Below are 57,222 nucleotides of genomic sequence, written 5' to 3' on the forward strand. Positions count from 1 at the left end.
ATTGACAAGGGGAGCGCGGCCGCTTCCCTTGTCCCGTTCACCGCATAAGAGGTCAATGAAACTCTCCAACGCATGGTGAACGGAACCCTTCCACCCATGCCATATGCCAGGCCCATTGCCGGATGGCGCGTTACACGCTTATCCGGCCTACGGGAGCGGAGCTCCCTTAACTCACCAATGCCTGCCCATCTTTGCGGCTCTCGGTGGCAGCAACATACTGCCCCTCCGGCATCCGGTAAATCACCTGCGCGCCGCCGAAGTTGTACCCCGCCTGCGGATCCTCAACGGTAATCTGGTGCCCGCGATCGCGCAGCGCAGCGATCACATTGTGCGAGAAGGTCGACTCAACAATCACCTCCCGCCCGCGCACCACGCGCCAGCGCGGAGCGTCAATCGCCGCCTGCGGGTTCTGCCCGTGCTGCATAATGCGCAGCGCCATCTGCATATGCCCCTGCGCCTGCATCGGCCCGCCCATCACGCCAAAAGACATCAGCGGCTTGCCGTCTGCCCCCATCGCAAAGCCGGGAATAATGGTGTGGAACGGGCGCTTACTGCCCGCCAGCGCATTCGGGTGTTTCGGATCGAGCACAAAGCCGCAGCCGCGGTTTTGCAGGCTAATTCCGGTCTCCGGCACCACCACGCCCGAGCCAAAGCCCATAAAGTTGGACTGAATAAACGACACCATCATGCCGCTGGCATCAGCGGTTGAGAGATAAACCGTGCCGCTTTGCGTCGGCGAACCGTAGACAAAATCGGAGGCTTTATCAGGGTCGATCAGCGCCGCGCGGGTTTTCAGGTAGCTGTCGCTGAGCAGCAGATCAGCGGCGAACTCAAGGTGATCTTCATCGGCGATATAGCGATCGAGATCCGCCAGCGCCAGCTTCATCGCCTCAATCGACAGATGCAGCGACTGCACCGAATCCGGATCGTAGCGGCCAATATCGCACTGTTCGAGAATGCCGAGGGCAATCAGCGTCGCAATCCCCTGGCCGTTCGGCGGCAGCTCCTGCACCGATCCACCGGCAAAGTCGCGCGACAGAAGCGAAACCCAGTTGGCTTCATGATTCGCCAGATCCGCTTCGCTCAGGTGCGCGCCGTGCTGCTTTGCAAAGGCGGCAATCTTCTGCGCCAGTTCGCCGCGATAGAAGGCTTCACCATTAGTCTCGGCAATCAGCTCCAGCGTGCGCGCCTGCGCCGGGTTACGGAAGATCTCGCCGATTTTCGGCGCCCGGCCTTCAGGGGCAAAGCACTCGCTAAAGCCCGGCTGATCTTTCAGCTTGTCATAGCCGCGCTGCCAGAGGTGACCAATCAGCGGCGAGACGGGAAAACCATTACGGGCATACTCAATTGCCGGTTGCGCGAGCGTGGTGAGCGGCAGCGTGCCGAAGCGCTCCGCCAGCGCCACCCAGCCGGAAACCGCGCCGGGCACCGTCACCGCATCCCAGCCAATCTCGGGTACCGCATCAAGCCCGGCAAAGAGATCCGCATGCCAGCTGGCGGGCGAGCGGCCAGAGGCGTTCAACCCGTGCAGCTCTTTGCCATCCCAGACGATGGCAAACGCATCGCTGCCGATGCCGCAGCCGGTCGGCTCGACCACCGTAAGCGCCATTGCCGCGGCAATCGCCGCATCCACCGCGTTACCGCCCTGCTGCAACATACGCATTCCGGCCTGTGCCGCCAGCGGCTGCGACGTTGCCACCGCGTTTTGCCCAATCATCGGCGCGCGGCGTGAGGCGTAACCGACGCTAAAATCAATCGCTTTAGTCATGCAAACTCCTTAGTCGTGGCGCGGATCGAGCGCGTCGCGCAGCCCGTCGCCGAGTAAATTGAATCCCTGCACGGTGAGGAAGATCACCACACCGGGAAAAATCGACATCCACGGCGCCTGCTCGAGGAACCCTTTTGCCGTGTTAAGCATGGCGCCCCAGGAGGGGTATGGCGGCTGCTGCCCGAGGCCGAGAAACGACAGGCTCGCTTCGGTAATGATCGCCGAGGCGATGGCAAGCGTGGCCTGCACCAGAATCGGCGACATCACGTTGGGCAGCACATAGCGCACGATGATCCAGCGGTCCGGCAGGCCGATGGCCCGCGCGCCGTCGATATACTCTTCATTACGAATGGCGATCACCTGGCCGCGCGTCAGACGGGCAAAGATCGGCATCGCTGAGAGGCCAATGGCGATCATCGCGTTGGTCAGGCTTGGGCCGAGAAACGCGCCGAGGGCAATCGCCATAATCAGAAACGGGCAGGCGAGCAGCGCTTCGATAAAGCGCGAAATCACCCCATCCCACATCCCCTGAAAATACCCGGCCAGCAGGCCGAGCGGCACGCCAATCACCACGGCGATCACCACCGAGACACAGCCCGCCAGCAGCGAGGTGCGCGCCCCCCACACCATGCGCGAGAGGATGTCGCGCCCCAGCTCATCGGTGCCGAACCAGTGGAGCACCGAGGGGGCTTTACGCACCGCCAGAAAATCGGCTTTGACCGGATCAAACGGTGCGATCCACGGTGCCAGCAGCGCGATAAGCACAAAGATGCCGACAATCACCGCGCCAAGCACCGCGCTTTTGTTGGCGAGAAATTTCTTAAGCACCCGGTTTTCATTGCGCGGCAGCGTAGCCGCCGCACCGACAGAGGTGAGTTCCGCCATTATTCGCTCCGCATTTTCGGGTTGATTAACACATACAGCACGTCGGCCAGCAGGTTGAGGGCGAGAAAACCGATCGCCACCACCAGCACCACGCCCTGCACCACCGCGTAGTCGCGGTTGAAGACGGAATCGACAATCATCTTGCCGAAGCCGGGAATGGTAAACACCTGCTCGGTAAGCACTGCGCCGCCGAGTAATTCGCCGAACAGCAGCGTTGTCAGGGTGATCACCGGCACCAGCGCGTTACGAAAAGCGTGCTTCATAATCACCGCTTTCGGTAACAGCCCTTTGGCGCGGGCGGTGCGGATGTAATCAGCTTTCAGCACCGCAATCATCGACGCGCGAGTGTGGCGCATCAGCGTCGCCGCAAGGCCAGTGCCGAGCACCAGCGACGGCAGCAGCAGCGTGCGCAGGTTTTGCAGCGGATCTTCCGCAAAGGGCACAAAGCCGGAAGCGGGCAGCCACTGCAAATTGACCGAGAAGATAAGGATTAACAAAATCCCCAGCCAGAAGTGCGGCACCGAGATCCCCGAGATGGCGACGAAGTTGGTGCCGTGATCGATCCAGCTGTTCTTATTCACCGCCGCAAGGATGCCCATGCTGATGCCGACCAGCAGCGCGATGATCATCGCCAGCAGCGACATCTCCAGCGTCACCGGCAGCTTGGCGGCAATCAGATGGGTCACCGGCTCCTGCGTACGTAAGGAGACGCCCAGATCCCCCTGCAACGCGCGGGTCAACCAGTGGAAATACTGCACCGGAATCGGCGCATCCAGGTTCAGCTCCGCGCGCAGATGAGCGATTACCGCCGGATCGCGCTCCTCGCCGAGCATGGCGGTGATCGGATCGCCGGGCAGCAGCTTCTGCAACCCGAACACCATCATGCTCACCAACAACAGGGTTGGCACCGCGAGCATCAGGCGTTTGCAAATCAGTTCCAGCATGGTCTCTCCTTACGGCTGACGGGTTATTTGGCGAAGCTCAGACCCGCCAGACGCACAATGCCGTCCGGGTAAGGGGTAAACCCCTGCACTTTTTTGTTCAGCCCGAACAGGCGCGGCTCAAAGTAGAGGTAGGCAATCGGCATATCCGTTTGCAGCTGTTTCACCACTTTTTCATACAGCGCCTGGCGGGTGGCGGGATCGTTCTGCGTCCGCGCCTCGGTCAGCCATGTATCGACCTGAGCATTGCTGTAGCGGCCATCGTTGAGTGCGCCTTTGCTGTGTACAAAGCCAAAGATGCTGCCATCAGGATCCGGGCGGCCGGACCAGCCGGAGAAGCTGAGCTGATAATCACCGCTCTGCTGTCTGTCGAGCAGGGTGGCAAATTCGGTCATTTGCAGGTTGATATTAAAGCCCGCTTCGGCGGTCATCGCTTGCAGCACCTGGCCCACCTGCTGCGAGGTCGGGTTATTCGGCACCAGCAGCGAGACGGTCAGCGGCGTTTTCACCCCGGCGGCCTGCAACAGCGCTTTTGCTTTCTCCACATCGCGCGGCGCAACCGGCAGCTTGACGTGATACGGGCTGACCGGCGAGAAGGCCTGGTTTGCCGGGGTATAAAGCCCCTCGAATACCACCTGGTTGAGCGCCTCGCGGTCGATAGCCAGCGAGAAGGCTTCGCGCACGCGCGCATCTTTAAACGGATCGTTGGCCGGCACTTTGCCGTTATTGATATTAAACGTGATGCCCTGATAACCGAGGCCGGTCACCTTTGCCAGTTGCAGCTTGCTGTCGCTCTGCACGGTTTTCACGTCGCTGGCGGCAACGCCTTCCGTCAGATCGAGATCGCCCGCACGCAGGTTTGCCAGCCGCACCGAGGCATCCGGGATTGGCAGATAGACCACTTTGTCGAAGTGGTACGCGCCTTTGTTCCAGTAGTTATCGAAGCGGGTCAGCACAATGCGATCCTGCGCGACACGGCTGTCGAATTTATAGGGGCCAGAGCAGACCGGGTGCGCGGCAAAATTGGCTTTCTTCGCCGCTTCCGGTGCCAGCATCGCGCCAGCGCGGTCGGTGAGCTGCATCAGCAGCGCCGAGTCCGGCGTTTTCAGGTGCAGGGCGATCTGCATCGGCCCGGTCACTTCAACAGACTCCACCGACGAGAGTTCGCTTTTGCGCAGCGAGCCTGGCAGCGTCAGAGCGCGGTCTAGGCTATATTTTGCCGCCGCGGCGTCAAACTTCTCGCCGTCGTGGAAGGTGACCCCTTCGCGCAGGGTCATGGTCAGGGTTTTGCCATCTTCGCTCCATGTCCACGCCGTGGCGAGGCCCGGCACCACCTTCAGGTTGGCGTCGACATCCACCAGCCGGTCGCAGAGCGAGGCAAAGACAAAGCGCCCGTAGTAGGTGCGCGCCAGATGCGGATCGAGCATATCGGGATCGGCGCCGAGGCCCACTTTCAGCACACTTTCAGCGTGGGTCGGCAGCGCCGCGCCCAGCAACATAACGCTTCCCAGAACGGTCAACAGAGAATTTCGCACAATCATTATTGTTTCCTTTAACGGGACGAGTGAGAGGCTGCCTGTTCAAACAGCGCGCGGCGGCGCAGGAAGGCGGCGGAAGGTGGAGCAATCTGGATAACGCTGCGATCGCGGTTAATCTCCTGCCAGCGATGGCAGGCCACCTGACGACCGCCGTCGAGCAGCTGGTTAATCGGCTCAAGCTGGCGGCACTCATCGCTGACATAGGGGCAGCGGGTGTGAAAACGGCAGCCCTGCGGCGGGTTGGCCGGGTTAGGCAGATCGCCCTGCAACAGCGGCGTTTGCCGCTCAAGACCCGGCTGCGTTTGCGGCGCGGAGGCGATCAGCGCCTGGGTGTAGGGGTGCAGCGGTGCATCGAAAATCTCTTCGACCGTTGCCATCTCAACAATCTGTCCGAGATACATCACCGCCACCCGGTCGCTCATATGGCGGATCACCGCCAGACCGTGGGCGACGATAATCATCGTCAGGCCAAACTGCTGCTTGAGGTTCTCCAGCAGATTGACCACCTGCGCCTGCACCGAGACATCGAGCGCCGACACCGGCTCATCGCCGAGCAGCAGTTTCGGCCCCGAAGCCAGCGCGCGGGCAATGCCGATACGCTGGCGCTGGCCGCCGGAAAACTCATGGGGGTAACGGCGCGCCCAGGCGGCGGGCAGCCCGACGGTGGAGAGCAGTTCCGCTACGCGCAGCTGGCGATCGCTTTTGCCCATCTTCTGGTGCAGCCACAGCGGCTCGCCGACGATCTGCTCGACGGTCATGCGTGGGTTGAGGGAGGCAAAGGGATCCTGAAAGATAATTTGCAGCTCGCGGCGCAGCTGGTTAACGCGCGCGCCGCTGGCATGGGTGATCGCCTCGCCCTGGTAATACACCTCGCCTTCGGAAGCGGCCAGCAGGCGCAGCAACAGGCGACCGAGGGTCGATTTGCCGGAGCCGGATTCGCCAACAATCGCCAGCGTTTCACCGGGGTAAACCGTCAGCGAGACGCGATCGACGGCGGTGACATACCGTTTTGGTGCAAAGAGGCGCGACGGCCCGGCAAAGCGTTTGCTGAGATCGTGGGCTTCAAGAATCGGTGTGCTCATGCGGTTTCTCCCAGCGCGATATGCTGTTCAAGGGGCGCGCGGAAACAGGCCACCAGGTGACCATGCCCCTGCGGCTGTAAGGTCGGTTTTTCCTGATGGCAGCGCGTCTGCGCAAAGGGACAACGGGTGGCGAAGCGGCACCCTTTCGGCATCGCTTCCGGCAGCGGCACCGCGCCTGGAATGGTGGAGAGCGGGCCTTTGCGTGCGCCGAGGGACGGAATCGACCCCATCAGGCCGATGGTGTAGGGGTGCTGCGGATCGGCAAAAATCGCCTCGACGCTCCCCTGCTCCACCACCTGACCGGCGTACATCACCGCCACCTGCTGCGCCACTTCTGCCACCACGCCGAGATCGTGGGTGATCATCAACACCGCCGTGCCGGTCTCGGCCTTCAGGGTGTTGAGCAGGGCGAGGATCTGCGCCTGGATGGTGACATCGAGCGCAGTGGTCGGTTCGTCGGCAATCAGCAGCCGGGGGTTATTAATCAGCGCCATGGCGATCATCACGCGCTGGCGCATACCGCCGGAGAGCTGGTGCGGATAGGCTTTAAGGCGCATCTCCGGGGCGGGAATCTGGACTTTTTCGAGTATTTGTAGCGCCGCCGCCATCGCCTCACTGCGCGAGACGTTCTGGTGGCGCATCACCGCTTCACTGAGCTGATCGCCTAACGTAAATGCCGGGTTAAGGGAGGTCATCGGCTCCTGAAAAATCATCGCCAGCGCGTTGCCGCGCAGGTCGGCATAGTCACGCGGGGCGAGCTGGCGCAGATCCTGGTCGCGAAAGTGCATCTCGCCGCTGACAATCTGCGCGCTGGTGGGCAGCAGCCCCATTAACGCCAGCGAAGTAATACTTTTCCCGCAGCCCGATTCGCCCACCAGCGCCAGCGTCTCACCGCGTTTTACGCTCAGAGAGATGCCATCTAATACGCTGACCGGCGATCCGGCAAACTGCACCTTCAGGTTGGTTATCCGCAGCACCGGCGCGGGATCGTGAAACGGGATCGTCGTCATGGCATATCGTCCTCAATGTGGATGGCCTGGATCAGGGCGTATTGCAGATCGAGCAGGTGCTCGCGCATCGCCATGGCGGCCGCGGCCGGCTTGCGATCGCGGATCGCCTGCATAATGCGGTGATGATGATCGTTATAGCGGTCGACCTTCGCCGGGGTACGCGCCAGCTCGCGCAGGTGGTGCCAGGCGGGTTCGCGGCGCACGGCGTCGAGGGTGTCGAACAGGCCAAGCAGCAGGCGGTTGCCCGCCGCTTCGGCAATCGCCCGGTGAAAGGCGCTGTCCCACAGTTCATTGAGATCCGGATCTTCGGCACTGACGTTATCGATACGCTCAAGCATGCGCTGCATCAGCGCCAGCTGCTCGGGGCTTGCCCGCAGTGCCGCCAGCCGCGCCAGGCCTGGCTCAATCTGTAAGCGCGACTCCATCACTTCCAGCATATTGGTCTGCTGAACCAGCCCCTGTAGCGCAACGGGCGAAGCAGGCGCGGTGGGGCCGGTAAAGGTCCCTTTACCCTGCTTGCGCCAGATGCGCCCCTCCTCCTCCAGCACGTCGAGGGCGCGGCGGATTTCGCGCCGCCCGACGCCAAACATTTCAGCCAGCTCGCGTTCTGTCGGCAGAGGAGTCCCTGGTGTTGACTCATACTGGTGGATAAGGCCACGAAGCTGTTCAAGCGCTGTGCTGGAGTTCGCCAGATAGCGTGAGGGTTTTTCCATATTGGTTCATCCGCGTTTTGCGTTATCTTTTTATTTCATAACAGCAAGTTATAGTTTTTATGCCTGCTGCCACTCAGGGTTTATTAAGCAATTTGCGAACCAATAGATCATTGGTTCAGTTATATTTTTGAAATATTTGTTAATACATTGATTTAAAGATGTTTATTTTTTGCCAGTAGTGGCGGGAAAAGCAGCGCTTCAGAGGATGTAAAACGGCAAATGCACAGTTTTTGTGCAACATGCGCACCAAAAAAGAGCAAAACGTTCACAAATGCACCGCCCGGTGGTGCGATGTCTGAAAGGGATGGGGGTTGTACTGCCCGATGGCGCTACGCTTATCGGGCCTACGGTTTCGATGCGTGGGTGAGCCGGGTGTTGTAGGCCTGATAAGGCGCAGCCGCCATCAGGCAATGGCTGACGGGCGAGCGATCAGCTGCCCGACCGCAAGGCTAAAGGCGCGCAGCGCCTGGGCGACATCCTCCTCTGTCACGCTCTCCGCCGGATGGTGGCTGATCCCGCCCGCACAGCGCACAAAGAGCATCGCTGACGGCCAGCGCTCGGCAATGGCAATCGCGTCGTGCCCGGCACCGCTCGGCAACAACATCGTGCGCCCCTGCACTTCCCGCACCGCGTCGGTTAACTGCGCGCGCAGAGCTTCATCGCAGGGCGTGGCGGCGATGGTATAAAAAATCTCATGGCTAAAACCCACGCCGCGCCGCGCCGCGATCACCTCCGCCTGTGCCAGCAGGCGTTGCAGCAGCGTGTCGCGCGCTTCATCCTGCGGGCTGCGAATATCGAGCGTCAGGCTTACCGCGCCAGGGATGACATTCACCGCGCCGGGCTCGCACTGCAAGGTACCAACGGTGGCAACGATATCCGGTGCGAAGGCCTGGGTGGTCTGCTCAATAAACAGCAGCCATTCGGCGGCGGCGGCCAGCGCATCGCGGCGATGGCGCATCGGCACCGTCCCGGCATGGCCCGCTTCGCCGGTAAAGCGGGCGTGCAGACGGTGCGCGCCGTTGATCGCGCTCACTACGCCGAGGGCGAGATCCTCCTGCTCCAGCACCGGCCCCTGCTCAATATGCAATTCGAGGTAGGCCGAGAAATCCGCCGCCGGGCGCTGGGCGGCAAAAATCGCATCGGCGCTCAGCCCGGCAAGGGCTAACGCCTGCGCCACGCTGACCCCCAGCGCATCTTCGCAGGCGAGCCACGAGGCGGGCCAGCTGCCGGTCAGGCCGCGGCTGCCGAGCAGGGCGATGTTAAAGCGCGTCCCCTCCTCATCAGCAAAACCGATAATCTCAATTGCCTGCGCCCCGCGCAGCCCGGCACGGTTCAGCGCATCCACCACTTCAATTGCTGCCAGCACGCCGAGCATGCCGTCGTAACGCCCGGCGTTGCGCACCGTGTCGAGATGCGAGCCGAGCAGCAGCGCCTGCGCGCCCGGCTGCGCCGCCTCATAGCGCCCGCAGATATTGCCGACCGCATCCTGCCAGGTGTTCATGCCCGCCTGCTGCATCCACTGCGCGACCAGCGCGTTGGCCTGCAAATGCTCCGACGAGAGATAAACGCGGGTCAGCCCCTCGCTGCTTTCGCTTAACTGCGCCAGCGCGTCGCAGCGCGCCATTACCCGAGCGGCGGCGCAGGCGGCCTCCTCCTGACTCATCATGCGCGCGCTCCTTCATACACATCCCAGGCTGCCTGCATCGCCGCGCCCTGCACGGTACGAAAACCGAGGCGGTTGAGCACCGCTTCCAGCGCGGTGAGGGTTTGCAGGACGCAATCTTTACGCGCGTTATAGCCCATGGTGCCAATGCGCCAGATCTTGCCCTGTAGCGGGCCGAAAGAGGTACCAATCTCAATATGGAAATCGTTCAGCAGGCGCTGGCGCACCTCTTCACCGTGCACCTCAGGCGGGATCACCACCCCGAGCACGTTATTCATCTTGTGGCGGATGTCGCCAAACACGCCAAGCCCCATTCCCTGGATACCGGCGAGCAGCGCGCGGCCGTGCAGTTCGTGGCGGGCAATCAGGTTATCCATCCCCTCCTCCAGCATAATGCGCGCGCATTCGCGGGCGGCGAAGAGCATGCTGGTGGCTTCGGTGTGGTGGTTCAGGCGCTCCGGCCCCCAGTAATCCATCACCATGCCGAGATCGAAATAGTTGGAGTAGATCATCTCCTCGCTGCCATCTGCGTGGGCCTCGGTGCGGATCCCCTGCTCAACGCAGCGGCGGGCGCGGATCGCCGCCTCCATGCGCGGGCTTAAAGTGATCGGTGCGCTGCCGGACGGCCCGCCAAGGCACTTCTGCAACCCGGCAGAGACCGCATCCAGCCCCCAGGCATCGCTCTCCAGCGCGTTGCCGCCGAGTGACGCCGTGGCATCGGTGTAGAACAGCACATCGTGGCGGCGGCAGATCTCGCCCAGTTGATCGAGGGGTTGCAGCATCGTTGTCGAGGTGTCGCCCTGCACCGTCAGCAGCAGGCGCGGCTTAACGCGCTTGATCGCCTCTTCAATCTGATCCGGGGTGAAAACTTCGCCCCACGGCACCTCGATGGTATGCACCTCGGCGCGGCAGCGGCGGGCGATTTCACAAAGCAGGTGACCGAAGCGGCCAAATACCGGCACCAGCACGCGGTCGCCGGGGCGAATGGCAGAGACGAGGATCGCCTCAATGCCGGCACGCGAGGTGCCATCCACCAGCATCGTCCAGCGGTTTTCAGTGCGAAAGACGCGGCGATAGAGCGCCATCACCTCATTCATGTAACCGGTCATTACCGGATCGTACTGGCCGATAAGCTGGCTCGCCATCGCACGCAGCACGCGCGGATCGGCATTGATCGGCCCCGGCCCCATCAGCAGGCGTTGAGGCGGGTTGATTTGTGAACTGTGGGAGAGATCAAACATTGGCACGTCCTTCATCCGGTCAATGAAACAAAAGGTTCTTATTTGCTATTTCTGCAACTAATGTGCCATAGACGGAGGGGACGGGACTGCAGGGTAAACCACAAAATCGGGGGCACAGCGTGCCCCGCGAGGTGTCATCAGCGTGGTGCGAAAGCACCAAAAAAGTGCATCAGCGCGGTTCGAGTTCGTCGAGATCCTGATAGAGCGCAGCGATAGTGTGAATGCGCTGGCGCCCTTCGCTAAGCGTGGTGTGCAGCAGCGCGTTAGCGAGCAGATTCACCAGGCTCATGGCGCTGCTGTAGCTGTCGAACGCCGAGACGCTCTCCAGCGGCAGGCCGATATGCCAGCGGCTAACGGCTTTCAGCCCGCTGGCCTGCGCTTCACTCAGCACCAGCACCGGCACGCCGCGGGCTTGCAGCGTCTCCAGCAGCGGACGCACGCCGCGCGGACGGCGGCGAAACGCCACCATCACCACCATATCCTCCCCGGTAAGATCGACAATCTCTTCTGCCAGCGTCTGCCCCGGCTGCGGCATTACCGCCACCTGCCCGCGGCTTTGCAATAACTGCTGGCGCAGATGCAGCGCCACCGGCGCGCTGTTGCGAAAGCCGATAATCACCACCCGCCGGGCAGCGCTCAGGGCAGCGATAATGGCGGCAAACTGCTCCGCATCAAGGCTGTTGATCCACTGGGTCAGGTTCGCCATCTCCTGCTTATAGTGCCGCGCCAGTAGCGTGTTGCCCTGCACCGCCTCGCGGCTTTCCGCCAGCGGCATCCCGCTCTGGCGCAGGGTGCGCAGCTCATCGCGCATCGCTTTGAAGTTGTCGTAACCAAGCCGGCGAAACAGGCGGCTGACGGTCGCTTTCGACACGCCGCTTAAGCGGGCAAGCTCCGCGCTGTTGTAGCTCACCAGGTCGTCGAAGTGATCGAGAATAAAGGCGGCCACCCGCTGCTCCTGCGGCGAGAGGTGGTCGTAACACGCGCGTAAGCGCATATCGAGATGCTGCATAACGCCTCCTGCAACTTTTGTTTCAGCTAAAGCTGACACAGTGAAACGTATCGCGTCAATCTGGAACAGCTCTTGCTTAGCACTCTGCTATACCCGCAAAAAAGGAAGCGTGACGATGCAGAGTAATATGGCCCCCTCCGGTATGGCGGTAACGCCCCACCACCTTGCCAGCGAGTCGGCGCTCTCGGTGCTGCGCCACGGCGGTGATGCGATTGAAGCGATGGTTGCGGCGGCGGCCACCATTGCGGTGGTCTACCCGCATATGAACGGCATTGGCGGCGACGGATTCTGGCTGATCGTGCCGCCGAACGGCGAACCGCTGGCGATCGATGCCAGCGGCGCGGCGGGCCAGCACGCGACCACCGCCTTTTATGAGGGGCACGCGCATATTCCCCATCGCGGCCCGCTGGCGGCGTTAACCGTGCCCGGCACATTGAGCGGCTGGGAGGAGGCGCTGGCGTTCTCCACCTCACTCGGCGGCGGGCAGCTTCCCCTTTCGCGCCTGCTGGCAGATGCCATTCGCTACGCCGCCGACGGCATTCCCGTCACCCAGTCGCAGGCCAGCGCCACCCAGGCGAAATACGCTGAACTGGTCGATGTCCCCGGTTTTGCCGACACCTTTTTACCTGATGGCAACGCGCCTTTGGCGGGGAGCCGCTTTTGCCAGCCGAAACTGGCGCGCACCTTAACCCGGCTTGCCACTGAAGGGCTGGGCAGTTTTTATCGCGGCCCGCTGGCAACGATTATCGCCGCTGAAATGGCGGCCTTAGGCCTGCCGGTAACGGCGCAGGATCTGGCTAACCATCGCGCCCAGCGCCGCGTGCCGCTGCGGCTCGCGCACAGCCAGGGCGAGGTGTTCAACATGACGCCGCCCACCCAGGGGCTGGTGTCGCTGGCGATCCTTGGCATTACCGACCACCTGGCGATGGAACAGGCCAGCGAAGTGCAGACCATCCACCGTATTGTCGAAGCGACCAAAAAAGCCTTTGGCCTGCGCGACCGCTATATCACCGATCCACGCCACGTCACGCTGCCGGTGCAGAGCCTGCTGGAGCAGGCACCGCTGGAACAGCTCGCCGCCAGCATCGATGAGCAGCGCGCCGCCCCCTGGGGCCCAGGCAAAGGGCCGGGGGATACGGTGTGGATGGGCGTGGTGGATAAAAACGGGCTGGCGGTGTCGTTTATCCAGAGTATCTATCACGAGTTTGGCAGCGGCGTGGTGCTGCCGGAGAGCGGCGTGCTGCTGCAAAACCGCGGCGCGGCCTTCAGCCTCGACCCGGAACATCTGCTGGCGCTGATGCCGGGTAAACAGCCGTTCCACACCTTAAACCCAGCGGCGGCGCGGCTTAATGATGGCCGCACCATGGTCTACGGTACGATGGGTGGTGACGGGCAGCCGCAGACTCAGGCGGCGATCTTTACCCGCCATGTGTTGCAGGGAATGGGATTGCAGGAGGCGGTCTGTGCCCCGCGCTGGCTGCTCGGGCGCACCTGGGGGCAGACCTCCGACAGCCTGAAGCTGGAGAGCCGCTTTAGCGAAGAGACGGCGCAGGCACTGCGCGCCATGGGGCATGAGGTGGAGTGGCTGCCCGGCTTAAGCGAGGCGACCGGCCATGCCGGTGCGATTGTGCGCCATGCCAACGGCATGCTGGAGGGGGCGTTTGATCCGCGCAGCAACGGCAGCGCGGCGGGTTTCTAAGGAGCGATGATGAATAACGACGTAACAGACTGGCCGGCGTGGATCCGGCTGATGGAGCAGATACTTGAGGTGCCGCTTGATGACGCGCGCCGCGCGGAGCTTGAGGTGCAGCTGGCGCGCATCGCGGCGATGGCGCAGACGTTAATGCAGTTTCCCCTGCCCCCTCGTCAGGAAGGCGCGGGAGAGTACCGCTTATGAATCTGTCGATTGAGGATATTCAGCGCGGGCTGCGCGAGAAGTGGTTCAGCGCGCACGAACTGGCGCAGCAGACGTTATCGCGCATCGACCAGCTTAACCCCGGCATTAATGCTTTTACTGAAGTCACCGCTCCGCGCCTGCTTGCGGAGGCGGCGCAGATTGACCGCCAGATCGCCGGGGGTGAAACGCTGCCGCCGCTGGCGGGCGTGCCGTTTGCGGTGAAAAACCTGTTTGATATTGCGGGCGTGACAACGCTGGCTGGTGCGGAGCTGTTCAGCAACGATCCGCCCGCCGCGCGGGATGCCTTCGCCCTGCGCCAGCTCCATCGCGCCGGAGCGCTGCTGGCCGGGGCGCTCAATATGGATGCCTATGCCTATGGTTTCACCACCGAGAACAGTCACTATGGCGCGACGCGCAACCCGCGCGATCGCACCCGCGTGGCGGGCGGCTCCTCTGGCGGCTCGGCGGCAGCGGTCGCGGCGGGGATGGTCAGTTTCGCTCTCGGCACCGACACCAACGGCTCGATCCGCGTGCCTGCTTCTCTCTGCGGTGTGAATGGCCTGAAACCAACCTTCGGGCGTTTGTCGCGCAGCGGCAGCCATCCCTTTGTGCCGAGCCTCGATCATATCGGCCCGCTGGCGCGCACCGTCGACGATCTGACGCGGGTTTATGACGCCATGCAGGGGCACGATCCGGACGATCGCGCCCAGGCGGATCGCCCGCTTGAGCGAGCGCTTACGCAGCTTACCCGTGACGATCCGCTGCGCTGCGCGGTGCTGGAGGGGTTCTTCACCACCTGGTGCGATAACGATGCCAGGGGCGCCTTAAGCCAGGTGGCGCAAGCACTGGCTGCGGATCGCGCGATAACGCTGCCGCAGGCGGAGCTGGCGCGCTCGGCGGCGTTTGTGCTGACCGCTGCCGAAGGGGGAAATGCGTACCTGCCAGCCCTGCGCACGGCGGCGGATAAGTTTGAGCCGAACTCGCGCGAGCGCCTGCTGGCGGGGGCGATGACGCCGTCGGCGTGGTATACGCAGGCGCAGCGCTTCCGGGCCTGGTTTCGTGATGAGACGCTGGCGCTGTTTAAGGATGTCGATCTGCTGCTGGCTCCCGCTACGCCGTGCAGTGCCACGCAGATCGGGGACGCGACAATGCGCATTAACGGCTGCGACCTGCCGGTGAAAGCGAGCATGGGGATGCTGACGCAGCCGATTTCGTTTCTCGGCCTGCCGGTGGTGACCGTGGCGCTGAAGAGCGAACGCGGGCTGCCGATTGGCGTACAGATTATTGGCGCGCCGTGGCAGGAAGCGCGCTGTTTACAGGCAGCATGGCGGCTGGAGCAGGTCGGGCTTCTTTATCCGCAGGAGGGGGCATGAATCGGGACAATATTGACCGCCCGCTGATCCTCAATGAGGTGACGGCGGCGTTTTATCGTTATGAGCAGGCGTTGATCAGTAATGATGTGGCGGTGCTGGATGAGCTGTTCTGGGATGACGGGCGCACGGTGCGCTACGGGGCGACGGAAAACCTTTACGGCATGGCGGCAATCCGCGATTTTCGCCAGGCGCGCCCATCGGCCGGATTAGAGCGGGTGTTACGTAATACCACCATCACCACCTTCGGCGATGAGATGGCGGTGGCGAGCACCGAGTTTACCCGCGAAAACAGCGAGCGCATCGGTCGCCAGATGCAGACGTGGGTGAAGTTCCCGTTCGGATGGCGGATTGTCGCCGCCCATGTGAGTGTGATGCAGTAAGTGGTGCGGTTTGATTGCCGGATGGCGGCTGCGCCTTATCCGGCCTACAACACCAGGATCTTCATCGCAGGCCGGATAAGCGTCAGCGCCATCCGGCAGTGTGATGCGGTGTGGCCCGAGTGTTACAAAACCACGGTCGTTATTCGTAGGCCGGATAAGCGACAGCGCCATCCGGCAGTGTGATGCGGTAAGTCAGTGCGGTCTGTTTGCCGGATGGCGGCTGCGCCTTATCCGGCCTACAACAGCTGCAAAATCGCGGTGGCTATCCGGCAACGGCTGAAGAGTTACCCTTCGTGCAGCCCGCATTCGCGTTTCAGGCCGAAGAAGCGCGTCTCCTCCTCTGCCATCCCCGGCTCCCATTTGCGGGTGGTATGGGTGTCGCCCACCGATAAATATCCCTGATCCCACAGCGGATGGTACTTAAGCCCCTGCTTTTGCAAATACTGGTACACCGTGCGGTTATCCCAGTCGATGATCGGCAGCACTTTGAACACGCCGCGCTGAATGCCCAGCACCGGCAGCGCCGCGCGGCTACCCGACTGCTCGCGGCGCAACCCGGCAAACCAGGTTTGTGCATTGAGATCAGCCAGCGCCCGGTTCATCGGCTCGACTTTGTTGATGTTGTTGTACTTCTCAATCCCTTCCACGCCCTGCTCCCACAGCTTGCCGTAGCGCGCTTCCTGCCAGGCCGGGCTCTGCTCGGCGCGATAGACCTTGAGGTTTAAGTTGAGCTTCTCCGTCAGCTCATCAATAAACTGGTAGGTCTCCGGGAAGAGATAGCCGGTGTCGGTCAGGATCACCGGGATATTCGGGCAGACCTGGTTGACCAGGTGCAGGCTGACCGCTGCCTGAATACCAAAGCTGGATGAGAGCACATACTCATCCGGCAGGTTCTCCAGCGCCCACGCCACGCGCGCTTCGGCGGTGAAGGTTTCAAGCTGGGCGTTGGTGTCGGCCAGTTGCTGGTCGCGTTCCTCTTTCGCCAGCGCGTTGAGCGCGTTCAGATCGAGTATGGACATAGGTTCCTCACAGTTTTATTGCCGGGTGGCGTGTTCAGTGCCGGATGGCGGCTTTGCCTTATCCGGCCTGCAACGCTTATTCCCAAAAATCGCGCGCCGGATCTAATACCGGACGGATAATGCCGCTGCGCACGGTGAAATCGCCGAAGCCTTCACCCGCTTCGCGCTCCTGCGCCCAGCGACCGACGAGGGTGTCGATCTCGCCTAAGATCTCCGGCTCGGTAATGTTTTCACGGTACATGCGCGGAATACGCGTGCCGCTGCGGTTGCCGCCCAGATGCAGGTTGTAGCGACCCGGCGCTTTACCTACCAGGCCAATCTCCGCCAGCATCGCGCGGCCACAGCCGTTCGGACAGCCGGTGACGCGCAGCACGATATGCTCATCGCCGACGCCATGTTTCACCATCAGCGCCTCCACTTTGTCGACGAAGGATGGCAGGAAACGCTCCGCTTCCGCCATCGCCAGCGGGCAGGTCGGGAAGGAGACGCAGGCCATCGAGTTTTCACGCTGCGGCGTTACCGCGTCCATCAGACCGTGGCTGCGGGCCAGCTGCTCGATCGCCGCTTTCTGGCTCTCCGGCACGCTGGCAATGATCAGATTCTGGTTGGCAGTGATGCGGAACTCGCCCTGGTGGATCTTCGCGATCTCCAGCAGGCCAGTTTTCAGCGGGCGTCCCGGATAATCCAGGATGCGGCCGTTTTCAATAAACAGCGTCAGGTGCCAGTTGTTGTCGATCCCTTTAACCCAGCCAATACGATCGCCGCGCCCGGTAAACTCATACGGGCGGATCGGCTCAAACGTGATCCCCGCGCGGCGTTCCACTTCCGCTTTAAAGGTCTCAACGCCGACGCGCTCAAGGGTGTATTTGGTTTTGGCGTTTTTACGATCGGTACGGTTACCCCAGTCGCGCTGGGTAGTGACCACCGCTTCCGCTACAGCCAGCGTATGCTCCAGCGGCAGATAACCAAACTCGCTCGCCGTACGGGCGTAGGTTTTCTTGTTACCGTGCTCAATAGAGAGCCCGCCACCGACCAGCAGGTTAAAGCCGACCAGCTTGCCATTCTCGGCAATCGCCACAAAGTTCATGTCGTTGGCGTGCAGATCGATATCGTTCTGCGGCGGGATCACCACCGTGGTTTTGAACTTACGCGGCAGATAGGTCTGGCCAAGGATCGGCTCTTCATCGGTGGTAGCGACCTTCTCCTGATCGAGCCAGATCTCCGCATAGGCGCGGGTGCGCGGCAGCAGATGCTCGGAGATCTTCTTCGCCCACTCGTACGCTTCGGCGTGCAGCTGCGATTCGAACGGGTTCGAGGTGCAGAGCACGTTACGGTTCATGTCGTTGGCGGTCGCCAGCGCATCAAGACCGACGGAGTGCAGCATCTGGTGCACCGGCTTCACGTTCTTCTTCAGAATGCCGTGAAACTGGAAGGTCTGGCGGTTAGTCAGACGGATGCTGCCATAAATGGTGTTGTCATGGGCGAACTTATCGATCGCCTGCCACTGTTTGGTGGTGATAACACCGCCCGGCAGGCGGCAGCGCAGCAGCATTGCGTGGCGCGGTTCGAGTTTTTGCTCGGCGCGCTCGGCACGAATGTCGCGATCATCCTGCTGGTACATGCCGTGAAAACGGATCAGCAGGAAGTTGTCGCCGGTAAAGCCACCGGTCAGACCGTTATTTAAATCTTCGGCGATGGTGCCGCGCAGATAGTTACTCTCAAGCTTCATGCGCTCGGCATCGGCCAGTTTGCCTTCGACCACCAGAGGGCCGGGATGTTTTTCGCTCATTAGTAGACATCTCGCTGATAACGGCGCTCAACGCGCAGCTCACTTAAAAATTCATCCGCCGCTTCGGTATCCATGCCACCGAATTCGGCAATCACGTCCAGTAAAGCCTGCTCAACGTCTTTCGCCATGCGATTGGCGTCGCCGCAGACATAAATGTGGGCGCCCTCATTGATCCAGCGCCACAGCTCTGCGCCCTGTTCGCGCAGTTTGTCTTGTACGTATATTTTCTCTTTTTGATCCCGCGACCAGGCGAGATCGATACGGCTCAGCACGCCCTCTTTCACATAGCGCTGCCACTCCACCTGGTAGAGGAAATCCTCGGTAAAGTGCGGGTTGCCAAAGAAGAGCCAGTTTTTGCCCGGTGCTTCATCGGCGGCGCGCTGCTGCATAAAGGCGCGGAACGGCGCGATGCCGGTGCCAGGACCAATCATAATGACCGGCGTTTCCGGGTTGGCCGGCAGGCGGAAGTGCTCGTTATGCTCGATAAAGACGCGCACTTCGCCCTCCTCTTCCACGCGATCGGCGAGGAAGCTCGACGCACCACCGGCACGCGGACGGCCTTCAATCTCGTAACGCACCACGCCGACGGTGACGTGCACTTCACTCTCCACTTCTGCCTGCGCAGAGGCGATGGAGTAGAGACGCGGCGTCAGCGGACGCAGCAGGCCAATCAGCGCATCAGCATCCAGCTGTGCCGGGGAGAAGCGCACCATATCAACAATAGGCGTGGTCGCGGCGTAGTGCTGCAACTTCGCCTTATCACCCACCAGCGGCAGCAGCGATTCGCTGCGCGTCAGGGTGGCGTAGTTCTCAACGATATTGGCGGTGTTAACGGTCAGCTCGAAATGCCACTGTAAAGCTTCAGCCAGCGGCAGGGTTTTACCGTCAACGGTGACCGGCTCGTCGCCCTTCAGCCACAGCAGCTCCACCAGCTCTTTCACCAGCGCCGGATCGTTCTGGTACCAGACACCGAGCGCGTCGCCAGGCTGGTAGCGCAGGCCAGAGTCGCCGAGATCGATTTCGATATGGCGGACATCTTTTTCCGAGTTACGGCCGGTGATTTTCTGATTAACGGAGAGCGTCGCAGCGAGCGGCGCTTCTTTAGTGTAGGGGCTGGAGGTGACTTCATTCACCGCGCCGCTGGTGCTGGCTGCGGTCTGCGCAGGCGTGGCAGCCGGGGCGCGGGCTTTCAGCACCTCGACCACGCGCGCGCGCCACTCGGCGGCGGCGGCCTGGTACTCAACATCGGCATCAACGCGATCGAGCAGACGCTCGGCGCCCAGCTCTGCCAGCTTGCTGTCGAAATCTTTCCCCGCCTGGCAGAAGAACTCATAGGAGCTGTCGCCGAGGCCAAACACCGCAAAGGCGGTGTCGGTAAATTTCGGCGCTTTTTTCGAAAAGAGGAATTTATGCAGTGCTACCGCTTCTTCCGGCGCATCCCCCTCGCCCTGCGTCGAGGCGACAATTACCAGCAGCTTCTCGTTGGCAATCTGTTTGAATTTATAGTCGCCCGCGTTGACCAGATTGACGCTCAGTTTCGCCGCCAGCAGATCGTCGCGCAGCGCTTCAGCGACGCGGCGCGCATTGCCGGTCTGCGAGGCGGAGATCAGGGTAATCGATGGGGTTTCGGCAACGGGTGCAGCGGTGGCAACGGCCGCCGCGCCGGGCTGCTGATTGAGCACGCCCCAGAAATAGCCGGAAACCCAGGCGAGCTGGGTGGGAGTCAAATCGGTGGTGGCCGCCTGGAGGCGCGCCAGTTGCTCCGGGTTTAACGGGAGCAACGCGGAAGATGGGGCCTGGGTTGTCATGCGTCGTTATGTTCCAGTAGCAAAGCTGTTTTTATGTTTTGAAAAACAGAAGAGAAAGTAAGGTTAACGGCGGGGATAATAACAATTAAAGAAAGGTTGGAAATAATAAATAACCAAAAGGACTAACCTGTTTTAGCTATCATCGTTAACAGTAAAACAGGTTGAATAAGTCACTGAATTTTATTGATAAATTGCGTACATGGTTAAGCGCGCGCGGCGGTAATCGTTTTTAGCGGTTTTAGTTAATGCTAAAAAAGGTCATTTCCGCTACCATTCGGCGGTTTTTGTAGCCTGAGAGTGCATTATGTCGACCACCTTGTTTAAAGATTTCACCTTCGAAGCCGCGCACCACCTGCCCCATGTTCCTGAGGGACATAAGTGCGGTCGCCTGCATGGTCACTCCTTTATGGTGCGCCTGGAGATCACCGGCGAGGTGGACCCTTATACCGGCTGGATTATGGATTTCGCCGAGCTGAAAGCGGCGTTTAAACCGCTCTACGACAGACTGGATCACTACTATCTGAATGAGATCCCGGGGCTGGAAAACCCGACCAGCGAAGTGCTGGCGAAATGGATTTGGGATCAGATGAAGCCGGTTGTGCCGCTGCTGAGTGCGGTGATGGTGAAAGAGACCTGCACCGCCGGATGCGTCTACCGCGGCTGATCCTCTGCGTAAAACAACAAACCCGCCGCTGGCGGGTTTTGTTTTTTCAGGCGATGTTGAGATATTTGTGCGTCTGCATCGACAGCCGCCAGTTGCGCGCAATGCAGGTTTCAATGCACAGACGCGTGGCGTCCTCTTTCTGGCTGATCGGCTGCAGGGCGATAACCCGCTGCTTCTGATCGTGCAGCTGCGCCAGCAGTTCATCCAGCGCTTCGATATCGCGCATGCGCCCGACCGGGTGCTTGATCTCATCGGCGCGCTCCAGCGCCTGCTGCAACACATCATACCCGCCGCGCATATTCACCTTCGGCGAAACCGTCACCCAGGTGGAGTGGGAAGTGCGCACTTCGTGGGTGCCGCTGGTTTCGATCTGGCAGCTAAAGCCATGCTTCTCAAGCAGCGCGGTGAGCGGAATAAGGTCGTGAATGCAGGGTTCGCCGCCGGTGATCACCACGTGGCGTGCCGTCCAGCCCTGGCGCTCAATAATCGCGAGCAGATCTTCGCTGCTGGCCGCGCCCCACTTGTCGCTCTCTTTGGTCTTGCCAAGAATGCTGTAGAGCGACACCTCCCGATCCGCGAGCTTATCCCAGGTGTGTTTGGTGTCGCACCAGGCGCAACCAACCGGGCATCCCTGTAAACGAACAAAAATGGCGGGAACGCCGGTGAAGTAACCCTCGCCTTGCAGGGTCTGGAACATCTCGTTAATCGGGTACTGCATGCTGGCTCTTTATCGAAGTTAAAAAAGGGATTATTGCAGATAACCCGCCGCCGATCATGTGCCATTTGCGCTTTGCCGCAACATCTCCGGCGGGTAGTACGCCATTTATGGCGAATTGTCAGCGGTGAAAGAGTGCCGCTATGATGTGGCGAATCTACCCCAGCCCTGCAAGGAAGTTGCTTTATGGCACGCGTAGTCACCTTATTGCTGCTGCTCGTGAGCCTGACGTTTCAGGCCCACGCGCTCCCGGTTCCGTCGATGCGCGGCTTCGTCAACGATCCGCACGCCCTGTTTGCGACCGAGGATAAGTTGTCGCTTATTAGCGAGGTCGCGGAGATTAACAGGCGAACCGGCGCGCAGGTCGCCGTGCTGGTGCTGCCCTCCCTTGAGGGAGAGAACCTCGAAACGTTTGCCACACAAACTTTTAATGAGTGGCGGCTGGGCAATGCGCAGCGCAATGACGGCGTGCTGATCCTTGTGGCGTGGCAGGATCGCCGGGTGCGCGTGGAGGTCGGGCGGGGTCTTGAAACCACCATCAGCGATGCGCTGGCAAGCCAGGTGATCAAAGAGCAGATGCTGCCCTACTTCAGGGAGGGGGATCTGCTCTCCGGCTTACAGCACGGGCTGAAAGGGATTGATGCGCTGCTGAGCGGGCAACCGCTGCCGTCGCCCGCCTCCGCCTCGTGGGCCTGGGTGCGCGGAAAGCTGGTTAACTTCTCTTACTGGCAAGGGTTGCCCTTTCTCGCCGTCGGCCTCTTTTTACTGATCCTCAAGCGCAAAAAGAGAACGGTGCGGGTTCTCTTTTTTGGCTCGTTGTTACTGACCCCGGCGCTCGCCATCACCTCGGAGTTTGTCTCCTGGGTAATGCCTTTTGTCTGGCTCAGCTTCTCCATCCCTTTTATCAGCATCTTTTCGGGATTGTTCTTCCTGTGGCTCTACCCGCAGCGCTTGCTGGCTGTCGGCGGCGGTACGATGCGCGATGACAGTGCAACCTGGACCTCGACCAGCACCAGCCACCTTCACCACCATTCGGGCGGCGATAGCGGTAGCCACAGCAGCAGCGACAGCTCAAGCTCCGGCGACGGCGGCTCCAGCGACGGCGGCGGCTCGTCAGATAGCTGGTGATCTTATTGCGTCGGTAAAACGGCGCGTGATCTGCTGCGGGCGGGTAATAGCGCCGCCCACTACCACCGCATGGGCCCCCAGCGCCAGACAGCGCGCCGCGCGCTCGGGGGTATCAACATTCCCTTCGGCAATCACCGGAATGGCAACGGCTGCGAGCACGGCTTTGAGCAGGGCAAAATCGCTCTCCGGCAGCGTATGACCTTTTGTCTGCGCCGTATAACCGTAGAGCGTGGTGCCGACGCAGTCGAAACCGAGCTGCTCTGCGATTAGTGCCTCTTCAACGCTTGCGATATCCGCCATTAATAACAGCGCGGGCCAGCGGGCGCGGATCCCGGCAACCAGTTGGGCGAGGGTTTCGCCACCAGTGCGCGGGCGCTGGGTGGCATCAAGCGCAATCATCTCTGGCGCGGCGGCCACTAACTCTTCCACTTCGCGCAACGTTGGAGTGATAAACACCTCGCTATCAGGGTAGTCGCGCTTGATAAGACCAATCACCGGCAGTGCGACCTGCTGTTTGATAGCCTCAATATCCGCCACGCTGTTAGCCCGAATTCCCGACGCACCACCCTCGGCGGCTGCCAGCGCCATCCTCGCCATAATAAACTGGCTATGCAGCGGCTCATTTTCCAGCGCCTGGCACGAAACGACCAGCCGGCCTTTTATTTGCTCTAACATCGTCGGCCTCCCTCTGACTGTTTAATGTTATCTCTATTATTGTCGTTAAAAGCGAAAGTGCCTGCCCGCGATGAGTGCATGCGAATCGTCTAATATGGTTTTAAAAAGGGGAAAAAGGATGTAAGAAGAGATTATTTATTTTACATATGGAAATAATTTACGCTTTTATTTCACATGCATGACAGATAATTAATAATAAATAAAATCATCAACATAGATAATTTATTTATCTTGCCTGGATTTTTTCCCCGGCTTCGCTGTCCTATAAAAATCCCCCGCGACACTTTCCTTAAATTAAGCTTAATTTTCGCCTTTTCACGCCGCGCGTTTATTTATCTGGCGTTTACTTTTCTGCTCCTACAATCCGCCCATTCAACAATAATGGGATAGCATGTATGACCACACTATTAATAACGGGCGCAACGGGTTTTCTGGGCGGAGCAGTATTAGAAAAAATCCTGCAGCGTAATGAAAAGGTCAATTTACTGTTGCTGGTGCGCGCTGCCGATCGCGAAAGCGGGCTGGCGCGCATTGTCACCAATATGCGCAAATTTAATCTCAGCGAGGCGCAGCTTGCCGCCCTCACCGCCAATGAGATCCTTTGCGGCGATTTGGGTGAGCCGGAGAGCTTTCTCGACGATCCGCGTCTTGAGCAGGTTACCCATGTGATCAACTGCGCGGCGGTGGCCTCATTTGGCAGCAATCCGCTGATCTGGAAAGTGAACGTCGAAGGTACGCTCGCCTTTGCGCGCCGGATGGCGCAGGTAACGGGCTTGCAGCGTTTCCTGCATGTCGGCACGGCGATGTCGTGTACTCCGGAGCCGGATTCGCTGGTGGCGGAAAATGCAGAGTTCCGTGAAAACGCGGAGCATCTTGTGGCATATACCCACTCCAAATCGACCATTGAACAGCTGATGCGCCAGCACTGCCCGCAGCTGCCGCTGGTTATCGCCCGTCCCTCTATTGTGGTTGGACATACGTGCCACGGCTGCCAGCCGTCGACCAGTATTTTCTGGGTCTTCAGTATGGGGCTGATGCTGCAAAAATTTATGTGCTCGCTGGAGGATCGCGTGGATGTGATCCCGGTCGATTACTGTGCTGATGCCCTGCTGATGCTGCTGGAAAAAGAGATGGCGCACGGGGAAGTGGTGCATATCTCTGCCGGGGAGGAGAACAGCGTGCGCTTTGCGGACATCGACAGCGCGATGGCGCAGGCGCTGGAGAAAGCCCCGATTGCCGATAACTACGCGCAGGTGAGCTATGAAACACTGGTGAAGATGCGCCGCGAGCTGAAAGATATCTTCGGGCCATGCAATGAGCGGCTGATGCTGAAAGCGATGCGGTTATATGGTGCCTTCGCCACGCTCAACGTGCGTTTCAGTAATGATAAGCTGCTGAGCCTCGGCATGCCGAAACCGCCGCGCTTTACCGACTATATCGCCCGCTGTGTGCAGACGACGCGCGGTTTGACCATTCCGCAGCAGATGGAAGTCGATTTTAAGTAAAAAAAATGCCAGTCATTCGACTGGCATTTCTCTAAGACAAACGCGCAGGGATTATGCCTGGCCTTTGATCTCTTTACGACCGTTGTACGGTGCTTTTTCGCCCAGCGCTTCTTCGATACGAATCAGCTGGTTGTATTTAGCAACGCGGTCAGAACGGCTCATGGAACCGGTTTTGATCTGGCCAGCCGCAGTACCTACCGCCAGGTCAGCGATGGTTGCGTCTTCAGTTTCGCCAGAGCGGTGAGAGATAACGGCAGTGTAGCCCGCATCTTTCGCCATCTTGATTGCAGCCAGAGTTTCGGTCAGGGAACCGATCTGGTTGAATTTGATCAGGATGGAGTTAGCGATACCTTTGTCGATACCTTCTTTCAGGATCTTGGTGTTGGTTACGAACAGGTCGTCGCCCACCAGCTGGATTTTGTCGCCCAGCACTTTGGTCTGGTATGCAAAGCCGTCCCAGTCAGATTCGTCCAGGCCATCTTCGATGGAGACGATCGGGTACTGTTTGGTCAGCTCTTCCAGGAAGTGAGTGAACTCTTCAGAAGAGAAGGCTTTGTTGCCTTCGCCAGCCAGCACATATTTGCCGTCTTTGTAGAATTCAGATGCTGCGCAGTCCATCGCCAGGGTGATGTCTTTGCCCAGTTCGTAGCCTGCTGCTTTTACCGCTTCAGCGATAACAGCCAGCGCTTCGGCGTTGGAACCCAGGTTCGGCGCGTAGCCACCTTCGTCACCTACAGCGGTGTTCATGCCTTTAGACTTCAGCACTTTCGCCAGGTGATGGAACACTTCAGAACCCATGCGGATCGCTTCTTTAACGCTGGAAGCGCCAACCGGCTGGATCATGAATTCCTGGATGTCGACGTTGTTGTCAGCGTGCTCGCCGCCGTTGATGATGTTCATCATCGGAACCGGCATGGAGTATTTGCCCGGGGTGCCGTTCAGTTCAGCGATGTGCTCGTACAGCGGCTGGCCTTTAGAGGCAGCAGCAGCTTTCGCAGCAGCCAGGGAGACCGCGAGGATGGCGTTGGCGCCGAAGTTAGATTTGTTCTCAGTACCGTCCAGATCGATCATGATCTTATCGATGCCAGCCTGGTCTTTGGCATCTTTGCCAAGCAGCGCCTGAGCAATCGGGCCGTTAACGGCGCCAACTGCTTTGGTTACGCCTTTACCCAGGAAACGGGATTTGTCGCCATCGCGCAGTTCCAGCGCTTCGCGGGAACCAGTGGAAGCACCTGACGGAGCGGCAGCCAGACCAACGAAACCACCTTCCAGGTGAACTTCTGCTTCAACAGTCGGGTTACCACGGGAGTCGATGATTTCACGACCGATGACTTTAACGATTTTGGACATTAGGTTTTCCTCAGTACAAGTTAAACTAAAACTCCAGACAACAATGCACCCGTCGGGTGCACTGTCTTTGTATATTTTACTTCGCCTGGCGCTTTTGATACTCGCTGGCGGCTTTCACAAAGCCGGCAAACAGCGGATGTCCGTCACGCGGCGTAGAAGTAAACTCCGGGTGGAACTGGCAAGCAACAAACCACGGATGGTTCGGCACTTCGATGATCTCGACCAACTGATCATCCCCGGAACGGCCCGCAACGCGCAGGCCCGCAGCTTCAATCTGTTTCAACAGCATATTGTTGACTTCGTAGCGATGGCGATGGCGCTCAACAATCGTTTCTGAGCCATATAGCTGGCGAACCAGGCTCTCATCGCTAAGCTGGCACTGCTGCGCGCCCAGGCGCATGGTACCGCCGAGATCGCTCTTCTCAGAACGCTGCTCAACGTTGCCCTCTTCGTCACGCCACTCGGTGATCAGCGCCACAACCGGGTACTTACAGTCTGGCACAAATTCCGTGGAGTTGGCGTTCTCCATCCCGACAACGTGGCGCGCATACTCAATCAACGCAACCTGCATACCCAGGCAGATGCCGAGGTAAGGAATATTGTTTTCACGCGCAAAACGCGCGGTGGCGATCTTGCCTTCTACGCCGCGGTAGCCGAAGCCGCCCGGGATCAGAATGGCATCGAGGCCTTTGAGGATCTCAACGCCGCGCGTCTCAACATCCTGCGAATCAATCAGCTTGATGTTGACGGTTACGCGGTTTTTCAGACCACCATGTTTCAGCGCTTCAATCACCGATTTATAGGCGTCCGGCAGCTCAATGTACTTGCCGACCATACCAATCGTGACTTCACCCGACGGATTCGCTTCCTGGTAGATCACCTGCTCCCATTCGGCGAGATTCGCTTCCGGGCAGTCTAAGCTGAATCGTTTACAAATATAATCGTCCAGCCCCTGAGATTTCAACAGGCCCGGGATTTTATAAATGGAATCGACATCTTTCAGAGAAATCACTGCTTTTTCTGGAACGTTACAGAACAAAGCAATTTTGGCTCTTTCGTTGGCCGGAACGGCGCGATCGGAGCGGCAAATCAGGATATCTGGCTGAATACCGATGGAGAGCAGCTCTTTCACGGAGTGCTGAGTCGGCTTGGTTTTCACTTCACCGGAAGCGGCCATGTATGGCACCAGCGTCAGATGCATGTAGAGGGTGCGCTCGCGGCCCACTTCTACCGCCATCTGGCGGATCGCTTCGAGGAATGGCAGGGATTCGATATCACCGACAGTACCGCCAATCTCAACCAGCGCAACGTCGTGGCCTTCGCCGCCGGCAATAATGCGCTCTTTGATGGCGTTGGTGATATGAGGGATAACCTGCACGGTCGCACCGAGATAGTCACCGCGGCGCTCTTTACGCAGCACCTCGGAGTAGATACGGCCGGTGGTGAAGTTGTTGCGACGGGTCATCTTGGTGCGGATGAAACGCTCGTAGTGACCCAAATCAAGATCGGTTTCTGCGCCATCTTCGGTAACGAACACTTCACCATGCTGGATAGGGCTCATTGTGCCCGGATCGACGTTAATGTACGGATCCAGTTTCATCATGGTGACCTTGAGGCCACGGGCTTCAAGAATAGCTGCCAGGGAGGCTGCGGCAATGCCTTTACCCAGAGAGGATACGACCCCGCCGGTCACAAAAATATAGTTCGTTGTCATGCTGAACCTGAGAAGTTAGGTTTAAAAGACGGTGGAATAACCAGGACGGGAAAGCAGTATACCGGATGATGAGTTGCGCCACAAACTTTCATTCCCCCTCCCCTTCTCTCTTCAGGCCGCATTAGCGTTAGCTCTCTTAGCTGACGCCGCTTGTACAACAATTCTGAACGTTTGCTGATTCGTGCTGTTGCCGCCCGGAAGCCCTAAGGATAAGCCGAAGCGGCGTTAGCGGAAACGTTTCAACAAACGTAATGAGTGTGAAAATAGCCCCTTTCCAGCAAATGTTTTTGACGCAAATCAAGCGCTTGCTATTTAAAAAATCACACAAATCGCGCTTGTTACCACAAATGCCTTAAAGATCATGTTCCTGGCGCTTTACCTGCTGCCAGATAGTTTCCATTGTTTCCAGATCTACGCCGGTCATTTCCAGGCCGCGCTCCTGAACCAGGCGTTCGACTTCGCGAAAGCGGCGCTCAAATTTGAGGTTCGCTTTTTGCAGCGCCACTTCCGCTTTAACGCCCAGGTGACGAGAGAGATTAACGGTGGCAAAGAGCAGATCGCCCGTCTCCTCTTCCACGCGCGCCTGATCGACAACCGCCTGTTTCGCTTCGTGCATCACTTCGTCGATCTCTTCATACACTTTGTCGAGCACCGGGCCGATGGTGGTCCAGTCAAAGCCCACGGTTGAGCAACGCTTCTGGATTTTGTGGGCACGCATCAGCGCCGGCAGGCTGTGGGGAATATCATCCAGCGCCGAGTGCTGCGCTTTCTCCGCCCGCTCGGCGGTTTTGATCTGCTCCCAGCGCTCAAGCACTTCCGCGCTGTTACCCGCCTGCGCGTCGCCAAAGATATGCGGATGGCGGCGCTCCAGCTTGTCGCTGATGGCAGCACAAATATCGTTGAAATCAAAACGCCCCTCTTCCTGCGCCATCTGCGCGTAGAAGACCACCTGGAAGAGCAGATCGCCCAGCTCGCCGCGCAGATCGTCGAAGTCTTCGCGCGAAATGGCGTCCAGCACTTCGTAAGTCTCTTCCAGCGTGTAGGGCGCGATGGTGGCGTAAGTCTGCTCTTTGTCCCACGGGCAGCCGGTTTGCGGGTCGCGCAGCCGTTGCATGATCCCGAGCAGACGTTCGATTTGAGTCATGAAAAATCCTTGCTAAAAAGCGATCCTCCCAGCACGTGAGAGGATCGGGTGAAGAGACGATCAGCCGCCGTGCAGGCGACGCGCGTCGATAACGTCAGGCACCTGATTCAGTTTGCTAAGCACGCGGCCCAGCACCTGCAGGTTGTAGATTTCGATATTCATATCGATAGTCGCCAGCTGCTCGCGGGTGTCGCTGCGGCTGGCAACGCCCAGCACGTTGACCTTTTCGTTGGCGAGAATGGTGGTGATATCACGCAGCAGCCCGCTGCGATCGTTCGCCGTGACGCGCACCACCAGCGAGTAGCCCGCCGAGTAGCTTTCGCCCCAGACGGCATCGACGATGCGCTCCGGCGCGACATTGCGCAGCTCTTCCAGCTGATCGCAGTCGGCGCGGTGAATCGAGATGCCGCGCCCCTGGGTGATAAAGCCGACGATTTCGTCGCCGGGGATCGGCTGGCAGCAGCGCGCAATGTGGTGCATCAGGTTGCCAACCCCTTCCACTACCACGCGCCCGTTGTCTTTGCTGCGGTTCTGCGGTGCGTAGGTCTTCTGCTGCAACTGCTTGAGCGCAGCGGCATCCTGCTCCTCGGCGCTCGGCTTGTTGAACTGCGCCTGCAGGAAGTTAACCATCTGGTTAAGGCGAATATCACCGCCGCCAATCGCCGCCAGCAGCTCATCCAGCTCGTTGAAGTTGTAGCGCGGCAGCAGGTGCTTCTCCGCCTCTTTCAGGCTGATACCGAGGTGCGCCAGCTCATCGTCGAGGATCTGGCGACCGGCAACAATGTTCTTGTCGCGATCCTGCTTGCGGAACCAGGCGTGGATCTTAGAGCGCCCGCGGCTGGTGGTGACATAGCCGAGGTTCGGGTTGAGCCAGTCGCGGCTCGGGTTCGGCTGCTTCTGGGTGATGATCTCAATCTGATCGCCCATCTGCAGCTGATAGGTAAAGGGCACGATGCGGCCGCTGATTTTCGCGCCGATGCAGCGGTGACCGACATCGCTGTGAATATGGTAAGCGAAGTCCAGCGGCGTGGAGCCAGCGGGCAGATCCACCACATCGCCTTTTGGCGTAAACACGTAGACCCGGTCGTCGAAGACCTGGCTGCGCACTTCGTCGAGCATCTCGCCGGAGTCCGCCATCTCTTCCTGCCAGGTAATCAGCTTACGCAGCCAGGCAATGCGATCTTCATGGGCGGAACGCGCGCCGGTCGCCGTCGCGGTGCCCTCTTTGTACTTCCAGTGCGCGGCGACGCCCAGCTCGGCATCTTCGTGCATCTGGCGGGTACGGATCTGGATCTCAACGGTTTTACCGCCCGGCCCGAGCACCACCGTATGGATAGACTGGTAGCCGTTCGGTTTCGGGTTGGCGACATAGTCGTCGAACTCATCCGGCAGGTGGCGATAGTGGGTATGCACAATCCCCAGCGCGGCGTAGCAGTCCTGCAACCGTTCAGCGACGATGCGCACGGCGCGGACATCAAACAGCTCGTCGAACGCGAGGTGCTTTTTCTGCATCTTGCGCCAGATGCTGTAGATATGTTTCGGGCGGCCATAGACTTCGGCTTTGACGCCTTCGGTCTTCATCTCGGCGCGCAGGTGACCAACAAACTCATCGATGTAGTGTTCGCGATCGATACGGCGCTCGTGCAGCAGCTTAGCGATGCGCTTGTACTCTTCCGGGTGCAGGTAGCGGAAGCAGTAATCCTCCAGCTCCCATTTCAGCTGGCCGATGCCTAAGCGGTTCGCCAGTGGCGCATAGATGTTGGTACACTCTTTCGCCGCCAGCACGCGCTCATCTTCCGGCGCATCTTTCACTTCGCGCAGATGGGCGATACGTTCAGCAAGCTTGATGACCACACAGCGGAAATCATCCACCATTGCCAGCAGCATGCGGCGGACGTTATCCACCTGTTCGGAGGAGACGGAATCGGTATGGGTCGCTTTTAACTGGCGGATGGCGGCCATGTCGCGCACGCCATGGATCAGCTCAACCACCGCCGCCCCGACGTTTTCGCGCAGCACCTCTTCGCTGACCACTTCCGCATCGGCGAGCGGGAAGAGCAGCGCGGCGCGCAGCGTGTCGGTGTCCATACTCAGCATCGAGAGGATCTCCACCATCTCGATACCGCGTGAAAGCAGGATCTCCGCCTGCGGATGCCCTTGAGTTTGACGCAGACAATAAGCCCAGGTTTCGGTTAAGCGTTCACACGACGGCTGACTGGTAATGCCCAGACTGGCGATCCATTTGGCCGGATCGAATTCACCCGCTTTGTTCAAATGCGCACTGCGTACCGCAACCATTGTCCTCTCCTTTCAGGGACCGGGCCTGCCGAATTCGGCAAGCCGAAATTAATCATTTGTGTTTCACAAACAACACCATCGATTCCAGGTGACCAGTGTGCGGGAACATGTCCAGCATCGCCAGCCGCTCAATCTGGTATCCCGCACTCAGCAGCGCTTCACTGTCGCGTGCAAGCGTGGCGGGATTACAGGAGACGTAGACCACCCGGCCCGGCGACAATTTTATAATATGCTGCATCACACCCGCCGCGCCCGCGCGCGCAGGGTCGAGTAAAACTTTGTCAAACCCACGGCTCGCCCACGGCTGCTTTGTAACATCTTCCTCCAGATTTTCATGAAAGAATGTCACATTGTGCAAACCATTCTGTTGCGCGTTCTCCTGCCCTTTCGCCACCAGCTCGGCAACGCCCTCCACGCCAACCACTTCCGCCGCGCGTTTCGCCAGCGGCAGCGTGAAGTTCCCCATCCCACAAAAGAGATCGAGAATGCGGTCCTGTGGCTGCACATCAAGCCACTCCAGCGCACGGGCGACCATCTGCTGATTTACGCCATCGTTGACCTGGATAAAATCCCGCGGGCTGAAGTGTAAGGGTAGCCCGTCAGAAGCGTAGCAGGGAGTCTGACCAGTGATCTGCTCAACAATATCGCTTTGCGGCGCGAGATAAAGCGCAAGATGATGGGAATGCGAAAAGCGTTCCAGTTTTGCTCTGTCGGCGGCGTTTAACGGTGCGGTGTGACGCAGCACCATCAGCGGGCCATTATCCGCGTCGACCAATTCAACATGCCCCAGTTGGCGAGCGCCGCTTAATTCCGCCAGGCAGTCGCGCAGCGGCGTGAGCAGTGCTTCAAGACGGGGCACCAGCACCGGGCATTGTGTGACATTGACGATATCGCTGTCGCCCGCTTTGCGAAAACCCATCTCCAGACGCTGCGCTTTCGGCTGCCAGCTCAGGCTTAAGCGCGCGCGGCGGCGGTAACCCCACGGCTCACCGGCGATCACATCGTCGACATCCTGCTTCATCAGGCGTGCCAGCGCGGCGCGTTTGCTGCGCTGTTGCAGCTCCACGCTGGCATGCTGCTGCTGGCAGCCGCCGCAGACGCCAAAGTGCGGGCAGCGCGGCGCTACGCGCTCCGGGCTGTCGTTCAGCCGACGGCTCACTTCGCCACGGGCAAACTGGCGCTTCTCCTCTTTAAGGATAATTTCCGCCGTCTCTGCGGGTAACAAACCGGGAATAAACAGCGCTTTACCATTATGACGCGCCACCCCCTGCCCAAACGGGTCAAGGTCGTTTACTGTTACGGTTATTTTTTGACGAGTCGTCACGCGTCGTTTTGCAGAGTAGAATTGCGCCATTGCGGTGAAAAATCTCAATTACTGATCAATGGCCCCATTCTCCCATAACGGAATTCCATGACCAACTACAGCTTGCGCGCACGCATGATGATTCTGATTCTGGCGCCCACCGTACTTATCGGTGTGCTGCTCAGCGTCTTTTTTGTCGTCCATCGCTATAACGATTTGCAGCGTCAACTGGAAGACGCCGGTGCCAGCATTATTGAGCCGCTGGCGGTCTCCAGCGAATACAGCATGACGTTGCAGGATAAGGACGCCATCGGCCAGCTGATTAGCGTCCTGCATCGCCGCCACTCCGATATCGTGCGGGCCATCTCGATCTACGACAATAAGAACGCGCTCTTCGTCTCGTCGAACCTGCAACTCGAGGGCGACTCCCTCAAGCTGCCCGCCAATCAGCCCTTCCCGCGTAAGCTGAGCGTCACCCGGCGCGGCGATGTGATGATCCTGCGCACGCCGATCCTCACCGAAGGGTTTGCGCCCGCCAGCTCCTCGCTGCCGGCGGATAAGATCACCGGCAACTTGCTCGGCTATGTGGCGCTGGAGCTGGATCTCAAATCGGTGCGTTTGCAGCAGTACAAAGAGATCTTTATCTCCAGCCTGATGATCCTCTTCTGTATCGGTATTGCGCTGATTTTCGGCTGGCGGTTGATGCGCGATGTCACCAGCCCCATTCGCAATATGGTCAATACCGTCGACCGCATTCGCCGCGGCCAGCTCGATAGCCGCGTCGAAGGCTTTATGCTCGGCGAGCTGGATATGCTGAAAAACGGCATCAACTCGATGGCGATGTCGCTGGCGGCCTATCACGAAGAGATGCAGCACAATATCGACCAGTCCACCTCCGATCTGCGCGAAACGCTGGAGCAGATGGAGATCCAGAACGTTGAACTGGATCTGGCGAAAAAGCGCGCCCAGGAAGCGGCGCGCATCAAATCCGAGTTCCTCGCCAATATGTCCCACGAGCTGCGAACGCCGCTTAATGGCGTAATTGGCTTTACCCGCCTGACGCTGAAATCGGAACTGAATCCTACCCAGCGCGACCACCTGCTGACCATTGAGCGCTCAGCCAATAACCTGCTGGCGATCATCAATGACGTGCTCGACTTCTCCAAGCTGGAAGCGGGCAAGCTGATTCTGGAGAGTATCCCCTTCCCGCTGCGCAGCACGCTGGATGAGGTGGTGACGCTGCTGGCGCACTCGGCCCACGATAAGGGGCTGGAGCTGACATTGAGTATCAAAAACGATGTGCCGGATAATGTCATTGGCGATCCGCTGCGCCTGCAGCAGGTGATCACCAATCTGGTCGGCAATGCGATCAAGTTTACGGAAAACGGCAATATCGACGTGGTGGTGGAGAAACGCGCCATCAGCAATAACAAAGTGCAGGTGGAGATGCAGATCCGCGATACCGGCATTGGCATTCCGGAGCGCGATCAGTCGCGGCTCTTCCAGGCATTTCGTCAGGCAGACGCCAGCATTTCGCGTCGCCACGGCGGCACCGGGCTGGGGCTGGTGATCACCCAGCGGCTGGTCAATGAGATGGGCGGCGATATCTCTTTCCACAGCCAGCCCAATCGCGGCTCGACCTTCTGGTTCCATATCAATCTCGATCTTAACCCGAATGCTATCAGCGAGATGCAGCCAACCCGCTGTCTGGTCGGCAAGCGTCTGGCCTACGTGGAGCCGAATGCGACGGCAGCGCAGTGTACGCTTGATGTGCTGAGCGAAACGCCGCTGGAGGTGATCTACAGCCCGTCGTTTTCCGCGCTGCCGCAGGCGCACTACGACATGCTGTTGATGGCGATCCCGGTAACCGTGCGCGAGCCGCTGAGTATGCAGCATGACCGCCTGGCGCGTGCCGCGGCGATGACCGACTATCTGCTGCTGGCGCTGCCCTGTCACGCGCAGGTTGACGCCGAATCGCTCAAACAGGATGGCGCGGCGGCCTGTCTGCTTAAACCGCTCACCTCGACGCGCCTGCTGCCTGCGTTAACGGAATATTGCCGCATCACGCGGCTGGCGGAGCTGCCCGCGCCCGACGAGAGCAAATTGCCGATGTCGGTAATGGCGGTGGATGATAACCCCGCCAACCTGAAGCTGATTGGCGCGCTGCTGGAGGATCAGGTTCAGCAGGTGGAGCTGTGCGAAAGCGGCCAGCAAGCCCTTGAGCGGGCGAAGCAGATGCAGTTCGATCTGGTGCTGATGGATATTCAGATGCCGGAGATGGACGGGATTCGCGCCTGCGAATTGATTCGCCAGCTGCCGCACCAGCAGCAGACGCCGGTGGTCGCCGTTACCGCCCATGCGATGGCCGGGCAGAAAGAGAAGCTGCTCAGCGCCGGGATGAATGACTACCTGGCGAAGCCGATTGAAGAGGAGAAGCTGCGTAATCTGCTGCTGCGCTATAAGCCCGGCCACAGCGTCGGCCCATGGTTGACGCCGCTGGAGCCGGAAGCGGAGCAGACGCCGCCGGTTATTACCGTGGATGATGAAACGACGCTCGACTGGCAGTTAGCGCTGCGTCAGGCGGCGGGGAAATCGGATTTGGCGCGCGATATGCTGCATATGCTGGTCGAGTTTCTGCCGGAGATCCGCAATATGGTAGAAGAGCAGTTAGTCGGCGAAGCGCCCAGCGGGCTGGCGGAGGGGATCCATAAATTGCACGGCAGCTGCGGTTATAGCGGCGTACCGCGCCTGAAAAAGCTTTGTCATTTGATTGAGCACCAGTTGCGCAGCGGCGTGGCCGCCGAAGATCTGGAGCCGGAGCTTCTCGAATTGCTCGACGAGATGGATAACGTAGCGCGCGAAGCGCACCGGTTGATTGGTTAAGCGCGATCCCATTGCCGGATGGCGCGTAAACGCTTATCCGGCCTACGCGGTTTCAGCAGCTCTGTATCCGTAGGCCGGATAAGGCGCAGCCGCCATCCGGCATAACCACCCCACAGGCATATCGCACCCGTAGGCCGGATAAGGCGTAGCCGCCATCCGGCATAAACATCCCACAGGCATATCGCACCCGTAGGCCGGATAAGCGCAAGAGCCATCCGGCACAACCAGCCCCCCCAGGTATCCGGCAATCCTTACCGCAACCTCTGCCCCGCTTTTAATACCGCCGCCACGTTGCGGGCGGTGAGGCGCACATTCTCCCCGGCGTTGGCTAATGCCTCGTCGAGGGAACAAATGGTGTAAATCACGCTGAACACCGCATCGATACCGTGCTCGTGCACCACACCAACATCGGCGGTCAGGCTGCCGGCAATGCCGATCACCGGAATATCATACCGTTTGGCGACCTTCGCCACGCCGACCGGGACTTTGCCATGCACGGTCTGGCTGTCGATTCGCCCTTCGCCGGTGATCACCAGATCCGCATCGGCCACGTGCTTATCCAGCGCCAGCGCATCGGTCACAATCTCAATCCCCTGGCGCAGCTCGGCTCCGCAAAAAGCGTACAACGCCGCGCCCATGCCACCCGCCGCGCCACCGCCGGAGAGCGTTAACACATCGCAATCGAGATCGCGGGCAATAATCTGCGCGTAGTGCGCCAGCGCCTTATCCAGCCGCGCGATCATCTCCGGCGTCGCCCCTTTTTGCGGGCCGAACACCGCTGAGGCCCCCTCTTTCCCGGTGAGCGGATTGGTAACATCGCAGGCGACATCAATCCGGCACTGCGCCAGGCGACGATCCAGCTCGCTAATATCAATGCGCGCCAGGCGCTCCAGCGCCGCGCCGCCTGCGCCGATCTGCTCCCCCTGCTCATCAAGCAGCTTTGCGCCCAGCGCCTGCACCATGCCTGCGCCGCCATCGTTGGTCGCGCTGCCGCCAATGCCGATAATGATCTGTTTCACGCCCGCATCCAGCGCATGGCGGATCAGCTCCCCGGTCCCCCATGAGGTGGTGATTAACGGATCGCGCTTCGCCGTGGGCACGCGCTCCAGCCCGCTTGCCGCCGCCATTTCGATAAACGCCGATTGCTCATCGCCGGAGAGGCCATAAAAGGCATCGGCCTCCTCGCCAAGCGGCCCTTTAACCGTCACCTTCACCACCCGCCCCTGGGTGGCGGCGACCATCGCTTCTACCGTCCCTTCCCCGCCGTCCGCCACCGGGATTTTCACGTACTCAGCGTTGGGGTACACCTCGCTAAACCCCGCTTCAATGGCGGTCGCCACCTCCAGGGCCGTTAAACTCTCTTTGTAGGAGTCCGGTGCGATGACAATTTTCATAAGCCGTCCTTACGCATATTCACCACGGTAAGCATACACCTTGCGGGCAGCGGGAAATGCCAGCCCCCGCAAGGAGTGGCAATTTCATTAACGCACCATGCAGGGACGCTTGTTATCAAACTTCCAGTCCGGGATCAGGTACTGCATGCCCATCGCATCGTCGCGCGCGCCGAGTCCATGCTTTTGATACAACGCGTTAGCCTTCATCACTTGATCCATATCCAGCTCAACGCCAAGACCCGGCGTGGTTGGCACTTGCACCATGCCGCCTTTGATTTCAAAGGGTGCTTTGGTCAGGCGCTGGTTGCCCTCCTGCCAGATCCAGTGGGTATCGATGGCGGTGATCTTGCCCGGCGCAGCGGCGGCGACATGGGTGAACATCGCCAGCGAAATATCGAAGTGGTTATTGGAGTGAGAACCCCAGGTGAGGCCAAACTCATGGCACATCTGCGCCACGCGCACCGAGCCCTGCATGGTCCAGAAGTGCGGGTCGGCCAGCGGAATATCGACCGATTGCAGCGACAGGGTGTGGCCCATCTGCCGCCAGTCGGTGGCGATCATATTGGTGGCGGTCGGCAGCCCGGTGGCGCGGCGGAACTCCGCCATCACTTCACGTCCGGAGAAGCCCTGCTCGGCCCCGCACGGATCTTCGGCATAGGCGAGCACGCCTTTCAACTGCTTGCCGATGGCGATGGCTTCATCGAGCGACCACGCGCCGTTCGGATCGAGGGTGACGCGCGCCTGCGGGAAGCGTTTTGCCAGCGCGGAAATCGCTTCCGCCTCTTCCATCCCGGCCAGCACGCCGCCCTTCAGTTTGAAGTCGTTAAAGCCATATTTCTCATAAGCCGCTTCGGCCAGGCGCACCACGCGATCCGGCGTCATCGCCTCTTCATGGCGGATGCGATACCAGTCGCACGCATCGTCGGGCTGGCTCTGGTACGGCAGCGGCGTCTTTTTGGCATCGCCGACAAAGAAGAGGTAACCGAGCATCTCTACTTCGCTGCGCTGCTGGCCTTCGCCGAGCAGGGAAGCGACGTTCACGCCAAGGTGCTGACCGAGCAGATCGAGCATCGCCGCTTCGATACCGGTGACCACGTGAATAGTGGTACGCAGATCGAACGTTTGTAACCCGCGCCCGCTGGCATCGCGGTCGGCGAAGGTGTTGCGCACGCTGTTGAGCACATTTTTATATTCGCCCAGCGTCTTACCGACCACCAGCGCGGCGGCCTCCTCCAGCGTCTGGCGGATCTTCTCCCCACCGGGGATTTCGCCGACCCCGGTATGACCGGCGTTATCTTTAATGATGACGATATTGCGGGTGAAGAAAGGCGCGTGCGCCCCGCTCAGGTTCATCAACATGCTGTCGTGACCGGCAATGGGAATAACCTGCATCGATGCCACAACGGGCGTGGAACTGTAAGTACTCATAATGGTGTCCTTTTGCTCTTTTAGTGCCGTCCAAAAACGGGGCGTTTTTTATCAAACGTCCAGCCAGGAATGAGGTACTGCATCGGGCCGGCGTCGTTGCGCGCGCCGCCCGGCAAGGTTTTATAGAGTGCGTGCGCTTTCTCAATTTGCGCCCAGTCCAGCTCAGCGCCAAGACCCGGCGCGTCCGGCACGGCGATTTTGCCCTCGCGGATCTGCAAAGGCTCCTTCGTCAGGTGCGCGTCGCCCTCCTGCCAGATCCAGTGGGTATCAATCGCCGTTGGCGTACCCGGTGCAGCGGCGGCGACATGGGTAAACATCGCCAGCGAAATATCGAAATGGTTGTTGGAGTGGCAGCCCCAGGTTAAGCCCCAGTCGTCACACAACTGCGCGACGCGCACCGCGCCAGAAAGCGTCCAGAAGTGCGGATCGGCAAGCGGAATATCGACCGCGTTGAGCATTACCGCGTGGCCCATCTCCCGCCAGTTGGTGGCGATCATATTGGTGGCGACCGGCAGTCCGGTGGCGCGGCGAAACTCCGCCATCACCTCACGCCCGGAGAAACCCTGCTCCGCGCCGCAGGGATCTTCCGCGTAGGTCAGCACATCGTTCAGCCCTTTGCAGAGGCGGATGGCTTCGTCGAGCAGCCACGCGCCGTTGGGATCGACGGTGATGCGCGCATCGGGGAAGCGTTTTTTCAGCGCGCGCACGGTATCGATCTCCTGCTCGCCCGGCAGCACGCCGCCCTTCAGTTTGAAATCTTTAAAGCCGTAACGATCCTGCGACGCTTCCGCAAGGCGCACTACCGCCTCGCTGCTCATCGCCTCCTGATGGCGCAGCCGATACCACTCGTGGCTGCCCGGCGTCGCGTCCAGATAGGGCAAATCGGTTTTCGTGCGATCGCCGACATAGAAGAGGTAGCCGAGCACGGTAACGGCATCGCGCTGTTTGCCTGGCCCCAGCAGTTCGCACACCGGGACATTCAGGGTTTTACCGAGCAGATCGAGCAGCGCCGCCTCCAGCGCCGCGACGGCGTTAACGCGCAGTTCAAAGGTCCACGCGCCGTTACCGAAGGTGTCGAAATCCGCCGCCTGGTTGCCTTTGTGTACCCGCTGCACCACTTTGTTCAGCCGGGCGATCTCTTGTCCCACCACCATTGGCGTGGCATCGACCAGTGTTTGATAGATCACCTCGCCACCCGGCGCTTCACCCACGCCGGTATGCCCGGCGCTGTCCGTCAGCACCACGATATTGCGGGTGAAGTAAGCGTTATGCGCGCCGCCGATATTCATCAACATGCTGTCGTACCCGGCCACCGGGATCACCTTCATGTCGGTGATGACGGGCGTGGCTTGTGTATTCATCATTCGCGTCCTGTTACGGGTTTAAGTTCGATGCGTTTGATATTGCCCACCAGCACCAGATAACTGAGCACCGCCACCAGCGCATGAACGCCAACGTAGATCAGCGCGCCGTTAAACGAGCCGGTGGTGCCGACGATGTAGCCAATCGCAATCGGCGTGACGATGCCGGAGATATTGCCGAACATATTAAACAGGCCGCCGCTCAGGCCGCTGATCTCTTTCGGCGCGGTATCCGCCATCACCGCCCAGCCGAGCGCACCGATCCCTTTGCCGAAGAAGGCCAGCGCCATAAAGGCGATAATCAGGGTTTCCGAATCGGTGTAGTTACAGAACACCATACTCATCGAGAGCAGCATGCCCAGCACGATGGGCGTTTTACGCGCCACGTTCAGCGATCCGTAGCGGCGCATTAACCAGTCGGAGATCACCCCGCCAAGCACGCCGCCAACAAAGCCGCAGATCGCCGGGATCGAGGCGACAAAGCCCGCTTTCAGGATCGACATGCCGCGCGCCTGCACCAGATAGACCGGGAACCAGGTGATAAAGAAGTAGGTTAAGGCGTTAATGCAGTACTGCCCGAGATAAACGCCGATCATCATGCGCGAGGCGAGCAGCTGTTTGACCTGGCCCCACTTCTGCGCAAAGGGCACTTTCTGCTGGTGGTTCTTCTGATCCATGTTGATCAGCGCGCCGCCCTCGGCGATGTACTCCAGCTCCTTTTTGTTGACGCCCGGATGCTGGTTCGGCTCGTGGATCATTTTCAGCCACAGGAAGCTGATGAAGATGCCAAGCCCGCCCATAAAGAAGAAGACGTGCGACCAGCCCACTTCGTGGGTCAGCCAGCCCATGATCGGCGCGAAGATCACCGTGGCGAAGTACTGCGCCGAGTTGAAGATGGCGACCGCCGTGCCACGCTCCTGCGCCGGGAACCAGGCGGCAACGATGCGGCTGTTGCCCGGGAACGACGGCGCTTCTGCCAGGCCGACCATAAAGCGCAGCGTAAAGAGCGCGATGATGATGCCAAAGCCGCTGAAGAGATCGACGAACCCTTGCAGCAGGGTAAAGAGCGACCAGGTGAAGATGGACCAGAAGTAGACGCGTTTCGAGCCGAAGCGGTCAAGCAGCCAGCCGCCCGGGATCTGGCCAATGACATAGGCCCAGGAGAAGGCGGAGAAGACATAGCCCATACCGACAGGATCAAGGCCGATAGCCTTAGACATTTCCGAGCCAGCAATCGATAGCGTAGCGCGATCGCCGTAGTTGAAGGATGTGACGATAAATAGCATCACCACGATCCAGTAGCGGGCGTTGGTGCGCTTTTCAGCGCCGCTCGCCGCCTGGCTTAATGCACTCATGGTTGTACTCCCGAAGCATAGATGTTCTTTTCAACATGCATCCTGTACGGCGCAACCTGTAGGGGAAGACAGAACGCTGTCGCTCTTTTTATGCCGCGGCCCGACGCGTTTTCACTCCACGGCGGGCAGCTTTATTAACTGGCTCAAGGAGTATAAAAAGCGGCCTGGTAACTCTCACCGTGCATCAACACAACATTCGGCGACAGCTCAGCGCGGGTTTGGGGCATTAGCCCAGGGCGATGGGGGGTATTTCACGAAAATTGAAACAGACGATAAACGGCGGGGTAAAAGCGCGGGTCAGGTGCGAAGAGTGTGAATGGCGTCGCTTGACGGTTAATAAAAAGAGGCTAACCCTCCCGGCGCGCGGGAGGGAGACGGGCCTATTTCAGCAGGCCTGCCCACTGTTCAACCCACGGGTTGGAGACACTTTCCGGCTCCGGATCTTCGCTGGCGTCAATCAGCAATACCTCGCCGATGCGCTGCGCGCCCTGCTCCTGCAACAGCGCATCAAATTTTTTCCCGCCGCCGCAGAAGTGGCTGTAGGTGCTGTCGCCCAGCGCAATTACGCCGTAGCGCAGCTCGGGCTGATAACCGACGGTGTCGCGCAGGTAGTGAAACAGCGGCGCGATGCTGTCCGGCAGATCGCCCTGGCCGGTAGTAGAGGTGACTACCAGCGCATAGTTGCCTTTGTTGCTCTCCCACTGCGCCGCTTCGGGATCTTCATACACCTTTGCCGTGTGGCCCTGGGCTTCTAAAATCGCCTGCGCTTCTTCCGCTACCAGCAGCGAATTGCCGTACATCGTGCCGACAAAAATGCCTATATTCGCCATGCTTATCACTCCTTGCGTGATTCCAGATTGCCCTCATCCTGACCGCTGAGCCCGCTAAACTCAACCCTTTCATTCTCAGGGAGAAGGCCCCGCCAGCCGAACTGATCCAGCGCCTGCATCCACACCGCATCGAAGCCGGCACGCAGGGTTAGCGCCTCGCCGGTAAACGGGTGTGTAAGGCTTAACTGGCTGGCGTGCAACATCAGGCGGTTGAGGCCGAAATGCGCCGCCGCGCTGCGGTTTTGCCGCAGATCGCCATGCTTGCTGTCGCCAATAATCGGATGACGTAGATGGGAGAGATGACGGCGAAGCTGGTGTTTGCGTCCGGTTTTCGGCTCCAGCTCGACCAGCCCATAGCGCGTAGAGGGAAACTTACTAATCGCTACCGGTAATTCGGTCGTGGCAAGGCCGCGATAGTGGGTTACGGCAGGCTGCGGATCTTTGTCGGTACGGGCGAATTTATCCGCCACTTTGTCCAGCTCTTCGACCAATGGATAGTCGAGTAATGCCTCCTCCATCAGCCAGCCGCGCACAATCGCGTGGTAGCGCTTCTGCATCTGGTGCTGCTCAAACTGCTGGGATAAACGCCGCCCCGCTTCGCTGGAGAGCCCCATCAGCAGGACGCCGGAAGTCGGCCTGTCGAGACGATGGGCGGTAAAGACATGCTGCCCAATCTGGTCGCGCACGGTCTGCATCACCACCACTTTTTCATCGCGGTCGAGCCAGCTGCGGTGCACCAGCCAGCCGGAGGGTTTGTTGACGGCAACCAGCCACTCATCCTGGTAGATTATCTCCAGCATCAGTGCGTTTCGTCGCTAAACAGCGCGTCAAGCTGCTGGAGATGAACCAGCATCGCATCGCGGGAGGGGTGTGTCGCCTCAAGGGCCATTTCATAATAGGGCGCGATGGCAAACGCCTGCGGCAGCGCCTGCTTGCTGTCGAGCAGCGCGTGCATACGTGGGATCAGCACCCACTGCAGCCACTCAAAGGGTGCAAGTGTGTCCATGCAGAAGGGTTGCGTGCTCTCAAAGGCGCTCAGCGCCGGGGCAGTGGTTTGCCAGAGATCGTGCTCGCGCAGTTGCGCTTCAATCAGCTGAAGCTGCTGGCGCACGCGTTGATGTTGAGTCATAAAAGCCCCCGTTTAATCAGACTGGCGCGCAGCATAGCAAAGAGCGGGAGAAATAAAAAAAGGGAGCACTGTAAAAACAGTGCTCCCGGTTCGTTTCGCAGCTATCCGGCTACCCGTGTGCTCCCTGCTCATCCATGAAAACTTTTCCTGCGGTCTCCTGACCCGTTCATCCTTAAACAGCGCATCATGCTCACACCACCCCGATGTGACCTGGCCTTATCCTTAAAGCGTGTCCTGGATCCTCCTGATCTACCGTCCATCCTGACCGGCTCTCATTCTCCGTCCTGGAGGTGTCCTTTAACGCACTCCGGCGATATCCTCTTACTTCGTCCTGAAGTCTGTCCGTGAAGCACCTTCCCGGTGTGTCCAGAAACAACATCATCCTGATGTACGTCTCTTAGTCAGACTCCGTGTCGACAGGAGATAGAATTACGTATTCCGGCCGGTCTTACAAGGAGACTTAACGACAAAGCTATGCCGTAATCGGCCATTAACCCCAGGGATTATCGTATTAACATTATGATTTCTAATTGTTTAAATAAAGATAACTCACGTGAGTTATAGAATACGAACAGCCGATCTCCTACAGGCCTTGTAAGAGATCTCTCACACGGGATGTAGGCTATGGGCTTACACGACGGGTTGCAGCTGAGTGAGGAATTCGGGCAGATCGCTGGCGAGACGCGTGCGTTTACGCGTACCGAGCGTCTCCTGCATCACCTCACCGCTCAGGTTACACACTGAGATGACGTCCAGCTCGCTCTCGAGCGTGGCAATAAAAAGCGTAGGCGATAATTTGAGCCTTTTCTGCGTCACCAGGTGCCCAATCAGATTTTCCTGTACCCGGACAAAATCCGCTTCGCTCCAGGTTTGCAGCAGCGTCAGGCTGATATTCCCCAGCCGCGCGCGCATATCACCGGCAAACTGCGTGGTATAAAACGCATGGATCGGCGGTTGTACCACAATCTCCATCGCCTGTTCAACGGGGTGGACGTTCTGCTGCGCCGTAAAGGGCTGCGGCTGCCAGAAAACGGCGTCATCGGTAGAGGAGATAATGCAGGGCGAAGGAACGCCATACAGATCTTCACTCTGCGGCCAACTGCCGTGCGCCGCGTGCCACGCATCGCAATAACGTTCCGTAAAGGCTTTCAGCGCCTGAGCCGTCTCTTTTTCCACCGATTTCTCTCTTTACTTAAGCCAGGATAAACTTGCGCCATAGTTTACCTGCAAAATGGCGATGAAACATGTCTTCTTATGATAACCACCAGGCGCTTTCAGGCCTGACGCTGGGCAAAACCACCGACTACCGCGACACCTATGACGCCAGCCTGCTGCAAGGCGTGCCGCGCTCCCTCAACCGCGATCCCCTTGGGCTGAAAGCCGATAACTTGCCTTTTCACGGCGCGGATATCTGGACGCTGTATGAGCTCTCCTGGCTCAATGCCAACGGGCTGCCGCAGGTTGCGGTCGGCCAGGTGGAACTGGATTACGCCAGCCTCAATCTGGTGGAGTCTAAAAGTTTTAAACTCTATCTCAACAGCTTTAACCAGACCCGTTTCGCCAGTTGGGAAGAAGTACGCAGCACTTTGCAACGCGATCTCAGCGCTTGTGCGCAGGGTGCGGTAAGCGTCACGCTCTACCGCGTCGATGAGCTGGAAGGCCAGCCGGTTGCCCACTTTGCTGGCCTCTGCATCGACGATCAGGATATCGCTATTGATAACTATGAGTTTGATGCTGCGCTGTTGACCGACGCCGCGAGTGGTGACGTGGTGGAAGAGACACTGGTTAGCCATCTGCTGAAATCCAACTGTCTGATTACCCACCAGCCGGACTGGGGTTCGGTGCAGATCCAGTATCGCGGGGGGCAAATCGACCGGGAAAAACTGCTGCGCTATCTGGTCTCGTTCCGCCATCACAATGAGTTTCACGAGCAGTGCGTTGAGCGCATCTTTACGGATATTCAGCGCTTCTGCAAGCCGGAATCCCTCAGCGTGTACGCGCGCTACACCCGACGTGGCGGCCTCGATATCAACCCGTGGCGCAGCAATACAGACTTCGTTCCGGCAACCGGGCGGCTGGCGCGCCAGTAAAACATGCGTTGGCAGGTTGTTAAACGTCATAAGCCAGGGCTATTGTAATCAGCAGGGAAGATAAAATTTTCGTCCCGTAAGGAGTTCACTTGATTACACATATTAGCCCGCTTGGCTCGATGGATATGTTGTCGCAGCTGGAAGTCGATATGCTTAAACGCACGGCCAGCAGCGACCTGTATCAACTGTTTCGCAACTGTTCGCTCGCTGTACTGAACTCAGGGAGCCAGACCGATAGCAGCAAAGAGCTGCTCTCCCGTAACGAAAGTTTTGATATCAACGTTTTGCGCCGTGAACGCGGCGTCAAGCTGGAGTTGATTAACCCACCGGAAGAGGCGTTTGTCGACGGGCGTCTGATCCGCGCGCTGCAGGCAAACCTCTTTGCCGTGCTGCGCGATATCCTGTTCGTGAACGGCCAGATCCATAACGCCAGTCGTTTTCAGCATCTTGATGTGGAGAGTTCAACCCATATCACCAACCTGGTCTTCTCGATTCTGCGTAACGCCCGTGCGCTGCACGTCGGCGAAGCGCCGAGCATGGTGGTCTGCTGGGGTGGTCACTCGATCAACGAAACCGAGTACCTCTACGCGCGCCGCGTCGGCACCCAGCTTGGCCTGCGCGAGCTGAATATCTGCACCGGCTGCGGGCCGGGGGCGATGGAAGCGCCGATGAAGGGCGCGGCGGTCGGCCACGCGCAGCAGCGTTATAAAGAGGGGCGTTTTATCGGCATGACTGAGCCGTCGATCATCGCCGCTGAGCCGCCTAACCCGCTGGTTAACGAGCTGATTATCATGCCGGACATTGAAAAACGTCTGGAAGCGTTTGTGCGTATCGCCCACGGCATCATTATCTTCCCTGGCGGCGTCGGTACGGCGGAAGAGCTGCTCTACCTGCTGGGTATTCTGATGAACCCGGCGAACAAAAACCAGGTGCTGCCGCTGATCCTCACCGGACCGAAAGAGAGCGCCGACTACTTCCGCGTGCTGGATGAGTTTATCGTCAACACGCTGGGCGAAGCCGCGCGCCGTCACTACACCATCATCATCAACGATGCGGCCGAAGTGGCGCGCCAGATGAAAAAGGCGATGCCGCAGGTGAAAGAGAATCGTCGCGAAACCGGCGATGCCTACAGCTTCAACTGGTCGATTCGCATTGCGCCGGATCTGCAGGTGCCGTTCGAGCCGACCCATGAAAATATGGCCAACCTGAAGCTCTACCCGGATCAACCCGTCGAAGTGCTGGCGGCGGATCTGCGTCGCGCCTTCTCCGGCATTGTGGCGGGTAACGTCAAAGAGCACGGCATTCGTGCGATTGAAACGTTCGGCCCTTACAAAATTCATGGCGACAGCGACATGATGCGCCGGATGGACGATCTGTTGCAGGGCTTTGTCGCCCAGCACCGTATGAAACTCCCCGGATCGGCCTATATCCCCTGCTACGAAATCTGCGCCTGATACTCCCTTTTTCCCGGGCGGTCATAAGCCGCCCTTATACCTTCCCGCCTTTTGCGCTCCAATTCCCCTACCCTGCACAAGGTAATGATCCACTCCAGTTGGCTTAAAAGTCGATAAATCACTGCTAATGGGATGATCTACAGCGCTTTTATCGTCTTTCGCCGCTGTGAGTTTGATCGCATATCTGGCGGGTGATAGCCTTCGCGCCCATAAATCTCAGATGATTTTAGATAAGCAGACAGATGGTCTAAATATGCCCACTTAAGAAGTGGATTATTGCAATTGCGATCCTGATCACTGATAGAGTCATAACATACATGTATCTTTCCGCCGCAAATAATTGCGGTAAGAAATTATAAAAATAGCCGCAATCAACCGGATAAAATATTACCGCTGACGTGGATGGCAAACGATTTGTCTAAATGGCAGCTTTTTGATTTTCCCAGGAGATTTACCAATGGAAACGACTCAAACCAGTAATCTGGCTTCAACCGGAACGCGGAGCGCATGGCGTAAGACCGACACCATGTGGATGCTAGGCCTCTACGGTACCGCGATTGGCGCTGGCGTACTGTTCCTGCCCATCAACGCTGGCGTAGGCGGACTGATTCCGCTGATCATCATGGCCATCCTTGCCTTCCCAATGACCTACTTCGCACACCGTGGCCTGACCCGCTTTGTGCTTTCCGGTAAAAATCCCGGCGAAGATATCACCGAAGTGGTGGAAGAACATTTTGGTATCGGCGCGGGTAAACTGATTACCCTGCTCTACTTCTTCGCTATCTACCCGATTCTGCTGGTCTATAGCGTGGCGATCACCAACACCGTCGACAGCTTTATGACCCATCAGTTGGGCATGACGCCGCCGCCGCGCGCTATTCTCTCCCTGATTCTGATCGTCGGTATGATGACCATCGTGCGCTTCGGCGAGCAGATGATCGTTAAAGCGATGAGCATCCTGGTGTTCCCGTTTGTTATTGCCCTGATGCTGCTGGCGGTCTATCTGATCCCGCAGTGGAACGGCGCGGTGCTGGAAACCCTCTCCTTCAACAGCGCGTCTGCTACCGGCAATGGCCTGTGGATGACCCTGTGGCTGGCGATCCCGGTAATGGTCTTCTCCTTTAACCACTCACCGATCATCTCCTCCTTCGCCGTGGCGAAACGTGAAGAGTACGGCGCAGAAGCAGAACGTAAATGCTCACGCATTCTGGCCTTCGCCCACATCATGATGGTGCTGACGGTAATGTTCTTCGTCTTCAGCTGCGTGCTGAGCCTGGCACCGGCCGATCTGGCCTCGGCGAAAGAGCAGAACATCTCGATTCTCTCCTACCTGGCTAACCACTTTAATGCGCCGGTCATCGCCTGGATGGCGCCGATCATCGCGATGATCGCCATCACCAAATCCTTCCTTGGCCACTACCTCGGCGCGCGTGAAGGTTTCAACGGTATGGTGATTAAATCGCTGCGCGGCAAAGGCAAAACCATCGAAATCAACAAGCTGAACCGCATTACCGCGCTGTTCATGCTGCTGACCACCTGGGCTGTTGCCACCTGGAACCCGAGCATCCTCGGCATGATCGAAACGCTGGGCGGCCCGATTATCGCCATGATCCTCTTCCTGATGCCGATGTATGCGATTGCCCGTGTTCCGGCGATGCGTAAATACAGCGGTCACATCAGCAACGTCTTCATTGTGATTATGGGTCTCATCGCTATCTCCGCGATTTTCTACTCCCTGTTCAGCTAATCTCTGCGCGCCGTCCAGCCGGGCGGCGCGATCCCTCTTTGTCATGGATAACGCGTTATGATCAGCGTATTCGATATTTTTAAGATCGGTATCGGTCCCTCCAGCTCGCACACCGTCGGCCCCATGAAAGCCGGCAAACAGTTCACCGATGATTTGATTGCCCGCGGCCTGCTGCGCGACGTTACCCGCGTGGTGGTCGACGTTTACGGCTCGCTCTCCCTGACCGGCAAAGGCCACCATACGGATATCGCCATTATTATGGGGCTGGCCGGTAACCTGCCGGATAGCGTCGATATTGATGCGATCCCGGGCTTTATTCAGGATGTGAATACGCACGGCCGCCTGCTGCTGGCGAACGGCGAGCACGAAGTGGAGTTCCCGGTCGATCACTGCATGAATTTCCATGCCGACAACCTCTCGCTGCATGAGAACGGTATGCGCATCACCGCGCTGGCGGGCGAAACGGTGCTCTACAGCCAGACCTACTACTCGATTGGCGGCGGCTTTATTGTCGACGAAGCGCACTTCGGCCAGACCACCAGCGCGCCGGTTGAGGTGCCTTACCCCTATAAAAACGCAGCCGATTTGCAGCGTCACTGCCAGGAAAGCGGGCTTTCCCTCTCCGGCCTGATGATGAAAAACGAGCTGGCGCTGCACAGTAAAGAAGAACTGGAGCAGCACCTGGCGCGTGTCTGGGAAGTGATGCACGGCGGCATTGAGCGTGGCATCAACACCGAAGGCGTGCTGCCGGGCCGACTGCGCGTGCCGCGTCGTGCCGCCGCGCTGCGCCGCATGCTGGTCAGCAGTGATAAAACCACCACCGATCCGATGGCGGTTGTCGACTGGATCAATATGTTCGCGCTGGCGGTCAATGAAGAGAACGCCGCCGGTGGCCGCGTGGTGACCGCGCCGACCAACGGTGCCTGCGGCATCGTCCCGGCGGTGTTGGCCTATTACGACAAGTTTATCCGCGAAGTGAACGCTAACTCGCTGGCGCGCTATCTGCTGGTCGCCAGTGCCATCGGCTCGCTCTATAAGATGAACGCCTCCATTTCCGGCGCGGAAGTGGGCTGCCAGGGGGAAGTGGGCGTCGCCTGCTCGATGGCAGCTGCCGGTCTGGCTGAGCTGCTCGGTGCAAGCCCGGCGCAGGTGTGCATTGCGGCGGAGATCGGTATGGAGCACAACCTCGGTCTGACCTGCGATCCCGTCGCCGGTCAGGTGCAGGTGCCCTGCATTGAGCGTAATGCCATTGCCTCGGTTAAAGCGGTCAACGCTGCGCGTATGGCGCTGCGCCGCACCAGCGAGCCGCGCGTCTGCCTTGATAAAGTGATCGAGACGATGTACGAAACCGGGAAAGATATGAACGCCAAGTACCGCGAAACCTCCCGCGGCGGGCTGGCGATGAAGGTCGTTACCTGCGATTAACCTGCCTGACAGATGCCTCGTTTTGCGAGGCATCTTCCTGAATAGTCACCGTTTCATAGCCTCATAAAGCGGGCAATGTTACCCTTAGCGCTCGCTTACAAGGAGGGTATCCGTGGCTCATCTGCTTATTGTCGACGCACTCAATCTTATCCGCCGTATTCATGCGGTGCAGGGTTCACCCTGCGCGGAGACCTGCCTGCACGCGCTGGAGCAGCTGATTGTGCACAGCCAGCCGACCCACGCAGTGGCGGTGTTCGATGATGAAGCGCGCAATCAGGGCTGGCGTCACCAGCTGCTGCCGGACTATAAAGCAGGCAGACCGCCGATGCCGGAGCCGCTGCATCAGGAGATGCCCGCACTGCGCGCGGCATTTGAGCAACGCGGCATTCGCTGCTGGGCGACGCCGGGCAATGAAGCCGACGATCTCGCCGCCACGCTGGCGGTAAAAATGGCGCAGGCGGGGCAAGAGGCGACGATTGTCTCGACGGACAAAGGCTACTGCCAGCTGCTCTCGCCCACCATCCGCATCCGCGACTACTTCCAGAAACGCTGGCTCGATGCGCCGTTTATTGACCAGGAGTATGGCGTTACGCCGCAGCAGTTGCCGGACTACTGGGGGCTGGCGGGCATCAGCAGTTCAAAAGTGCCGGGCGTTGCCGGGATCGGGCCGAAAAGCGCCACACAGCTACTCAGCACTTTTCCCACGCTGGAAGCGCTGTATGACAATCTTGCTGAAGTGCCTGAGAAGTGGCGGCAGAAGCTGGAGGCGCACCGCGAGATGGCCTTTATCTGCCGGGATGTTGCGCGTCTGCAAACGGATCTACAGCTTGATGGCAACCTGCAGCAGTTGCGCCTGACGCGCTAACCTTCGCCCGCGCACAGGCGGGCAGCGGGCCGGTTAGGCTTTATAGGGGTGATGTTTCAGCCAGTGCTCGGCGATCTCCTGGCGGCGGCAGATCCACACCTTGTCATGGCTTTGCACGTAATCAAGAAAACGTTGCAGGGCGCGAAACCGCCCCGGTCGCCCCAGCAGACGGCAGTGCATGCCAATCGACATCATCTTCGGTGCCGTTTCGCCCTCGGCATAGAGCACATCGAAGCTGTCTTTCAGGTAGGTATAAAACTGCTCGGCGGTGTTAAAGCCCTGGGCGGTGGCAAAGCGCATGTCGTTGGCATCCAGCGTGTAGGGCACAATCAGATGCGGTTTCTCGCCGACGGTGGTCCAGAAGGGCAGATCGTCGCCGTAGTAGTCGCTGTCATAGAGAAAATCCCCCTGCTCCACCACCAGCGCGCGGGTGTTTGGGCTGTCGCGCCCGGTATACCAGCCGAGCGGGCGTTTGCCGAACAGCGTTTGCAGGATCTCAACCGCCTGCTGCATATGCTGGCGCTCGGTCTGGATATCGAGATCCTGATAGTGGATCCAGCGCCAGCCGTGGCTCACCACGTCATAATCCGCCGCCTTGATCGCCTCAACAATCGCCGGGTTACGCGCCAGCGCCATCGCTACGCCAAACACCGTTAACGGCAGGCCGCGCTGCTGAAACTCCTGATGAATGCGCCAGAAACCGGCGCGCGAACCGTACTCATAGAGGGAGTCCATCGACATATGGCGCGCCGGGTAGCTGGCCGCGCCGATGATGTCGGAGAGAAACTGCTCCGAGCCGCTGTCGCCGTGCAGAACATGGTTCTCGCCGCCCTCTTCAAAATTCAGCACAAACTGCACGGCGATGCGCGCGCCGCCCGGCCACTGTGCGTGCGGCGGTTTGCCAGCGTAGCCCGCCATATCGCGCGGGTAGTCGGCAGTAAAGTGCCAGAAGGGAGTCTCGGTTGCTGCTTGCATGCTGATTCGACCTCTTAACCGGGGCCGCCTTCAGCTGAGCATATCGAAGCATCCTGAAAGCGGCTTTTTATTGGGATACGCGAGATCGCCATACTTACTGGTGCCAAAACCGAGGGCGAGCAGGGATTCAACCATTTTGACCGCCGCCGTTACGCCGTCGATCACCGGGATACCCAGCTCCTGCGTCAGCTCACTGGCAAGATTCGCCATGCCGCCGCACCCCAGCACAATCGCCCCGCTTCCATCCTCGCGTTTGGCTTGTATACAACGCTCGCGTACCTTTTGCTGAGCAAGACCCGTGCCATCTTCCAAAGCCAGCACCGGTAAATCGATGGCGTGCAGCGCGGCGCAGTGATGTTCAAAGCCATACTGGCGCAGTAAATGGCGTGCGATGATCACCGTGCGCGGCAGCGTGGTGACAATCGAGAAGCGCGTCGCCACCAGCGTCGCCATATGCATCGCCGCTTCGGCAATGCCGATAACCGGGCCGCTCGCCAGCTCCCGCGCCGCCAGTAATCCCGGGTCGCCAAAGCAGGCGATCACGTGCCCCTGCGCGCCCTGTGCTTTGCCCTGCTTTACCTGCTCCAGCACGCCGATGGCGGCAATCGCTTCGTCGAAATGCCCCTCAATGGATTCCACGCCCTGCGTCGGGCAACTGGCGAGGATAGTTGTGCCCGGCGAGGCGATGCGGCGCGCGGCGCTGGCTATGGTTTCGGTCATCTCCGGGCTGGTGTTGGGGTTGATGACTTGTATACAAAATGCACTCATTGCGGCTCTCCTCGGGTGCCAAACAGGCGGATAAAATCGGGCAGCGTTTCGCCGCTGCGCTCAAAGCGCAGGCTGGAAACAATGTGGTCAAAGTGGTGCGCCATGGCATGCTCAAGGCCCGCCAGGTCTTTGTTACGTAAGAGTTCGATTAACGCATCGTGATCGTGACAGCGGCAGCCCTGCTGCCACGGCGCGCCCCAGGCGGCAATCACCAGCGAGGAGCGCTGCGTCAGGGTGGTAATAATGTCGGTCACCACCGCATTGCCCGATATCGCCTGTAATTGAATATGAAAAGCCGCCGAGTGGCGAATGGCCGCTGCGCCGTCATGCTGCTGGTGCGCCGCTTCCTCCTCGACAATGATCGCCTCCAGCGCTACCAGATGCGGTGGTTGCAGATGCGCCAGCACCTGCGGCAGGTTGGCGCACTCGATCATTTTGCGCGTGGCGAAGATCTCTTTTGACTCGTCGATGCCAGGATTCGCGACAAATGCACCGCGCCTGGGCGCGATGGTGATCATTTGCACCGTTGCAAGGCGCGTGAGCACTTTACGAATGCCGGTGCGGCTGACGCCAAATACCTCCGCCAGCGCCTCTTCCGGCAGTTTACTGCCCGGCGGCAACTGGTGCTCAACAATGGCCGTTAACAGCGATTGCCAGATGAAATGCTCTCTCTCTTCCCGATCCGCAGGCGCCTGTAGCCCGGTGTAATGGTTCATAACCTGATTCCTGTGTGACGCAGCATTGCCTTTTTTGTATACGTTTTTTATCCATCTTGTATACAAAAAATCTAAACCTGGCCTGGTTAATGCAATAGCCGATAGCAGACCTGTGAACGCTATCGCTATTTAAAGGAGCAGAATCCATGCCAAACCCTGAACCGCAGTACGATGCTCGTTATAGCCCAAGATTGACCAACGCGGACCTCGCGCCGACTCGCCAGCAGAACTGGACCTGGTACAACATCTTCTCGTTCTGGATGTCCGATGTGCACAGCATGGGCGGCTATGTGGTCGCCGCCAGCTTCTTTGCCTTAGGGCTTGCCAGCTGGCAGGTGCTGCTCTGCCTGTTGGTGGGGATCTGTATTGTGCAGCTCTGTGCAAACCTGGTGGCGAAGCCGAGCCAGATGACCGGCGTGCCCTATGCGGTGATTTGCCGTCAGGCATTTGGCGTCTTCGGTGCCAACATTCCGGCGGTGATCCGCGGGCTTATCGCCTTTGCCTGGTACGGTATTCAAACCTATCTCGCCGCCAATGCTCTGATGCTGGTGGCGCTGAAATTCTGGCCTTCGCTGGGCGCGCTGACAAGCAGCCACTTTCTGGGGCTGTCGACGCTGGGCTGGATCTGCTTCGGCATTATGTGGGCGCTACAGGCTCTGGTTTTCTGGCACGGAATGAGCGCGATCAAACGCTTTATTGATGTCGCCGGACCGGCGGTCTATGTGGTGATGATGGCGCTGGCGGGCTGGATCCTCTACCAGACCGGTTTTGACGGCATCTCCTTTACCCTTGCCAGCAAAACGCTGACACCGGGCGAGCAGGCGTGGCAGATGATCACCGCCACGGCGCTGGTAGTCTCCTACTTCTCCGGCCCGCTGCTCAACTTTGGCGACTTCTCCCGCTACGGCAAAAGCATGCAGGCGATCCGCCGCGGCAACCGCTGGGGACTGCCCTTTAACTTCCTGCTCTTCTCGATTGTGACGGTGGTGATTGTCTCGGGAACGCAATCGCTGTTTGGCAAAATGATCACCGACCCGATTGAAACCGTCAGCCACGTCGGCAGCGATCTGGCGATGGCGATTGGCCTGCTGACCATGATTACTGCCACCATCGGCATTAATATCGTGGCGAACTTCGTCTCGCCAGCGTTTGATTTCTCTAACTGCGCGCCGCAGAAGATCAGCTTCCGTACCGGGGGGATGATTGCCGCGGTCGGCTCTGTGCTGCTGACGCCGTGGAACCTGTTCCAGTCGCCGGAGTTGATCCACTACACGCTGGATGTGCTCGGTGCCTGCATCGGCCCGCTGTTTGGCATTCTGCTGGCGGACTTCTACCTGATTAAACGCGGCAAGGTGTTTGTCGACGATCTCTTTACCGTCTCCCCGAACGGGCGTTACTGGTACAAAAACGGCTTTAACCCTAAAGCGATTGCTGCGCTGCTGCCGTCGGTGATGGTAGGCCTGGTGATCAGCTTTATTCCGGCGCTGCACGAAGTGGCAAACTTCAGCTGGTTTATCGGCGTCTTTCTCGGGGCGGGCTGCTACTGCTGGCTGGCGCGTCATGAGCGCGCGGGCGTGGAGAGCGGATTTATCGCGCAGCGCGCGGTGGTGAAGGAGTAGAAACGACGAAGGCCTGAATCATTGCTGATTCAGGCCTTCTGAATAGTGGCGGAACGGACGGGACTCGAACCCGCGACCCCCTGCGTGACAGGCAGGTATTCTAACCGACTGAACTACCGCTCCGCGTTGTGTTCCTGTTAGGGAACGAGGCGCATATTACGTATTGCGCCTGGTGCCGTCAACGCTTTTTCTCTTGTTTTGAATCGTTTGCTGCAAAAATCGCCCACTGGCTGATTTTTCACGGTTAATAAATGAATTTAGCCGCGCCAGAGGCAACTTCCGCCCTTTTTCTGTACTAAATCGAGGCGCGATTCATGGGCCATCAGCTCTTCATCACTGGCTAAAACAACGCGCAGTTTGTTTGCCTGGCGCACAACGCGCTGGATCCCCGCTTCGCCTGACTGATTCTGGTTCTCACCCTCCATCGAAAATTTTATCGATGTCTGACCGCCGGTCATCATCAGATAGACGTCGGCAAGAATTTGGGAGTCGAGAAGTGCGCCGTGCAGCGTTCGCTTGCTGTTATCTATTTCGTAACGCGAGCAGAGCGCATCGAGGCTGTTACGCTTGCCCGGGAACATCCTGCGCGCCAGCGCCAGGCTGTCGGTAATTTTGCAGAAGGTTTCGGTTTTCGGAATTCCACGGTTCAGCTTGCTGAACTCATAATCCATAAAGCCGATATCAAACGAGGCGTTATGGATCACCAGCTCAGCGCCGCGGATATAGTCGATAAACTCATCGGCAATATCGCCGAAGGTCGGTTTATCGAGCAGGAACTCATCGGCGATGCCGTGAACGCCAAACGCTTCCGGGTCCACCAGCCGATCGGGCTTCAGGTAGACGTGATAGTTATTGCCGGTCAGGCGGCGGTTTATCACCTCTACCGCACCGATCTCAATGATCTTATGCCCTTCGTAGTGCGCACCGATTTGGTTCATACCGGTGGTTTCGGTATCGAGGACGATCTGTCGTGTAATTGCAGTGCTCATAGCGGCCATTTATGTCAGACTTGTCGTTTTCAACTCAGGAAGTCTACCAGAGATGCTCAAACAGGTAGAAATTTTCACCGACGGATCGTGCCTCGGCAATCCGGGACCGGGTGGATATGGCGCCATTTTACGTTATCGCGGACATGAACGGACCTTCAGTGAAGGCTACCGTTTAACCACCAACAATCGCATGGAGCTGATGGCGGCAATTGTCTCCCTTGAAGCGCTGAAAGAGCACTGCGAAGTGGTGCTCAGCACCGACAGCCAGTACGTGCGCCAGGGTATCACCCAGTGGATCCACAACTGGAAAAAACGCGGCTGGAAAACAGCAGATAAGAAGCCGGTTAAAAATGTCGACCTGTGGAAGCGGCTCGATGCGGCGCTTAGCCAGCATCAAATCCGCTGGGAGTGGGTAAAAGGCCACGCCGGGCATCCGGAAAACGAACGCTGCGATGAGCTGGCGCGCGCGGCGGCGATGAATCCCACCCAGGAAGATGTCGGTTACCAGCCGGAAACGTTGGCTTAAGACTGCCGTGTCGCGCCAACGGCCTGCGGCACGCGCGCCCGTGAGCGACTCTGTTTTAACGGGTTGAGCGTCAGCGGAATGGTGCGTTTACGGGCCACGATCAGCTGCATACAGCCCAACGCCGGCAGATGCGCGCTCAGCAGCTTTCCGCCCTGCTTCGTCCAGGGCAACACGCGAAAGCGGCTATAATGAAGCACTTCAAAATTGAGCAGCGCGAGCCAGTCAAACTGGCGCGTAAGAGTGAACATTCGGCTTTTGACCGCTGACGAGCGGCGCGCAAACGGCACCGCTTTGCAGGCGCCTAATAAGCTGATGGGGTTAAACCCGCTCATCACCAGCCAGCCGTCGTCAATCAGCACGCGATCGACCTCCTGCAGCAGCCGGTGAGGATCGGGGCACCAGGGCAGCGTATGGGCCAGCAGGCAGGCATCGACGGACTTTTCCGCAAACGGCAAAGAGAGCGGATCAGCGCGTACCTGCGCCGGTTCGCCTGCCAGCGAGACATTGACCTGGTGGGAGATCGCGCAGCTTTCAAGGTTGATTTCCGCGCTGAGGTTGCCAATCTTAAGCAGGTGAAAACCATACATTTTCGCCAGCCACGGCTTGAGCTCCTCCTCCAGCGCCTGACGGTAATAAACACCTTTTGGGAGCGCGCCCCAGTTTACGGGCGCGACGAATTTTCGGGGAGTCCTTGCCGGCTTCATTACAACCTTCCGCTACGCTTTGAGAGGTAATTTATGAATCTTAACAGTATTCCCGCGTTTCAGGACAACTACATCTGGGTGTTGAGTGAGGATGACGGGCGCTGCCTGATTGTCGATCCGGGCGAGGCCGCCCCGGTGCTGCGTGCTATTGAAGAGCACCAGTGGCAACCCGAAGCTATTCTGCTAACGCATCACCATAACGATCATGTCGGCGGTGTGCAGGCGCTGCGCGACGCTTTCCCTGATGTAGTGGTTTATGGACCAGCGGAGACACAACATAAGGGCACGACCCAGGTTGTGGCCGAAGGCGATACGGTCACCGTTTTAGGCCAAGATTTCTCGGTCTTCGCTA

The 57,222-nt window shown here is 59.1% G+C and carries 49 protein-coding genes and 1 tRNA gene (1 of these 50 only partly in view); 16 read left to right on the forward strand and 34 right to left on the reverse strand.

Annotated elements, in window-relative coordinates; all coding sequences use genetic code 11:
• Window positions 1–166: 166 nt before the first annotated feature.
• The 10 genes from IAE50_RS20310 to IAE50_RS20355 form a co-directional block, all read right to left on the reverse strand.
• The gene (locus IAE50_RS20310) at window positions 167–1,768 is read right to left on the reverse strand and encodes a gamma-glutamyltransferase family protein (RefSeq protein ID WP_076769431.1); all 1,602 of its coding nucleotides are present in this window, start codon (window positions 1,766–1,768) and stop codon (window positions 167–169) included.
• Window positions 1,769–1,777: 9 nt separating this feature from the next.
• Window positions 1,778–2,653, reverse strand: coding sequence for an ABC transporter permease (locus IAE50_RS20315; RefSeq protein WP_200581087.1), 876 nt, complete (start codon window positions 2,651–2,653; stop codon window positions 1,778–1,780).
• Entirely contained in the window at window positions 2,653–3,597 is a 945-nt protein-coding gene (locus IAE50_RS20320) for an ABC transporter permease (RefSeq protein WP_023479449.1), read from the reverse strand. Before IAE50_RS20320 ends, IAE50_RS20315 begins: the two co-directional genes overlap by 1 nt.
• A gap of 23 nt (window positions 3,598–3,620) precedes the next feature.
• Window positions 3,621–5,135 carry an ABC transporter substrate-binding protein gene (locus IAE50_RS20325; RefSeq protein WP_187291283.1) on the reverse strand — a complete coding sequence of 505 codons (1,515 nt, stop codon included), beginning with the start codon at window positions 5,133–5,135 and terminating at the stop codon, window positions 3,621–3,623.
• Window positions 5,136–5,146: 11 nt separating this feature from the next.
• On the reverse strand, window positions 5,147–6,214 hold the full coding sequence (locus IAE50_RS20330) for an ABC transporter ATP-binding protein (RefSeq protein WP_023479459.1): 1,068 nt from the start codon (window positions 6,212–6,214) through the stop codon (window positions 5,147–5,149).
• A complete protein-coding gene (locus IAE50_RS20335; protein WP_023479460.1) occupies window positions 6,211–7,224 on the reverse strand; it encodes an ABC transporter ATP-binding protein in 1,014 nt (337 codons plus the stop codon). Before IAE50_RS20335 ends, IAE50_RS20330 begins: the two co-directional genes overlap by 4 nt.
• Complete coding sequence (locus IAE50_RS20340; RefSeq protein ID WP_023479491.1) at window positions 7,221–7,937, reverse strand: FadR/GntR family transcriptional regulator; 717 nt, start codon at window positions 7,935–7,937, stop codon at window positions 7,221–7,223. The genes IAE50_RS20335 and IAE50_RS20340 overlap by 4 nt, the downstream gene beginning before the upstream one ends.
• Before the next feature lie 403 nt (window positions 7,938–8,340).
• Entirely contained in the window at window positions 8,341–9,603 is a 1,263-nt protein-coding gene (hpxK, locus tag IAE50_RS20345; protein WP_200581088.1) for an allantoate amidohydrolase, read from the reverse strand.
• Window positions 9,600–10,841 carry an alanine--glyoxylate aminotransferase family protein gene (locus IAE50_RS20350; protein WP_200581089.1) on the reverse strand — a complete coding sequence of 414 codons (1,242 nt, stop codon included), beginning with the start codon at window positions 10,839–10,841 and terminating at the stop codon, window positions 9,600–9,602. The genes hpxK and IAE50_RS20350 overlap by 4 nt, the downstream gene beginning before the upstream one ends.
• A gap of 169 nt (window positions 10,842–11,010) precedes the next feature.
• A complete protein-coding gene (locus IAE50_RS20355; protein WP_200581090.1) occupies window positions 11,011–11,850 on the reverse strand; it encodes a MurR/RpiR family transcriptional regulator in 840 nt (279 codons plus the stop codon).
• Window positions 11,851–11,965: 115 nt separating this feature from the next.
• On the opposite strand from IAE50_RS20355, the gene IAE50_RS20360 reads away from it, so the two are divergent.
• The 4 genes from IAE50_RS20360 to hpxZ are packed head-to-tail and all read left to right on the forward strand — an operon-like array spanning window position 11,966 to window position 15,500.
• Entirely contained in the window at window positions 11,966–13,549 is a 1,584-nt protein-coding gene (locus tag IAE50_RS20360) for a gamma-glutamyltransferase family protein (RefSeq protein ID WP_200581091.1), read from the forward strand.
• A gap of 9 nt (window positions 13,550–13,558) precedes the next feature.
• Window positions 13,559–13,747: an oxalurate catabolism protein HpxX gene (gene hpxX, locus IAE50_RS20365; RefSeq protein ID WP_200581092.1), complete on the forward strand. Its 189-nt coding sequence runs from the start codon at window positions 13,559–13,561 to the stop codon at window positions 13,745–13,747.
• A complete protein-coding gene (locus tag IAE50_RS20370) occupies window positions 13,744–15,120 on the forward strand; it encodes an AtzE family amidohydrolase (RefSeq protein ID WP_200581093.1) in 1,377 nt (458 codons plus the stop codon). Before hpxX ends, IAE50_RS20370 begins: the two co-directional genes overlap by 4 nt.
• Complete coding sequence (hpxZ, locus tag IAE50_RS20375; RefSeq protein ID WP_094419427.1) at window positions 15,117–15,500, forward strand: oxalurate catabolism protein HpxZ; 384 nt, start codon at window positions 15,117–15,119, stop codon at window positions 15,498–15,500. The genes IAE50_RS20370 and hpxZ overlap by 4 nt, the downstream gene beginning before the upstream one ends.
• A 284-nt stretch (window positions 15,501–15,784) precedes the next feature.
• Here hpxZ and cysH read toward each other — a convergent pair whose 3' ends face one another.
• The 3 genes from cysH to cysJ all read right to left on the reverse strand — a co-directional run bounded on the left by cysH (window position 15,785) and on the right by cysJ (window position 20,116).
• Window positions 15,785–16,519, reverse strand: a complete 735-nt coding sequence (cysH, locus tag IAE50_RS20380; RefSeq protein ID WP_200581094.1) for a phosphoadenosine phosphosulfate reductase — start codon at window positions 16,517–16,519, stop codon at window positions 15,785–15,787.
• A 76-nt stretch (window positions 16,520–16,595) separates the two neighbouring features.
• Window positions 16,596–18,308, reverse strand: coding sequence for an assimilatory sulfite reductase (NADPH) hemoprotein subunit (gene cysI / locus IAE50_RS20385; protein WP_094419425.1), 1,713 nt, complete (start codon window positions 18,306–18,308; stop codon window positions 16,596–16,598).
• The gene (cysJ, locus tag IAE50_RS20390; RefSeq protein ID WP_200581095.1) at window positions 18,308–20,116 is read right to left on the reverse strand and encodes an NADPH-dependent assimilatory sulfite reductase flavoprotein subunit; all 1,809 of its coding nucleotides are present in this window, start codon (window positions 20,114–20,116) and stop codon (window positions 18,308–18,310) included. Before cysJ ends, cysI begins: the two co-directional genes overlap by 1 nt.
• Before the next feature lie 304 nt (window positions 20,117–20,420).
• Between cysJ and queD the strand changes: the two genes are divergently transcribed.
• Window positions 20,421–20,780, forward strand: coding sequence for a 6-carboxytetrahydropterin synthase QueD (gene queD, locus IAE50_RS20395; RefSeq protein ID WP_023479478.1), 360 nt, complete (start codon window positions 20,421–20,423; stop codon window positions 20,778–20,780).
• Between the two features lie 46 nt (window positions 20,781–20,826).
• Here queD and queE read toward each other — a convergent pair whose 3' ends face one another.
• Window positions 20,827–21,498 carry a 7-carboxy-7-deazaguanine synthase QueE gene (queE, locus tag IAE50_RS20400; RefSeq protein WP_042717647.1) on the reverse strand — a complete coding sequence of 224 codons (672 nt, stop codon included), beginning with the start codon at window positions 21,496–21,498 and terminating at the stop codon, window positions 20,827–20,829.
• Between the two features lie 183 nt (window positions 21,499–21,681).
• On the opposite strand from queE, the gene IAE50_RS20405 reads away from it, so the two are divergent.
• Window positions 21,682–22,623 (forward strand): YgcG family protein, encoded by a 942-nt coding sequence (locus tag IAE50_RS20405; RefSeq protein ID WP_200581096.1) that lies wholly within the window; start codon window positions 21,682–21,684, stop codon window positions 22,621–22,623.
• Here IAE50_RS20405 and IAE50_RS20410 read toward each other — a convergent pair.
• Window positions 22,609–23,298: an N-acetylmannosamine-6-phosphate 2-epimerase gene (locus IAE50_RS20410; RefSeq protein ID WP_200581097.1), complete on the reverse strand. Its 690-nt coding sequence runs from the start codon at window positions 23,296–23,298 to the stop codon at window positions 22,609–22,611. The genes IAE50_RS20405 and IAE50_RS20410 overlap by 15 nt on opposite strands.
• A gap of 395 nt (window positions 23,299–23,693) precedes the next feature.
• Here IAE50_RS20410 and IAE50_RS20415 point away from each other — a divergent pair, with 395 nt between their 5' ends.
• Window positions 23,694–24,803, forward strand: a complete 1,110-nt coding sequence (locus IAE50_RS20415) for an SDR family oxidoreductase (RefSeq protein ID WP_200581098.1) — start codon at window positions 23,694–23,696, stop codon at window positions 24,801–24,803.
• A 51-nt stretch (window positions 24,804–24,854) separates the two neighbouring features.
• On the opposite strand, the gene eno is transcribed toward IAE50_RS20415, so the two are convergent.
• The 5 genes from eno to rlmD form a co-directional block, all read right to left on the reverse strand.
• Complete coding sequence (gene eno / locus IAE50_RS20420; protein WP_023479467.1) at window positions 24,855–26,153, reverse strand: phosphopyruvate hydratase; 1,299 nt, start codon at window positions 26,151–26,153, stop codon at window positions 24,855–24,857.
• Window positions 26,154–26,229: 76 nt separating this feature from the next.
• A complete protein-coding gene (gene pyrG, locus IAE50_RS20425; RefSeq protein WP_023479487.1) occupies window positions 26,230–27,867 on the reverse strand; it encodes a glutamine hydrolyzing CTP synthase in 1,638 nt (545 codons plus the stop codon).
• Window positions 27,868–28,219: 352 nt separating this feature from the next.
• Window positions 28,220–29,011, reverse strand: a complete 792-nt coding sequence (mazG, locus tag IAE50_RS20430; protein WP_200581099.1) for a nucleoside triphosphate pyrophosphohydrolase — start codon at window positions 29,009–29,011, stop codon at window positions 28,220–28,222.
• Window positions 29,012–29,071: 60 nt separating this feature from the next.
• Window positions 29,072–31,309: a GTP diphosphokinase gene (gene relA / locus IAE50_RS20435; RefSeq protein WP_200581100.1), complete on the reverse strand. Its 2,238-nt coding sequence runs from the start codon at window positions 31,307–31,309 to the stop codon at window positions 29,072–29,074.
• Between the two features lie 52 nt (window positions 31,310–31,361).
• Window positions 31,362–32,663 (reverse strand): 23S rRNA (uracil(1939)-C(5))-methyltransferase RlmD, encoded by a 1,302-nt coding sequence (gene rlmD, locus IAE50_RS20440; RefSeq protein ID WP_200581115.1) that lies wholly within the window; start codon window positions 32,661–32,663, stop codon window positions 31,362–31,364.
• A 57-nt stretch (window positions 32,664–32,720) separates the two neighbouring features.
• Between rlmD and barA the strand changes: the two genes are divergently transcribed.
• Window positions 32,721–35,495 carry a two-component sensor histidine kinase BarA gene (barA, locus tag IAE50_RS20445; RefSeq protein WP_200135578.1) on the forward strand — a complete coding sequence of 925 codons (2,775 nt, stop codon included), beginning with the start codon at window positions 32,721–32,723 and terminating at the stop codon, window positions 35,493–35,495.
• 251 nt (window positions 35,496–35,746) lie between these two features.
• Here the strand turns inward: barA and IAE50_RS20450 are convergent, their stop codons facing one another.
• The 8 genes from IAE50_RS20450 to syd all read right to left on the reverse strand — a co-directional run bounded on the left by IAE50_RS20450 (window position 35,747) and on the right by syd (window position 44,168).
• Window positions 35,747–36,889 carry a glycerate kinase gene (locus IAE50_RS20450; protein WP_200581101.1) on the reverse strand — a complete coding sequence of 381 codons (1,143 nt, stop codon included), beginning with the start codon at window positions 36,887–36,889 and terminating at the stop codon, window positions 35,747–35,749.
• An 87-nt stretch (window positions 36,890–36,976) separates the two neighbouring features.
• Window positions 36,977–38,317, reverse strand: a complete 1,341-nt coding sequence (gudD, locus tag IAE50_RS20455) for a glucarate dehydratase (protein WP_200581102.1) — start codon at window positions 38,315–38,317, stop codon at window positions 36,977–36,979.
• A 20-nt stretch (window positions 38,318–38,337) separates the two neighbouring features.
• Window positions 38,338–39,678, reverse strand: a complete 1,341-nt coding sequence (locus IAE50_RS20460; RefSeq protein WP_200581116.1) for an enolase C-terminal domain-like protein — start codon at window positions 39,676–39,678, stop codon at window positions 38,338–38,340.
• Window positions 39,678–41,033: an MFS transporter gene (locus IAE50_RS20465; protein ID WP_200581103.1), complete on the reverse strand. Its 1,356-nt coding sequence runs from the start codon at window positions 41,031–41,033 to the stop codon at window positions 39,678–39,680. The genes IAE50_RS20460 and IAE50_RS20465 overlap by 1 nt, the downstream gene beginning before the upstream one ends.
• A gap of 380 nt (window positions 41,034–41,413) precedes the next feature.
• A complete protein-coding gene (locus IAE50_RS20470) occupies window positions 41,414–41,863 on the reverse strand; it encodes a flavodoxin (RefSeq protein WP_200581104.1) in 450 nt (149 codons plus the stop codon).
• Between the two features lie 5 nt (window positions 41,864–41,868).
• The gene (truC, locus tag IAE50_RS20475; RefSeq protein WP_054804276.1) at window positions 41,869–42,663 is read right to left on the reverse strand and encodes a tRNA pseudouridine(65) synthase TruC; all 795 of its coding nucleotides are present in this window, start codon (window positions 42,661–42,663) and stop codon (window positions 41,869–41,871) included.
• Entirely contained in the window at window positions 42,663–42,992 is a 330-nt protein-coding gene (locus tag IAE50_RS20480) for a YqcC family protein (RefSeq protein WP_042712751.1), read from the reverse strand. The genes truC and IAE50_RS20480 overlap by 1 nt, the downstream gene beginning before the upstream one ends.
• 630 nt (window positions 42,993–43,622) lie before the next feature.
• Window positions 43,623–44,168, reverse strand: a complete 546-nt coding sequence (syd, locus tag IAE50_RS20485; RefSeq protein ID WP_200581105.1) for a SecY-interacting protein — start codon at window positions 44,166–44,168, stop codon at window positions 43,623–43,625.
• A 68-nt stretch (window positions 44,169–44,236) separates the two neighbouring features.
• Between syd and queF the strand changes: the two genes are divergently transcribed.
• From queF to xni, 5 genes are all read left to right on the forward strand, one after another.
• On the forward strand, window positions 44,237–45,082 hold the full coding sequence (queF, locus tag IAE50_RS20490) for an NADPH-dependent 7-cyano-7-deazaguanine reductase QueF (protein WP_200581106.1): 846 nt from the start codon (window positions 44,237–44,239) through the stop codon (window positions 45,080–45,082).
• 89 nt (window positions 45,083–45,171) lie between these two features.
• Complete coding sequence (gene ppnN / locus IAE50_RS20495) at window positions 45,172–46,536, forward strand: nucleotide 5'-monophosphate nucleosidase PpnN (RefSeq protein ID WP_042712755.1); 1,365 nt, start codon at window positions 45,172–45,174, stop codon at window positions 46,534–46,536.
• 457 nt (window positions 46,537–46,993) lie between these two features.
• Entirely contained in the window at window positions 46,994–48,283 is a 1,290-nt protein-coding gene (locus IAE50_RS20500) for an HAAAP family serine/threonine permease (RefSeq protein WP_023479482.1), read from the forward strand.
• 57 nt (window positions 48,284–48,340) lie between these two features.
• Window positions 48,341–49,708, forward strand: coding sequence for an L-serine ammonia-lyase (locus IAE50_RS20505; RefSeq protein ID WP_200581107.1), 1,368 nt, complete (start codon window positions 48,341–48,343; stop codon window positions 49,706–49,708).
• 112 nt (window positions 49,709–49,820) lie between these two features.
• Complete coding sequence (xni, locus tag IAE50_RS20510) at window positions 49,821–50,573, forward strand: flap endonuclease Xni (protein WP_023479496.1); 753 nt, start codon at window positions 49,821–49,823, stop codon at window positions 50,571–50,573.
• Window positions 50,574–50,606: 33 nt separating this feature from the next.
• Here the strand turns inward: xni and puuE are convergent, their stop codons facing one another.
• The 3 genes from puuE to IAE50_RS20525 are packed head-to-tail and all read right to left on the reverse strand — an operon-like array spanning window position 50,607 to window position 53,032.
• The gene (gene puuE, locus IAE50_RS20515) at window positions 50,607–51,548 is read right to left on the reverse strand and encodes an allantoinase PuuE (RefSeq protein ID WP_200581108.1); all 942 of its coding nucleotides are present in this window, start codon (window positions 51,546–51,548) and stop codon (window positions 50,607–50,609) included.
• A 30-nt stretch (window positions 51,549–51,578) separates the two neighbouring features.
• Window positions 51,579–52,316 carry an aspartate/glutamate racemase family protein gene (locus IAE50_RS20520; protein WP_023479471.1) on the reverse strand — a complete coding sequence of 246 codons (738 nt, stop codon included), beginning with the start codon at window positions 52,314–52,316 and terminating at the stop codon, window positions 51,579–51,581.
• Window positions 52,313–53,032, reverse strand: a complete 720-nt coding sequence (locus tag IAE50_RS20525) for a GntR family transcriptional regulator (RefSeq protein ID WP_200581109.1) — start codon at window positions 53,030–53,032, stop codon at window positions 52,313–52,315. The genes IAE50_RS20520 and IAE50_RS20525 overlap by 4 nt, the downstream gene beginning before the upstream one ends.
• Window positions 53,033–53,178: 146 nt before the next feature.
• Between IAE50_RS20525 and IAE50_RS20530 the strand changes: the two genes are divergently transcribed.
• Window positions 53,179–54,651, forward strand: a complete 1,473-nt coding sequence (locus IAE50_RS20530; protein WP_200581110.1) for an NCS1 family nucleobase:cation symporter-1 — start codon at window positions 53,179–53,181, stop codon at window positions 54,649–54,651.
• 46 nt (window positions 54,652–54,697) lie between these two features.
• Here IAE50_RS20530 and IAE50_RS20535 read toward each other — a convergent pair.
• Window positions 54,698–54,774 (reverse strand) — tRNA-Asp (locus IAE50_RS20535).
• A gap of 134 nt (window positions 54,775–54,908) precedes the next feature.
• Complete coding sequence (dnaQ, locus tag IAE50_RS20540) at window positions 54,909–55,640, reverse strand: DNA polymerase III subunit epsilon (RefSeq protein WP_042712390.1); 732 nt, start codon at window positions 55,638–55,640, stop codon at window positions 54,909–54,911.
• Between dnaQ and rnhA the strand changes: the two genes are divergently transcribed.
• Window positions 55,594–56,166 carry a ribonuclease HI gene (rnhA, locus tag IAE50_RS20545; protein ID WP_161629337.1) on the forward strand — a complete coding sequence of 191 codons (573 nt, stop codon included), beginning with the start codon at window positions 55,594–55,596 and terminating at the stop codon, window positions 56,164–56,166. The two genes, dnaQ and rnhA, sit on opposite strands and share 47 nt — an antisense overlap.
• On the opposite strand, the gene IAE50_RS20550 is transcribed toward rnhA, so the two are convergent.
• A complete protein-coding gene (locus tag IAE50_RS20550; RefSeq protein WP_094419405.1) occupies window positions 56,163–56,870 on the reverse strand; it encodes a class I SAM-dependent methyltransferase in 708 nt (235 codons plus the stop codon). The two genes, rnhA and IAE50_RS20550, sit on opposite strands and share 4 nt — an antisense overlap.
• A 33-nt stretch (window positions 56,871–56,903) precedes the next feature.
• On the opposite strand from IAE50_RS20550, the gene gloB reads away from it, so the two are divergent.
• Window positions 56,904–57,222: the 5' portion of a hydroxyacylglutathione hydrolase gene (gloB, locus tag IAE50_RS20555; protein ID WP_200581111.1), read on the forward strand. 437 nt of this gene lie beyond the right edge of the window; 319 of the gene's 756 nt are visible here — the first part of the coding sequence; it begins with the start codon at window positions 56,904–56,906; the stop codon falls past the right edge of the window.

Source organism: Kosakonia sp. S42, assembly GCF_016624785.1.
Classification (GTDB): domain Bacteria; phylum Pseudomonadota; class Gammaproteobacteria; order Enterobacterales; family Enterobacteriaceae; genus Kosakonia; species Kosakonia cowanii.

Excerpts from the sequence above, each read along its gene's own strand:
- IAE50_RS20310 (WP_076769431.1), bottom strand. The coding sequence starts at position 1,768 with ATGACTAAAGCGATTGATTTTAGCGTCGGTTACGCCTCACGCCGCGCG.
- IAE50_RS20530 (WP_200581110.1), top strand. The coding sequence starts at position 53,179 with ATGCCAAACCCTGAACCGCAGTACGATGCTCGTTATAGCCCAAGATTG.
- dnaQ (WP_042712390.1), bottom strand. The coding sequence starts at position 55,640 with ATGAGCACTGCAATTACACGACAGATCGTCCTCGATACCGAAACCACC.
- IAE50_RS20360 (WP_200581091.1), top strand. The coding sequence starts at position 11,966 with ATGCAGAGTAATATGGCCCCCTCCGGTATGGCGGTAACGCCCCACCAC.
- IAE50_RS20460 (WP_200581116.1), bottom strand. The coding sequence starts at position 39,678 with ATGAATACACAAGCCACGCCCGTCATCACCGACATGAAGGTGATCCCG.
- IAE50_RS20550 (WP_094419405.1), bottom strand. The coding sequence starts at position 56,870 with ATGAAGCCGGCAAGGACTCCCCGAAAATTCGTCGCGCCCGTAAACTGG.
- pyrG (WP_023479487.1), bottom strand. The coding sequence starts at position 27,867 with ATGACAACGAACTATATTTTTGTGACCGGCGGGGTCGTATCCTCTCTG.
- hpxX (WP_200581092.1), top strand. The coding sequence starts at position 13,559 with ATGAATAACGACGTAACAGACTGGCCGGCGTGGATCCGGCTGATGGAG.
- IAE50_RS20450 (WP_200581101.1), bottom strand. The coding sequence starts at position 36,889 with ATGAAAATTGTCATCGCACCGGACTCCTACAAAGAGAGTTTAACGGCC.
- IAE50_RS20370 (WP_200581093.1), top strand. The coding sequence starts at position 13,744 with ATGAATCTGTCGATTGAGGATATTCAGCGCGGGCTGCGCGAGAAGTGG.
- queE (WP_042717647.1), bottom strand. The coding sequence starts at position 21,498 with ATGCAGTACCCGATTAACGAGATGTTCCAGACCCTGCAAGGCGAGGGT.
- IAE50_RS20340 (WP_023479491.1), bottom strand. The coding sequence starts at position 7,937 with ATGGAAAAACCCTCACGCTATCTGGCGAACTCCAGCACAGCGCTTGAA.
- IAE50_RS20350 (WP_200581089.1), bottom strand. The coding sequence starts at position 10,841 with ATGTTTGATCTCTCCCACAGTTCACAAATCAACCCGCCTCAACGCCTG.
- cysJ (WP_200581095.1), bottom strand. The coding sequence starts at position 20,116 with ATGACAACCCAGGCCCCATCTTCCGCGTTGCTCCCGTTAAACCCGGAG.
- hpxK (WP_200581088.1), bottom strand. The coding sequence starts at position 9,603 with ATGATGAGTCAGGAGGAGGCCGCCTGCGCCGCCGCTCGGGTAATGGCG.
- barA (WP_200135578.1), top strand. The coding sequence starts at position 32,721 with ATGACCAACTACAGCTTGCGCGCACGCATGATGATTCTGATTCTGGCG.
- gudD (WP_200581102.1), bottom strand. The coding sequence starts at position 38,317 with ATGAGTACTTACAGTTCCACGCCCGTTGTGGCATCGATGCAGGTTATT.
- relA (WP_200581100.1), bottom strand. The coding sequence starts at position 31,309 with ATGGTTGCGGTACGCAGTGCGCATTTGAACAAAGCGGGTGAATTCGAT.
- IAE50_RS20335 (WP_023479460.1), bottom strand. The coding sequence starts at position 7,224 with ATGACGACGATCCCGTTTCACGATCCCGCGCCGGTGCTGCGGATAACC.
- IAE50_RS20465 (WP_200581103.1), bottom strand. The coding sequence starts at position 41,033 with ATGAGTGCATTAAGCCAGGCGGCGAGCGGCGCTGAAAAGCGCACCAAC.
- puuE (WP_200581108.1), bottom strand. The coding sequence starts at position 51,548 with ATGCAAGCAGCAACCGAGACTCCCTTCTGGCACTTTACTGCCGACTAC.
- IAE50_RS20470 (WP_200581104.1), bottom strand. The coding sequence starts at position 41,863 with ATGGCGAATATAGGCATTTTTGTCGGCACGATGTACGGCAATTCGCTG.
- mazG (WP_200581099.1), bottom strand. The coding sequence starts at position 29,011 with ATGACTCAAATCGAACGTCTGCTCGGGATCATGCAACGGCTGCGCGAC.
- queD (WP_023479478.1), top strand. The coding sequence starts at position 20,421 with ATGTCGACCACCTTGTTTAAAGATTTCACCTTCGAAGCCGCGCACCAC.
- queF (WP_200581106.1), top strand. The coding sequence starts at position 44,237 with ATGTCTTCTTATGATAACCACCAGGCGCTTTCAGGCCTGACGCTGGGC.
- IAE50_RS20320 (WP_023479449.1), bottom strand. The coding sequence starts at position 3,597 with ATGCTGGAACTGATTTGCAAACGCCTGATGCTCGCGGTGCCAACCCTG.
- hpxZ (WP_094419427.1), top strand. The coding sequence starts at position 15,117 with ATGAATCGGGACAATATTGACCGCCCGCTGATCCTCAATGAGGTGACG.
- IAE50_RS20315 (WP_200581087.1), bottom strand. The coding sequence starts at position 2,653 with ATGGCGGAACTCACCTCTGTCGGTGCGGCGGCTACGCTGCCGCGCAAT.
- IAE50_RS20325 (WP_187291283.1), bottom strand. The coding sequence starts at position 5,135 with ATGATTGTGCGAAATTCTCTGTTGACCGTTCTGGGAAGCGTTATGTTG.
- rlmD (WP_200581115.1), bottom strand. The coding sequence starts at position 32,663 with ATGGCGCAATTCTACTCTGCAAAACGACGCGTGACGACTCGTCAAAAA.
- truC (WP_054804276.1), bottom strand. The coding sequence starts at position 42,663 with ATGCTGGAGATAATCTACCAGGATGAGTGGCTGGTTGCCGTCAACAAA.
- IAE50_RS20520 (WP_023479471.1), bottom strand. The coding sequence starts at position 52,316 with ATGAGTGCATTTTGTATACAAGTCATCAACCCCAACACCAGCCCGGAG.
- cysH (WP_200581094.1), bottom strand. The coding sequence starts at position 16,519 with ATGTCCATACTCGATCTGAACGCGCTCAACGCGCTGGCGAAAGAGGAA.
- IAE50_RS20505 (WP_200581107.1), top strand. The coding sequence starts at position 48,341 with ATGATCAGCGTATTCGATATTTTTAAGATCGGTATCGGTCCCTCCAGC.
- IAE50_RS20330 (WP_023479459.1), bottom strand. The coding sequence starts at position 6,214 with ATGAGCACACCGATTCTTGAAGCCCACGATCTCAGCAAACGCTTTGCC.
- eno (WP_023479467.1), bottom strand. The coding sequence starts at position 26,153 with ATGTCCAAAATCGTTAAAGTCATCGGTCGTGAAATCATCGACTCCCGT.
- IAE50_RS20480 (WP_042712751.1), bottom strand. The coding sequence starts at position 42,992 with ATGACTCAACATCAACGCGTGCGCCAGCAGCTTCAGCTGATTGAAGCG.
- IAE50_RS20355 (WP_200581090.1), bottom strand. The coding sequence starts at position 11,850 with ATGCAGCATCTCGATATGCGCTTACGCGCGTGTTACGACCACCTCTCG.
- IAE50_RS20405 (WP_200581096.1), top strand. The coding sequence starts at position 21,682 with ATGGCACGCGTAGTCACCTTATTGCTGCTGCTCGTGAGCCTGACGTTT.
- IAE50_RS20415 (WP_200581098.1), top strand. The coding sequence starts at position 23,694 with ATGACCACACTATTAATAACGGGCGCAACGGGTTTTCTGGGCGGAGCA.
- cysI (WP_094419425.1), bottom strand. The coding sequence starts at position 18,308 with ATGAGCGAAAAACATCCCGGCCCTCTGGTGGTCGAAGGCAAACTGGCC.
- IAE50_RS20525 (WP_200581109.1), bottom strand. The coding sequence starts at position 53,032 with ATGAACCATTACACCGGGCTACAGGCGCCTGCGGATCGGGAAGAGAGA.
- IAE50_RS20410 (WP_200581097.1), bottom strand. The coding sequence starts at position 23,298 with ATGTTAGAGCAAATAAAAGGCCGGCTGGTCGTTTCGTGCCAGGCGCTG.
- IAE50_RS20500 (WP_023479482.1), top strand. The coding sequence starts at position 46,994 with ATGGAAACGACTCAAACCAGTAATCTGGCTTCAACCGGAACGCGGAGC.